Source organism: Variovorax boronicumulans (assembly GCF_040544675.1).
GTDB classification, from domain to species: domain Bacteria; phylum Pseudomonadota; class Gammaproteobacteria; order Burkholderiales; family Burkholderiaceae_C; genus Variovorax; species Variovorax boronicumulans_D.
On the sequence record NZ_JBEPKK010000003.1, the window covers coordinates 1 to 56,735 of the forward strand.

The window sequence follows — 56,735 nt, forward strand, 5'->3', positions numbered from 1 at the left end:
AGAACTGCAAGCCGTTCACATGGACAGCAACGGCCAATTCGATCCTCGAAAAACTCACCCGCCTATGCGGGCGAATTAACGGGACAGGACACTAGTGCGCGCCCGGCAGTGCGTTGTCGACGACCGTGGCGCGGCGCCCGCGCAGCGCCAGCAGTTCGTTGAAACCCAGCGCGCCGATCACCAGCGCCCCGCCCGTCAGCACGCTCGCGGCGGGCTCTTCACCCGCGCCAAGCCAGGCCAACGCAATGCCGAAGATCACTTCGAGCAACGCCAGCAAGGCCACCTCGGGCGCCTTCAGCACCTGCGCGCACAGCACCGACAGCACGCAGGGAATCGCGAGCTGGAACACGCCGAGAAACGCCAGCAGGCCGAGATCGGGCGCACTCGCCTGAAACGGCAAGGCGAAAGGCAAGGTCAGCAAGGCGCTGAGCACCGCGCCGATGAGCACGGCGGGAACCAGGTCGATGTCATGCCCCTTGGCGTGCGCATGCTGCACGACGGTCCAGTTGGTGGCCCCGGCCAGCGGCACGCAGAGCGCCACCAACGTTCCCAGCAGCGAGCCGCCCGCGCCGCCGCCGCCGCCCTGCATCAGCTGCGTGCCGTACATCCAGCCGATCCCCAGGCCCGCCACGACGATGGCCGCCCAGGTGCGCGCAGGCAGGCGGTGACCGATGAAAATGCGCGCGGCCAGCGCGGTGAGCAGCGGCCCGAGCGCCATCGTGACCAGCACGCTGGCCGTCGAAGCCAGGGTGAGCGCCACCATGAACGCCGTGAACATCACAGCCCAGCAGACGCCCGAAATCCAGAGTTCGCGCCCGCCGCTGCGAAGTTGCGCGAACACGGCACGTCCCCGCCAAAGCGGCAAGATCACCAGCAGCGCCAGCATCGTGAAGAGGCTGCGCCAGAAGGTGATCTCGAAACTGTGCGCCTGTGCAAGGTGCCGTGTGACGACGCCCGCCGTGGCCCACATCAGGGTCACGACGACCATCAGCCAGACGGCGCCGCCGTGCGTCAGGCGCATGAGGGTGCGAAAAGCCGCTGAGCGTGAGAAAGGCTATCAGCCCATCGACGTGTCGCGGCCGGCGCGCTTGCGCTCGTGTTCCTTCAGGAAACGCTTGCGCAGGCGCACGCTCTTGGGCGTGATTTCGACCAGCTCGTCGTCCTCGATGAATTCCACGCCGTATTCGAGCGTGAGTTCGATCGGGGGCGTGATCTTGATCGCGTCTTCCTTGCCCGAGACACGGAAGTTGGTCAGCTGCTTGGTGCGCGTGGCGTTCACCACCAGGTCGTTGTCGCGGCTGTGGATGCCGACGATCATGCCTTCGTACACCGGGTCGTTGGCGCGCACGAACATGCGGCCGCGGTCGTCCAGCTTGCCCAGGGCGTAGGTGAAGATTTCACCGTCGTCCATGGAGATCAGCACGCCGTTCTTGCGGCTGCCGATGTCGCCCTTGTGCGGCTCGTAGCTGTCGAAGATGTTGCTGATGAGGCCCGAGCCGCGCGTCAGGTTCAGGAATTCGTTCGTGAAGCCGATCAGGCCACGCGCCGGAATGCGGTATTCCAGGCGCACGCGGCCGCGGCCATCCGGTTCCATGTTGACCAGTTCGCCCTTGCGCTCGCCCAGGGCCTGCATCACGCCGCCCTGGTGCTGGTCTTCGATGTCGGCGGTCACCAGCTCGATGGGTTCGTGCTTCTCGCCGTTGACGGTGCGGAACACCACGCGCGGCTTCGACACGGCCATTTCATAGCCTTCGCGGCGCATGTTTTCCAGAAGGATGGTCAGGTGCAGTTCGCCGCGGCCCATCACTTCGAAGATGCCTTCTTCGTCGGTCTCGTTCACGCGCAGCGCGACGTTGTGCTGCAGTTCCTTTTGCAGGCGGTCCCAGATCTGGCGGCTGGTGACGAATTTTCCTTCGCGGCCGGCCAGCGGGCTGGTGTTCACGCAGAAGTTCATGGTCAGGGTCGGTTCGTCGACCTTGAGCATCGGCAGCGGCGCCGGGTTGGTGGGGTCGGTCACGGTCACGCCGATACCGATGTCGGTGATGCCGTTGATCAGCACGATTTCGCCCGGGCCGGCTTCGTTGGTCTGCACGCGGTCCAGGCCCTGAAAGGTCAGCACCTGATTGACGCGGCCCTTGACGGCCTTGCCGTCCGGACCTTCCATGACCACCACGTCCATCATCGGACGCAGCGTGCCCTGGCTGATACGGCCCACGCCGATGCGGCCGACGAAGGTCGAGAAGTCGAGCGCGGAGATCTGCAGCTGCAGCGGCGCTTCAGGGTCGCCCTTTTGCGCCGGAACGTGCTTCAGGATGGTGTTGAACAGGGCCGACATGTCGGGACCCCACTGCTCGCCGGGAGCGCCTTCTTCGAGCGAAGACCAGCCGTTGATGCCCGAGGCGTAAACCACCGGGAAGTCGAGCTGTTCGTCGGTCGCGCCGAGCTTGTCGAACAGGTCGAAGGCGGCGTTGACCACCTTGTCGGGGTTCGCGCCGGGCTTGTCGACCTTGTTCACGACCAGGATCGGCTTCAGGCCCAGGGCCAGCGCCTTCTTGGTCACGAAGCGCGTCTGCGGCATCGGGCCTTCCTGCGCGTCGATCAGCAGCACCACGCCGTCGACCATCGACAGCGCGCGTTCCACTTCACCGCCGAAGTCCGCGTGGCCCGGGGTGTCGACGATGTTGATGTGCGTGCCTTCCCAGGTCACGGCGCAGTTCTTGGCCAGGATCGTGATGCCACGTTCCTTTTCGATGGCGTTGTTGTCCATCACCGTGTCGACCACCTTCTCGTGGTCGGCGAAGGTGCCGGACTGGCGCAGCAGCTGGTCAACCATGGTGGTCTTGCCATGGTCCACGTGGGCAATGATGGCGATATTGCGGATTTGCTTGGTACTCATGGTGTCGCTTCGGTCTGTTGTGCGTTCAAAAGAATTTGCTGAATTTCGATGGGGTTCAGCAAGCGCCCCGGGATCAGTTCGTTGGCGGCGATGTGCGCCGTCCCCAAAAAGGCGGGCGGCGTGTCGCCGAACACCGCCACGTGGTCGGCATCGGGCCAGGCGCCACGGCGGCGCAGGCCGGACAGAAAGCGCCCCGCATCTTCGCTGCCGAGCGTGACGCCCGTATGGCCCTCGACCAGGGATTCGGCAGGCAACAACTGCGCCAGCCGCTCTTCCTCGCCCATGGCTTCGAGCGCCTCGAGCGTGATGCACTGCGCCACGCCGAAACCGCCGGTGGCCGTTCGGCGCAGCGATGTGAGGTGCGCGCCGCAGCCCAGCGCCTCGCCGATGTCTTCGCCCAGCGTGCGGATGTAGGTGCCCTTGCTCACGGAAGCCACGATGCGGATGGCGTTGCCCGCCGATTCGGAAGCGGCCTGCGTGATCTTCAATGCATGGATCACCACGTCGCGCGGCGCGCGTTCGATCTCGATGCCTTCGCGGGCGTATTCGTAGAGCGCCTTGCCGTCCTTCTTGAGGGCGCTGTGCATCGGCGGAACCTGGCGGATCGGGCCGGTGAACTGCGCCTCGGCGCGGGCAAGGTCGTCAGCGGTGACGTGCACCGGGCGCTCGGCAATCACCTCACCCTCGGCGTCGCCGGTCGAGGTCTTGATGCCCAGGCGTGCCGTGGCTTCGTAGGTCTTGTCGGCGTCGAGGTGCAACTGGCTGAACTTGGTGGCCGCGCCGAAGCACAGCGGCAAGACGCCGGTGGCCAGTGGATCGAGCGTGCCGGTATGGCCCGCTTTTTCGGCACGCAGCAACCACTTGGCCTTTTGCAGGGCCTGGTTGCTGGAAAGTCCCAGCGGTTTGTCGAGCAACAACACCCCATGCACAGGGCGCCGCTGCACCCTTGTGCGTGGCGCATTCATCGCTAGTCGTCTTTCGAACGCGAAGCGACGGCCTGCGCGATCAGCGCATTCATGTCGGCCGCACGCTCGGTGGTGCGGTCGAACAGGAAGTGCAGCGTCGGCACGGTGTGGATGTGGAGGCGCTTGAACAGGCCGTTGCGCAGGAACCCTGCAGCCTGGTTGAGCGCTGCGGTGGTCTCTTCAACGTCGCCCGTGAGCATGCTGAAGTAGATCTTCGCGTGCGCATAGTCGGGCGTGACCTCGACCGCCTGGACCGTGACCATGCCCACGCGCGGGTCCTTCAACTCGCGCGCGATCAGTTCCGTCAGATCACGCTGGATCTGATCGGCGACCTTGAACGCGCGGTTGGGAGTGGCAGCTTTTCTTTTGGGCATTTGATCAATCACTAGCGTCGCGAGATCGGGCTCAGTGCAAGGCGCGCCGTCGCAGACAGTACTTCAAGTACGGCAAGACGGCTGCAACGCGGCAATGAGCTCGATATCGCGGCGCGCGTTACAACGTACGCGCGATCTCCTTGATTTCGAAGAATTCGAGCTGATCGCCTTCTTTGATGTCGTTGTAGTTCTTGAGCTTGATACCGCACTCAAAACCTTCGCGGACTTCGCGGACATCGTCCTTCATGCGCTTGATCGAGTCGACTTCGCCGGTGTAGATCACCACGTTGTCGCGCAGCAGGCGGAAATGCGCGCTGCGGTTGACCGAGCCCGAAGTGACGTACGAACCTGCGACCGTACCGATCTTCGAAGCCACGAACACCGTGCGGATCTCGGCCGAGCCGATGATCTCTTCGCGGCGCTCCGGTGCCAGCATGCCCGACATCGCAATCTTGATCTCGTCCACGGCGTCGTAAATGATGCTGTAGTAGTTCAGTTGCACGCCGTTGTTCTCGGCCAGCTTGCGCGCACCGGAATCGGCACGCACGTTGAAACCGATCACGATGGCCTTGGAGGCGATGGCGAGGTTGATGTCGCTTTCGCTGATGCCGCCGACGCCGGCGTACACCATCTGGACCTTGACTTCCTCGGTCGCCAGCTTGAGCAGCGACTGGGCCAGTGCTTCCTGCGAGCCTTGCACGTCGGCCTTGATGATGATCCGCAGCGTCTGCACTTCGCCGGCCGAGAGGTCGGTGAACATGTTCTGCAGGTTCGCGGCCTGGGCCTTCGCCAGCTTCGTGTTGCGGAACTTGCCGGCACGGTAGGTGGCGATTTCGCGCGCACGGCGCTCGTCGGCCATCACCATGAACTCGTCGCCCGCTTGCGGCACTTCGGTCAGGCCCTGGATCTCGACCGGAATCGAAGGACCCGCGGTCTTGATGGTCTTGCCGTTCTCGTCCAGCATGGCGCGCACGCGGCCATAGGTCGAACCGGCAAGCACCACGTCGCCCGCCTTCAGCGTGCCCGACTGGATCAGCACCGTCGCGACCGGGCCGCGGCCCTTGTCGAGTTGCGCTTCGATGACCAGGCCCTTGGCAGCGGCATCCACCGGCGCCTTGAGTTCCAGCACTTCGGCCTGCAGCAGCACCTGCTCGAGCAGGTCGTCGATGCCCTCGCCCGTCTTGGCCGACACCCGCACGAACGGCACATCGCCGCCGTACTCTTCGGGCACGACCTCTTCGGCCACCAGTTCCTGCTTCACGCGGTCCAGGTTGGCGTCGGGCTTGTCCACCTTGTTGATCGCAACCACGATCGGCACACCCGCCGCCTTCGCGTGCTTGATGGCTTCCTTGGTCTGGGGCATGACGCCGTCGTCGGCCGCCACCACCAGAATCACGATGTCGGTAGCCTGCGCACCGCGGGCACGCATGGCGGTGAACGCCTCGTGACCCGGGGTGTCGAGGAACGACACCATGCCGCGTTCGGTTTCGACGTGGTAGGCACCGATGTGCTGCGTGATGCCGCCGGCTTCGCCCGCTGCAACCTTGGCGCGGCGGATGTAGTCCAGCAGCGAGGTCTTGCCGTGGTCGACGTGACCCATGACGGTCACGACCGGGGCGCGCGGCAGAAGCTCTGCGGTTTGCGCCGACACGTCCTCGTCGGTGAAGGCTTCCGGATCGTCCAGCGCGGCAACCACCGCGTTGTGACCCATTTCCTCCACCAGGATCATCGCGGTGTCCTGGTCCAGCGACTGGTTGATGGTCGCCATCTGGCCCAGCTTCATCAGATGCTTGATGACTTCGCCGGCCTTGACGGCCATCTTGTGCGCGAGCTCGGCCACCGTGATGGTTTCCGGCACGTGCACTTCCAGGATGCGTGCCTCGACCGGTGCGGCCGGTGCGTGGTCTTCATGACCCCCGCGGTCGTTGCCACGGCGGCCGCGCGGGCCTCCGCGCCAGTTGCCGCGACCGACACCGCCGCTGGCATCGCCGCGGGTCTTGATTTCCTTCTTCTTGGCAGGATCGCCAGCCCAGCTCGACGAGAGCTTGGCCGACTTGACTTCCTTGCCGGCACCGGCGGCGCCAGGGGCTGCAGCAGCACCCGGAGCGGCGGGCGCGCCTGGACGTGCCGCCGGCGTGGCCGGCTTGTGCAACGTGCCCTTGACCGCGGCCTTTTCGGGCTGCGGCTTCTCGGGCGCCTTGTGCGGCACCAGCACGCGGGCCGGTGCGTTCATCATGGCGCGGATGGCTTCGGCTTCGGCGAGGGCCTTGCGGCGACGCTCGTCCAGGTCCTTGGCGCGGGCGGCTTCCTCGTCGGCACGGGCCTTCGATTCGGCGGCGGCCTTGGCCTTCGCGTCTTCCTTGGCCTGGGCGGCGGCGGTCTGGGCGGCCAGCTTGGTGTCGGCGGCCAGCTGCTCGGCGGCGGCTGCGGCGACAACCGCGGCATTTGCCTCGACCGGCTTGGCGGCTTCCTTGGCAGGCGTTGCGGCGGCTGCGGCAGCGGCCTTCTTTTCGGCGGCGGCGCGTGCGGCTTCCTGCTCGGCCTGTTCCGCGCGCTCGGCCTTTTCGGCCTGCTCGCGTTCGCGGGCTTCGGTTTCTTCACGCAGGCGGCGCTTTTCGACCAGCTCTTCTTCCTGGCGGCGGATCAGCTCGGCCTGGCGACGTGCCTCTTCCTCGCGACGGGCCAGTTCGGCTTCGTCGATGTGAGGCACGGCTGGCGCGGCTGCCCGTGCTTCGGCGACCTGCGGGGCGTGTTCGGGCGTTGCCGGGTGGCCTTCATCGCGCTGGATGAAGGTGCGCTTCTTGCGCACCTCGACCTGGATGGTGCGGGCGCGGCCGGTGGCGTCGGCCTGCTTGATCTCGCTGGTCGACTTCTTGGTCAGCGTGATCTTCTTGCGCTCCGGCTCGACAGTGCCGTGGCTGGCCTTGAGGTGGCCGAGCAGGCGCTGCTTGTCAGCCTCGGTGAGCGCATCGGTGACGGCCGCTTTGGGCACGCCTGCGCTCTTGAGCTGGTCAAGCAAGGTTTCGGGAGTCTTCTTGAGCTCGTTCGCGAACTCGGCGACAGTGGTACTGGACATATTGGTTTCGTGCCTCCATGACCGTCACTCTTGGCCGGCGAACCAATGTTCGCGGGCTTTCAAGATCAGGGCTTTGGCGTCATCGGCGCTGTGGCCGGTGATCTCGGTGAGTTCATCGACCGCGAGGTCGGCGAGGTCGTCACGGGTGTTCACACCCGCTTCGGCCAGTTTGGGAATCAGCTCGGGGTCCAGGCCTTCGAGGTCGCGCAGGTTCTGCGATACCTCCGACTGGGTCTCTACGCCTTCTTCCTTGGCGATTTCCATGGTGAGCAGTGCATCCTTGGCACGCGTGCGCAGCTCGTTGATGGTGTCTTCGTCGAAGGCTTCGATTTCCAGCATTTCGGAAATCGGCACATAGGCGACTTCTTCGAGGCTGTTGAAACCTTCGGCGATCAGGATGTCGGCGATTTCCTCGTCCACATCGAGCTTTTCCATGAAAAGCTTGCGGCTGGCATCGGTTTCGACGGCCTGCTTCTGCGCGGACTCGTTGGCGTCCATGATGTTGATCTTCCAGCCGGTGAGGTCGGAAGCCAGGCGCACGTTCTGGCCGCCGCGGCCGATGGCGATAGCGAGGTTTTCCTCGTCGACCACCACGTCCATGGCGTGCTTTTCTTCGTCCACCACGATCGAGGACACGTTGGCCGGGGCCAGGGCGCCAATCACGAACTGGGCCGGGTCTTCGCTCCACAGCACGATGTCGACGCGCTCGCCGGCGAGTTCGTTCGTGACGGCATTGACACGGGTGCCACGCACGCCGACGCAGGTGCCGATCGGGTCGACGCGCTTGTCGTGCGAGAGCACGGCGATCTTGGCGCGCGAACCCGGGTCACGGGCGCAGCTCTTGATTTCGAGCAGGCCTTGTTCGATCTCGGGCACTTCCTGGCGGAACAGCTCGATCATGAATTCGGGCGCCGAGCGCGACAGGATGATCGGCGCGCCGCGCAGCGTCAGGTCGACCTCCATGATCATGGCCCGCACGCGGTCGCCGTTGCGCAGGTTTTCCTTGGCGATCATTTCGCTGCGGCGCAGGCGCCCTTCGACACGACCGGCCTCGACGATGATGTCGCCCTTGTCCAGCCGCTTGACGGTGCCCACGAAGATCTTGTCGCCGCGCGACATGAAGTCGTTGAGCAGCATCTCGCGCTCGGCGTCGCGGATCTTCTGCAGGATGACCTGCTTGGCGGCCATGGCGCCGATGCGGCCGATAGGCACCGAGTCCACCGCTTCTTCGATGTACTCGCCGACCTCGATGTCCGACATTTCTTCCTTGGCTTCGAACAGGAGGATTTCCTGGTCGGGCAATTGCAGGCCGGCCTCATCCGGAACGACGTGCCAGCGGCGGAAGGTTTCGTAGTCGCCGCTGTCGCGATCGACCGCGACACGGATGTCCACATCGCCCTGATGGAGCTTCTTGGTGGCTTGCGCCAGTGCGGATTCGACCGCGCCGAAGACAACGTCGCGCTCGACGTTCTTCTCGCGCGAGATCGCATCCACCAACATCAACATTTCGCGATTCATGCCACCACTCCTCTGGTCAGTCCGGAACGTTCGTTCCGTCGTCAATATCCGAAAAACCCGGTTGGGTTTTGGCCTTTCGGCCCTTGAAATCCACAATCGGCGCGAGCCGCGCATCGCGCAGCTCGTCCAGCACAAAGCCCAGCGCCCGCAACGGTGCAGGCGCGCGCTTCTTGCTCACTTTTTGACCCGGCTTGGGTTCGGGCGCATCGCTCCAGACGATTTGCCATCCCCGGGCACCGTCGGCGCCCTCGACACGCTCCAGCGTGCCGCGAAACTTCTTGCGCGTGGCCGACACCTGGCCCGCCGCCGCGGCACCCATGGGCGCCTTGAGCGTGAGGTCGATCACATGGCCTGCAAAACGCTCGAAATCCTGCTCGTTGCGCAGCGGCCTGTCGATACCGGGCGAGGACACCTCGAGCCGCTTGTATTCGACGTTTTCAACCTCCAGCGCGAACTGCAACTGGCGCGTGACCTTCTCGCAGTCCTCGACCGTCACGAAGGGCTCCGGCACGCCGGCAGCCACAGCTTCGGAGGTGGGGGCCGTCCAGGGCAAATCAATCGTCACGCGCAGCAATCCCCCGGCCGAACGCTCGGTTTCGACCAGGTCGTAACCGAGACCGGCCACGGTTTGTTCAACTACTTGCTGCAATGCCACGTGTTCGAAAGTGCCTTTATTAATTACCGAATTCGCTGAATTCGCCTCATCCCGACAGCCGGGGCCAAAGAATCCCCGGTGGCGAATTGAACGATCAAGAATGCATAGACCAAAAAAAACGGGCGGTTGGTACCCGCCCGTTTGGTCGTGAGCCTCGAATTATATGCTATTCGTGTGATAAATGAAGGGCCATTGGGGCTCAGGCGGCCTTCAAAGCGCGAGATTTCGACCAGACCACCGCAAACAGCAGCGCGCCGAGCGCCAACGCCACCGCCGCAACCAGCAGCGGAAGCTGAAACGAGCCGGTGCGCTGGGCCAGCGGCGCCGCAAACAGCGGCCCGATGATCTGCCCCACCCCGTACGACGCCGTGGCGTAGCCGATCAACCCGGCCGCCGAGTTGCCGCGCAGCCGACGCGCCTCCCGCATCGCGAAAAGCGTGATGGCGGTAAAGGGCATGCCCAGCAGCAGACTGCCGAATGCAAAGCCCACGACCGTGGGCCACGCTACCGACAGCAACACGCCGAGCGCCTGCAGCGCATAGGCGGCCGCCAGCAACAAGCGGTTGTCCCAATGGGCCGGGGCGCGGGCGCCGATCAGCGCGCCCGGAATGATCGCCGCACCGAACAGCGGCCAGAAGAAGTCGGGCCAGGACGACCCCGGCAGCGCATGGCGTGCAATCACCGGCAAGAAGGTCGCCGTGATGATGTAGCCGAAGCCCGCAAGCCCATAAAGCGCAACCAGCCAGATCGCGTCGCTGCGAGCGGCCCCCGAAGCTCCGCCAGCGGCACTGGCCGCGACAGGTGCGCCAGCGGCAGCGCCGGCCACTGTTGCCGCCTCGCCATCGTCGAAAACCCGCCAGATGACAGCGATGAGCACCACCGCCAACAGCCCCAGGCCGATCCACCCTGCTTCCGATCCCCAGCGCCCGAGCGCACCACCCAGCAGCCCGGTCATCGCGATGCCGATACCAGGGCCCGTGTAGATCACACCGGCCAGCATCGGAGCGTTCGTTTCAGCCAGCCGCCGCATCCCCCAACCCGATGCGAACACGAAGACCCAGGCACTCATCACCCCGGCAGCCGCGCGCAGGATGCCCCAGCCCGTGAAGCTGTGGAACAAGCCCATCCCGATCAGCAAGGCCGCCGTGGCGATCAGTCCGCCGCGCACCATGCTCGACGCCTTGATGCCGATGGCCGCGCAGCTCACGGCGCCGAAAAAGTAGCCCAGGTAGTTGAGCGACGCCAGCACCCCGCCTCCGGCGAGCTCCAGCTTCCCCTCGCCCAGCATGATGGGCAGCATGGGCGTGAAGGCGAAGCGCCCGAGGCCCATGGCCACCGCCAGCGTGACCATGCAGGCCAGCGCCGCGCGCCAGGCCCCGCGGCGGCCCTGTCCGTATCCCGACATCTCTTGTTCTTTCTTCGTTCTATTCCAGCAGCGCGGCGGCCACCAGTTTCTGTGTGTAGGGGTGCTCGGGCGCATCCAGCACGCGCTCGACCGGCCCGGCTTCCAGGATGGCGCCGTCCTTCATCACGATGACCTGGTGCGCCATGGCGCGGATCACCTCGACGTCGTGCGTGATCAGCAGGTAGCTCAGTCCGCGCTCCCGCTGCAGCCGCTGCAGCAGGCCCAGCACCTGCTTCTGAATAGTGACGTCCAGCGCGCTGGTGGGCTCGTCGAGCACCAGCAGTTGCGGATCGACGATCAGCGCCCTGGCAATCGCCAGCCGCTGGCGTTGCCCGCCCGAGAACTCGTGCGGATAGCGGTCGAGCAGCGCGGGAAACTGGGCCTCCGTCAAACCCACGTCGGCCAGCGCCGTGAGCGCACGGGCACGGCGGGCCTGGGCATCGAGTTGGGGCGCATGAACCCGCAGCCCCTCCCCCACGATCTGCTCGACCGTCATGCGCGGCGAGAGCGAGGAGAACGGGTCCTGAAACACGACCTGCATCGTGCGCCGAAGCGCCAGGTCCGATGCACGGTCGACCGCCCAGCCCTTGCCGCCCACCTTCAGCACCCCTTGGTGCTTCAGCAGCCCGAGCGCCGCCAGCGCCAGCGTCGACTTGCCCGACCCCGACTCGCCGACCACACCCAGCGTTTCTCCCGGCAGGATGCGGAAATCGGCGCCCTGCACAGCGACGAACTCGCCCCTGCGGAACCAGCCGGCGAATCCGGGTCTTACGACCGGATAGCCGACGCGCAAGGCATCGGCCTGGAGCACCGGCGCCGCATCCGGGCGAACGGCCACCGGGGCCACATCGCGCGTCGGATGGCTGTCGATGAGCTTGCGGGTGTAGGCATGCTGCGGCGCGTCGAACACGGCGGCCACGGCGCCCTGCTCGACGATGTGGCCGCTTTCCATCACTGCCACGCGGTCGGCGAAACGGCGAACCAGGTTCAGGTCGTGGGTGATCAGCAGCACCGCCATGCCGTACTTGCGTTGCAGTTCGGCCAGCAGTTCGAGGATCTGCGCGCGCACGGTCACGTCGAGCGCCGTGGTCGGTTCGTCGGCCAGCAGCAGGCGCGGCTTGCAGGCCAGCGCCATCGCGATCATGGCGCGCTGGCGTTGGCCGCCGGACAGTTGGTGCGGGAACGACCTGGCCCGCCGCGCCGGCTCGGGAATGCCGGTGTCGGCGAGCAACTGGACGGCCGCCGCCTGCGCTTCTTTGGCAGACAGGCCCTCGTGCAGCTCGAGCACCTCGGCGATCTGGTCGCCCACGGTGTAGAGCGCGTTGAGCGCCGTCATCGGCTCCTGGAAGATCATCGCGATCTCCTTGCCGCGGATCCCGCGCAACTCGCGCTCCGGGATGGCCAGCAGGTCGCGCGCGTTCTGCGACGCCCCGTCAGCGCCGAGGAATTTCGCGGCGCCGGTCAACTCGGCGTTCTGCACCAGCCGAAGCAGCGAGAGCGCCGTGACGGTCTTGCCCGAGCCCGACTCGCCCACCAGCGCCAGTTTTTCGCCGGCAGCAATCTGGAAGTCGATGCCGTGCACCACCTCCTTGCCGCTGAAAGAGACGCGCAGGCCTTTCACGTCGACCAAGGGAGTGTTCGTTGCCGCGGCGTTCACTTGTCGGCCTTCCGCGGATCGAGCGCATCGCGCAGCGCGTCGCCCATGAAGGTCAGGAGCATCAGCGTGACGACCAGCACGGCGAAGGTTGAGAGCGAAATCCACCAGGCATCGATGTTGGCCTTGCCCTGGCTCAGCAGTTCGCCCAGCGACGGCGTGCCGGGCGGCACGCCCAGCCCCAGGAAATCGAGCGAGGTGAGCGCAAGGATCGCGGCGCTCATGCGGAACGGCAGAAAGGTGACGACCGGCACCATGCTGTTGGGCAGGATGTGGCGCCACATGATCTGCATGTTGCTCACGCCGAGGGCGCGCGCGGCGCGCACGTAGTCCATCTGGCGGTTGCGCAGGAATTCGGCGCGCACGTAGTCCGAGAGCGACATCCAGCCGAACATGCTCAACAGAATGAGCAGCAACGAGACACTGGGCGTGAAGATCGCGCTGAAGATGATCAGCAGGTAGAGCTCCGGCATGGAACTCCAGATTTCGATGAAACGCTGGAACGTCAGGTCGGTCTTGCCGCCGAAGAACCCCTGCACCGCACCGGTGACGATGCCGAGCAGCACCCCGATGGCGGTGAGCGCCAGCGCGAACAGCACGCTGACGCGGAACCCGTAGATCAACTGCGCCAGCAGGTCGCGCCCCCTGTCGTCGGAGCCCAGGAAGTTCTCGCTCGACGGCGCGGCCGGATTGGGTTGCGTTGCAAAGTAGTTGAGGGTGCGCGGACCGTAGCGATTGGGCGCATAGACCGCCCAGTTGGCGCCTGCGGTGATGCGATCACGGATGAAGGGGTCCAGGTAATCGGCCGGCGTTTCGAAATCGCCGCCGAAGGTCTTCTCGGAGTAGTCGCGCAGCACCGGGAAATAGGTCTGTCCTTCGTAGCGCACGACCAGCGGCTTGTCGGTGGAAATCACCTCCGCAAAGAGACTCAGCACCACGAGCGTCGAAAAGACGACAAGGCTCCAGAAGCCCAGCGGATTGCGGCGAAAGCGCCGCCAGGCGCGAAGGCGCGGGCTGACCGAGGTGACGACGGGCGCGCTAGTCAAACTTCACCCTCGGATCGACCCAGACATAGCAAAGGTCGGAGATCAGCTTGGTCACCAGCCCGATCAGCGTGAAAAGGTACAGCGTGCCCAGCACCACCGGATAGTCGCGGCGGATCACGCTTTCATAGCTCAGCAAGCCCAGGCCGTCGAGCGTGAACAGCGTTTCGATCAGCAGCGCCCCGGTGAAGAAAGCGCCGATGAACGCGGCCGGAAAGCCCGTGATGATCGGAATCAGCGCGTTGCGAAAGACATGCTTCCAGAGCACTTGCCGTTCGGTGAGCCCCTTGGCCCGGGCCGTCAGCACGTACTGCTTGCGGATTTCCTCGAGAAAGGAGTTCTTGGTCAGCATGGCCGTGACAGCAAAGCTGCCGAGCACCATCGCCGAAACCGGCAAGGCGATGTGCCACAGGTAGTCGACGATGCGGGCGCCCCAACTCAGGGTCTCCCAGTTGGGCGAGGTCAGCCCCCGAAGCGGAAACCATTGCAGCGTTCCCCCGAAGACCACCAGCAGCGCCACGCCGAGCACGAAGCCCGGAATGGCATAGCCGATGAGCACGATGAGCGTGGTGACGAAGTCGAAGCGCGAACCCGCCCGCACAGCCTTGGCCACACCCAGGGGAACCGCGATGAGGTAGCTGATGAAGAAGGTCCAGAGGCCCAGGCTGATGGAGACAGGCAGTTTCTCCTTGACCAGGTCCCATACGGCCTTGCGCTGATAGAAGCTGGTGCCCAGATCGAAGCGCGCAAACGACTTCAGCATGGTCCAGAAGCGCTCATGCGCAGGTTTGTCGAAACCATAGAGCACCTTGATTTCTTCGATGCGCTGCGGATCCAGCCCCTGGCGGCCGCGGTACCCGGCGCCGCTGGCAGCCGCGCCCTCCCCGCCCGAGTCCCTGCCTTGGAGCTGGGAAACCAGCTGCTCCACCGGTCCGCCCGGCACGAACTGAATCACGGCAAAGGTGACGATCAGCACGCCGAGCAGCGTGGGGATCATCAGCAGCAGGCGCTTGAGGATGTAGCTCGCCATGGGTATTCGTGCCTGACTCTACTTGTTGGAAGGCGAAGCCCACCAGGTCGACAACGCCCAATCGTCGGCCTGGTAGTACGGCGGAATCGTCGCAGGCAGCACAAAGCCGCGCGGACGGTATCCGATCAGGAATGAATTGCTGTAGTACTGCGGGATCGAGTAGTAGCCGTTCGATAGCACGCGGTCGAGCGTGCGCATCGCGGTGGCGAGTTCCTCACGCGTGGTGGCCGTTGCCACCTTGCCCAAGATGGCGTCGACGGCCGGGTCGGCCACGCCCCATGAGTTGGCCGAGCCCGGGGTTTCCGCCGCCTTGGAACCGAAGAACTCGAAGAGCTCGCCCCCCGGAGCGTTGCTGCCGGGCAGGCGTCGCGAAGTCATCTCGAAGTCGAAGTTGTCCATGCGCTGCTGCGCCAGCGAGAAGTCGACCGTCCGGAAGGTCATCTCGATTCCCAGCTTGCGCAGCGCAGCCTGGAACGGCGTTGCCACCCGGATCAGCGACGGCTGGTCGTTGAGGAACTCGATGGTGAACGCTTCGCCTTTCGCATTGCGCAGGGCGCCGTCCTTGTAGTTCCAGCCGGCCTCGGACAGAAGCGCGCGCGCCTGGCGCAGGTTTTCGCGCAGGCTGTGGGGCGGCACGGTGCTCGACGGCACGGGCGCCGGGCCGAAAACTTCCGGCCGGAGCTTGCCCCGAAGCGGCGCCATGAGTGCCAGCTCGTCTGGCTTAGGCAAGCCTTCGGCGTGAAACTCGCTGTTGGGAAAGTAACCTTGCACCCGCGTGTAGATGCCGTAGAAAAGCTGGCGATTGAGCCACTCGAAATCGACCGCGAGGCCGATCGCCTGGCGCACGCGAACGTCCTTGAACTTCTCCTTGCGCGCATTGAAGACGTAGCCCTGGAAGTCCCCGGGGTTGTTGTTCTTGAACTCGCGCTTGAGGATCTCGCCGCTGTCGAACTGCTTGCCCTTGTACTGCCGCGCCCAGTTGCGCGACGTGAATTCGCGCATGAAGTCGAACTCACCGGCCTTGAGTCCCTCGAACCTCGAGGTTTCGTCAAGGTACACCTTGTAGGTGACGCGGTCGAAGTTGAACTGGCCCTTGCGCACCGCGAGGTCTACACCCCAGTAGTCCGGGTTGCGCACGTAGGTGATGTCGCGGCCCAGCCGGTCGCTGACCGGCCGGTAAGGCCCGGAGGCGATCGGCACCTCGGTCGTGATCTGGTCGAAAGGCTTGCCCGCCCCCCACTTGCGGCTGAACACGGCCATGCCGCCGACCACCAGCGGCAACTCCCGGTTCGGGTTGGCGAAGTCGAAGCGAACGGTCCTCTCGTTCAAGGCGCTTGCACCTTTGACTTCGGCGTAGATGGTGCGATACACCGGCGAAGCAAGCTTGCTCGTCAGGGTCTTGAACGAATGCACGACGTCGGCGGCAAGCACCGGCGATCCGTCGTTGAAGCGCGCCTTGGGGTTGATGCGGAAGGTGGCGGAAAGCCGGTCAGGCGCGACTTCCACATCGTCGGCCAGCAGGCCGTACACGGTGGTCGGCTCTTCCATGTTGCCGATGAGCAGGCTCTCGAACATCAGCGGGCCCAGCCCCGAGGGCGCCGTGCCCTTGAGCGTGAAAGGGTTGAACTTGTCGAAGTTGGTCGGGCGGGTCGGCGGCACCATGCGGATCTCGCCGCCCTTCGGTGCCTGCGGGTTCACATAGTCGAAGTGCGTGAACCCGGCCGGATACTTGATATCCCCAAACTGCGCGTAGGCATGGGCAGCCCACGAAGGAGCCGCCGAGAGCGCCAACACCATCCAAAGCAGCCAACCTCGCATGCGAGAATTCTGCCCAAGATTTTCACGAGGCAACGTCATGGGCTTTCTTTCCGGCAAAAAACTGTTGATCACCGGCGTGTTGAGCAATCGCTCGATCGCTTACGGCATTGCCAAGGCGTGCCACGAACAAGGCGCGGAGCTCGCCTTCGGGTATGTCGGCGAGCGATTCAAGGACCGTATCACCGAATTCGCCGCGGATTTCGGCTCCAAGCTGATTTTTGATTGCGACGTGGGCGACGACGCGCAGATCGAGAAGCTCTTCACCGACCTCGCGCAGACCTGGCCCAAGTTCGACGGCTTCGTGCACAGCATCGGCTTCGCCACGCGCGAATCCATCGCAGGCGACTTCCTCGAAGGCCTGTCGCGCGAAGGCTTCCGGATCGCGCACGACATCAGCGCCTACAGCTTCCCGGCCATGGCCAAGGCGGCCCTGCCCTACCTCAACGACAAGTCGGCGCTGCTGACCCTGACCTACCTGGGCGCCGAGCGCGCGCTGCCCAACTACAACACCATGGGCCTGGCCAAGGCCTCGCTCGAAGCCTCGGTGCGCTACACCGCCGCCTCGCTCGGCCCCAAGGGCATGCGGGTCAACGGCATCAGCGCCGGCCCGATCAAGACGCTGGCCGCGAGCGGTATCAAGGGCTTCGGCAAGATGCTGGCCGCCGTGGCCGACGCCTCGCCGCTTGGCCGCAATGTGACGATCGAGGAAGTGGGCAACGTGGCCGCCTTCCTGCTGAGCGACCTGGCCAGCGGCGTCACGGCCGAGATCACCTACGTGGACGGCGGCTTCAGCAACGTCGTCGGGGGCATGGCAGAGTAATTTCTCAACCGGGGCGCGCGTGCATGCGCTCCCCGGGTTTGCGCATATCGCGACCTGTTTCACGGCATCGTGCTGAATCGACGCTCCCTTCTGCTCGCGGGCCTGGGCCTGACCCTGGGGCGCGCCACGTTCGCGCGCAACGCGGCGCCCTCGCTGATGCTGGCCGAGGTCTACCGCCCCGGCATGTCGCTGGACGACTACTGGGTCAGTGAAAAATACGACGGCCTGCGCGGCTACTGGGACGGCAAGCAACTCTGGACGCGCGGCGGCGAGCCCGTGGCGGCGCCGGCCTGGTTCACGGCCTCGCTGCCCAGGCAGCCGCTCGACGGCGAGTTGTGGGCCGGCCGTGGCCGGTTTGCGCATGCCATGTCCACCGTGCGCAGCCAGACGCCCAACGATGCGGCCTGGCGCGAAATGCGCTTCATGGTGTTCGACCTGCCGGCTCAGCCCGGCGACTTCACGACGCGCCTTGCGGCCCTGCGAAAGCTGCTGCCGATCACCGATGCACCGTGGGTCGTCGCCGTGCCGCAGGAGCGCGCCACCACGCACGCCGAACTGCAGGCCCTGCTCGACAAGACGATGAAGATGGGCGGCGAAGGCCTGATGCTGCACCGCGGCAGCTCGCCTTATCGCAGCGAGCGCAACAACGACTTGCTCAAGGTCAAGCCCTACGACGACGCCGAAGCTCGCGTGGTCGGCCATGTGACCGGCAAGGGCCGCAACAGTGCGCGGCTCGGCGCGCTGATTGTCGAAACGCCCGAAGGCAAGCGGTTCAGGCTCGGCAGCGGATTGACCGATGCCGACCGCGAGAACCCGCCGGCCATCGGCACTTGGGTCACGTACCGCTTCAACGGCACCCACCCGAGCGGGCTGCCCCGGTTCGCGCGCTTCATGCGGGTGCGCGGCGACGCCCCGCACTCCTGAACGACCGATCCGGTCAGGCCGGCTTGCGAACGCAGTCTGCGTAGTAGCGCTTCTTGCCGGTCGTCTCGTCGATGCGCGCCACCAGCCCGTGGATGTCGGTCTCGAAACCCGGGCACTGCGAATTGAACTCGCGCGAGAACCGGAGGTAATCGACGATCTTCTTGTTGAACACTTCGCCCGGAATCAGGAGCGGGATGCCCGGCGGGTACGGCGTGATCAGGCTGGTGGTGATGCGGCCTTCGAGCTCGTCGATCTCCACGCGCTCGGTCTTCCGGTGCGCGATGTGGGCAAAGGCGTCGCTGGGCTTCATGGCCGGCGTGAGGTCGCTCAGGTACATCTCGGTCGTGAGGCGCGCCACGTCGTAACGCGCATACAGCTGGTGGATGTGCTGGCACAGGTCGCGCAGGCCCAGGCGCTCGTAGCCGGGGTGCTGCTGGCAGAACTCCGGCAGGATGCGCCACATCGGCTGGTTGCGCGCGTAGTCGTCCTTGAACTGCTGCAGCGCCGTCAGCAGCGTGTTCCAGCGGCCCTTGGTGATGCCGATGGTGAACATGATGAAGAAGCTGTAGAGACCCGTCTTCTCCACGATCACGCCGTGCTCGGCGAGGAACTTGGTCACCACGCTGGCCGGGATGCCAGTTTCGGCGAAGTTGCCTTCGAGGTCGAGGCCGGGCGTCACGATGGTCGACTTGATCGGGTCGAGCATGTTGAAGCCGTCGGCCAGGTCGCCGAACCCGTGCCAGTTGCGCGGCGACTTCTTGCTCTTGGCGCGCTTGGAAGGCTGGGCGTCCTTCTCGCCCGTCATGATCCAGTCGTCGGCGCGGCCGATGCCCTCTTCGACGAGCTTCTCGGGACCCCAGACCTTGAACCACCACTCGTCCTTGCCGAACTCTTCCTCGACCTTGCGCATGGCGCGGCGGAAGTCGAGCGCCTCGAGGATGCTTTCTTCCACCAGCGCGGTGCCGCCGGGCGGCTCCATCATGGCGGCGGCCACGTCGCAGCTCGCGATGATCGCGTACTGCGGGCTCGTGGACGAGTGCATCAGGTAGGCCTCATTGAAGAGGTCGCGGTCGAGCGCGCGATTCTGCGAATCCTGCACCAGCACGTGGCTGGCCTGGCTGATGCCGGCCAACAGCTTGTGGGTGGACTGAGTGGCGAACACCAGCGATTCCTTCGGGCGCACGCGGCGCTTGCCCATGGCGTGGTAGGCGCCATAGAACGGATGGAAGGCCGCATGCGGCAGCCACGCTTCGTCGAAGTGGAGCGTGTCGACGTAGCCGTCGAGCATGTTCTTGATGGTCTCGGTGTTGTAGATCACGCCGTCGTAGGTCGACTGCGTGAGCGTCATCACGCGCGGCTTGACCTTGTCGGGGTCCACGTCGGCCAGCAGCGGGTTGGCCTTGATCTTGGCCTTGATGGCGCTCTGCTCGAACTCACTCTTGGGAATGGGGCCGATGATGCCGAAGTGGTTGCGCGTGGGCTTCATGAACACCGGAATGGCACCGGTCATGATGATCGCGTGCAGGATCGACTTGTGGCAGTTGCGGTCGACCACCACCACGTCGTCGGGCGCGACCGTGTGGTGCCACACCATCTTGTTGCTGGTGCTGGTGCCGTTGGTGACGAAGAAGCAATGGTCGGCGTTGAAGATGCGCGCGGCGTTGCGCTCGCTGGCCGCCACCGGGCCGGTGTGGTCGAGCAATTGGCCCAGTTCTTCCACCGCATTGCAGACGTCGGCGCGCAGCATGTTCTCGCCGAAGAACTGGTGGAACATCCGGCCCACCGGGCTCTTGAGGAACGCCACGCCGCCCGAGTGGCCCGGGCAGTGCCAGGAGTAAGAGCCGTCTTCCGCATAGTCGATCAGCGCCCTGAAGAACGGCGGCTGCACGCCTTCCAGATAGCTCTTGGCCTCGCGGATGATGTGGCGCGCCACGAACTCCGGCGTGTCCTCGAACATGTGGATGAAACCGTGCAGCTCGCGCAGGATGTCGTTGGGAATGTGGCGCGCGGTCTTGGTCTCGCCGTAGATGTAGATCGGCACGTCCGCGTTCTTGCGCCGCACTTCGCCGATGAAGGTGCGCAGGTTCAGCACGGCCGGGTCGAGGTCGGGGCCGACCGTGAATTCCTCGTCGTCGATCGACAGGATGAAGGCGCTGGCGCGGCTTTGCTGCTGCGCGAACTGGCTCAGGTCGCCGTAGCTCGTGACGCCCAGCACCTCGAAGCCCTCGCTTTCAAAGGCCTGCGCGAGCGCGCGAATGCCGAGGCCCGAGGTGTTTTCGGAGCGGAAGTCCTCGTCGATGATGACGATGGGGAAACGAAATTTCATGAGCGGGGCTCCGGACAGGCAATGAGGCGCGAAGTGTACGGAATTCAGATGAAGAATTCGGTCAGCCCGGCGCAAGACTTCCGGGCGATGCGGACAAGCAGCGCCCGGATGAAGACAGTACCCCTACATGAGGCAAGCGCTTGGGGCCGTATGCATCAGAATGGCGCACATCCAACAAGCAAAAAAGAGGAGTTGTCATGGCGAATTCCACCATCTGGTGGCTGATAGCGGGCGCCGTCATCGTGGCCGAGCTGGTCTCGGGCACGGTCTACCTGCTGCTGCTGGCTGCCGGCTTCGCGGCGGCAGCGATCGCGGCGCACCTGGGCTTCGGCATGGTGACCCAGCTGCTCGTGGCGGCCGTCATCGGCGTGGGCGCGGTGCTGGTCTGGCATTCGATCCAGCGCAAGCGCCCCGCCGAACCTCCTACCGAAGCCAATCGCGACGTGAACCTCGACATCGGCGAAAGCGTGTATGTCGACAACTGGAACCCGGACGGCACCGCCACCGTGCGCTATCGCGGCGCCCAGTGGACCGTGGTGCAGCGCGCGGGCCATGCGCCCTCGACCGGCGAGCACCGCGTGGTCGAACTGATCGGCAGCCGCCTGGTCGTCGACAAGATCTAGTCAGTCAGAACTCAAGAGCTTAGAAAAGGAAGAGCACCATGGAATTCTCGGTCCCCCTCATCATCCTGGTCATTGCGATCATCTTCATCAGCCAGTCGGTCAAATTCGTGCCGCAGCAGAACGCCTGGGTGCGCGAGCGCCTGGGCAAGTACCACGGCACCATGACGCCCGGCCCCAACTTCCTGATCCCGTTCATCGACCGGGTGGCCTACAAGCACAGCCTGAAGGAAATCCCGCTCGACGTGCCCAGCCAGATCTGCATCACGCGCGACAACACGCAGCTGCAGGTCGACGGCATCCTGTACTTCCAGGTGACCGATCCGATGCGTGCGAGCTACGGCTCGTCCAACTACATCGTGGCCGTGACGCAGCTCGCGCAAACATCGCTGCGCAGCGTGATCGGCAAGCTCGAGCTCGACAAGACCTTCGAGGAACGTGACGTCATCAACGCCCAGGTGGTGGCCGCCATCGACGAGGCTGCGCTCAACTGGGGCGTGAAGGTGCTGCGCTACGAAATCAAGGACCTGACGCCGCCGAAGGAAATTCTGCTGGCCATGCAGGCGCAGATCACCGCCGAGCGCGGCAAGCGCGCGCTGATCGCGGCTTCGGAAGGCCGTCGCCAGGAACAGATCAACATCGCCACCGGCGAGCGCGAGGCCTTCATTGCCCGCTCCGAAGGTGAAAAGCAGGCCCAGATCAACAACGCCCAGGGCGAGGCCGCCGCCATCACCGCGGTGGCCACCGCGACCGCAGACGCCATCGAACGCGTGGCGGCCGCCATCCAGCAGCCCGGCGGTGAACAGGCCGTGCAGCTCAAGGTGGCCGAGCGCGCCGTCGACGCCTACGGCAAGGTCGCGGCAGACTCCAAGACCACGCTGATCGTGCCAAGCAACATGAGCGAGACCGCGGCGCTCATCGCCTCGGCGATGCGCATGGTCCAGGCCGGCAAGCCGTCGAATCCGAGCTGAGCGACTGCTATAATCGAGAGCTTCGGAGCGGTGGATGAGCGGTTTAAGTCGCACGCCTGGAAAGCGTGTGAGGGTTAATAGCCCTCCGCGGGTTCGAATCCCGCCTGCTCCGCCAGAGATGGATTGTTCGTAATCGTTCGCGAACATGCAGTGAATCAAGAAGCCCAGGTCGCCACAAGCACTTGGGCTTTTTTGTCGTCTGTTATGTCGTATGACACGTTGCTTAGCAACAACCGGGGTCATGAACGCAAGTATCTTGTCTGGCGTTACGATCCAAAGGTTTTACTTTTCACGCCCGCATAAGGAGCCTTGATGGCTGCACAACCCCACACCTCGCCGCGCGGCAAGACCTCCCTCGACAAGACACTTCAAAAGAGCGAAGAAGTCGCCGCCGACGTGCAACGGGCGTCGGACAACCTGGCGGTCGTGAGCACCGTGCTCGAACAAGAACTGCCCGAAGAGGTCCAGGTCGGCGAAGTGGCGCAAGCCATCGAGCACACGAGCCAGCTCGAGGAGAAGCTGGCCAAGTCGGCCGAGAAGCTGGCCGAGGTGAATGCGGCGCTGAGCGAAGAAATCGAGAAGCGTCGCGAGGCGACGGCCGAGCGCAACGAAAGCCAGGCGCTTGCCGAGAAGCTCAAGACCAGGCTCCGTTCGGAGAGCACCGACTGAGCGTTCCAAGCGACGCCTCGCGACAACGGCCTCCGGTCCGTATCCTTTCTCCTACGCTCAGGCGACGTTCGGCACGCTACGCTATTGGTTCTCACATCGAAACCACGGCATGGCCCTCATCACGTTCCTCGTCGAGGACAACAAGACCATCAGGGATAACCTGGTCCCCGCACTCGAGGACCTGGTCAACGGCCACGTGGTCGGCTTCGCCGAAACCGAGTCGGAAGCGCTCGCGTGGCTCGAGGCCCACCCCGACGACTGGCAGCTCCTCATCGTCGACCTGTTCCTCAAGGAAGGCTCCGGCCTCGGCGTGCTGTCCGGATGCGGGGCGCGCAAGGCAGGCCAGCGCGTCGTGGTGCTGAGCAACTACGTGACCGCAGACATCCGCGCCCGCTGCAAGACGCTGGGTGCCGACGCCGTGTTCGACAAGTCGCGCGATCTCGATGCCTTCATCGATTACTGCAACACCGACCGCCCCTCGGGCCTGGTCCCGCTCTGAATCTCGCGCAACGACAGGCATGAAAAAAGGGCCCGAAGGCCCTTTTGCTTTGAAAGGCAGCCGTCGTGCGGCTGCCAACCAACAACGCAACGATCAGCGCACCACGGCGATCTGCGTGCGGACGCCGCCCTTGTACGTGTACAAGGTCAGCGCGCCGTTCTTGATGTCGCCCTTTTCGTCGAAGGCGATCGGGCCGGTCACGCCCTTGTATTCCAGCTTGCCGATTTCAGGCAGGTACTTTTCCGGCTCCGAAGAACCGGCCTTGACCATGGCTTCGGCCAGCACGTTGACCGCGTCGTAGACGTACGGTGCATAGATCTGCACGTCGACGCCGTTCTTGGCCTTGAACTTGGCCTTGAAGTCTTCCAGCGGCTGCTTGAAGTCGCCGTCGACACCGCCGGCTTCGGCGCAAACCACCATGTCTTCGCCGATGGCATCGCCAGCCAGCTTCGGCAGTTCGCCGGTGCACAGGCCATCGCCGCCCATGAACTTGACGTTCAGGCCGAGCTGCTTGACCTGCTTGAGCATCGGGCCGCCAACAGCGTCCATGCCGCCGAAGAACAGAACGTCGGGCTTCGCGGCCTTCAGCTTGGTCAGGATGGCGTTGAAGTCGGTCGACTTGTCGGTGGTGAATTCGTGGCCCACGATGGTGCCGCCGGCGGCCTTGGCGGCCTTCTCGAATTCTTCGGCAACGCCTTGGCCGTAAGCCGTGCGGTCGTCGATCACGGCAATGTTCTTGCCCTTGAGCGTGTCGACGGCGTACTTGCCCAGCGTGCCACCCAGTTGCGTGTCGTCGGCCACCACGCGGAATGTGGTCTTGAAGCCTTGGCGCGTGTACTTGGGGTTGGTTGCCGACGGCGAGACCTGCGGAATGCCGGCGTCGCTGTAGAGCTTGGAAGCGGGAATGGTGGTGCCCGAGTTCAGGTGGCCGACCACGCCGTTGACCTTTTCGTCGACCAGCTTCTGGGCAACGGCCGTGCCTTGCTTCGGATCGCCTGCGTCGTCTTCAGCCACCAGCTCGAACTTGGCAACCTTGTCGCCGATCTTCAGGCCCTTGGCATTCAGGTCTTCGATGGCCATCTTGGCGCCGAACTCGTTGTCCTTGCCCAGGTGGGCGATGGGACCGCTGGTCGGGCCGACGTGACCGATCTTGACGACCAGCGCGTCGGCGGGAGGTGCTGCGGGTGCGGGGGCGGCTGCCGTGGGCGCCGGCGTTGCCGCGGGTGCGGCAGCTTCTTCTTTCTTGCCGCAAGCCACCAGCGTGAGTGCAGCCAGTGCGACCGCAGTCCATTTCAATTGCATGGGAAACCTCCAGAACTTGGATGAAAACAATAAAAAACCGGTCGTGTGATCCGGGCGCGCAAACCTCGCAAGTTTCGCGCCGCGGACCAGCGGCACCCTCACGCCATTCCGACCTGCGGCGCAGTTTAGCCGAGGATTTACACGCCGGAAGCTGGCGTAGACCCTGTGTTTTCGGAGAGTTCGGCGGCCATCGATTCGATGACCAACGCGCGCAGCACGGCCTCGATTTCGCCCCGCAGTCGCGGCACCATGTCGTCGAGTTGCTGCTGCACCGCGGCCGACACGGCATCGCTCAAACGCTCCTCCAGAGAGAAGTCGACGCGCTGCAGCACACGATGCAAAAGCTGCTCTTCGAGGCTGACGATTTCCGCCTGCGACAGCTGCGCCGCCACGGGCAATGCGACGGCACCGGCCGGGTCGGGCCGGGGTGGCGGTGTATCGGCCGCCCCGTGCGTTTCGGCTCCCGCGGGTTCGGCCGGAATTTCGAGCACCGTGGTCAGTGTGGGAACAAACCGGGGCGGCGTGCGCAGTGTGCTGGCCATCAGGAGGCGCTCCTTGCGAAATCATGCGGCTGGATGGTGTAGCCGCGATCGGCATAGTGGCGCCAGCGCGACCGGCCGACCTGGCGGTCGTTGGTTTCGTCGCTCACGATGTCGATGAGGCGCTCGAACCGCTCGAAGCCCGCCGGCACGTCGAGGCCCAGATTCACGAGCATCTCGCGATGCGGCAACGAGGCCGCATCGGCGCCGCCCGCGGAAAGAATGACGGGCGACCGCGCGACCACATGGGCCTGCGCGTCGCTGCGGCAATGCGCCACGAAATCGACGGGCGACAGTTGCCAGAGCGCCACATCGACCGCATCGAGCATCTGCGGATCGCCGACCACCACCACACGCAGGCCGCGCGCATTCACAGCCTTGCGAACGAGCCGGCAAGCGTAGTTGAGCTTGTCCGGCGCGTTGAAGTGAAAACCAATTTCCGTCACTTCGCGGACCGGGCCTTTCGAGCCGGTGCCTTGGCGGGTGCGGCGCTGTCGGTGGCCGCCTTCTCGGACGCGCCATCGGCATTGCCGTTTCGCGCGCGGGTCGTCAGGTAGGACACCAGCAAGCCGACGGGCCGCCCGGTCGAGCCCTTGGCCGCCCCGCTCTTCCACGCGGTGCCAGCGATGTCCAGGTGCGCCCAGGCGAAGTCGCCGACAAAGCGCTGCAGGAACTTGGCCGCGACGACCGCACCGCCGGCACGCCCGCCGATGTTGGCCACATCGGCGAAGTTGCTCTTGAGGCCTTCGGCGTAGTCGTCGTCCAGCGGCAGGCGCCAGCAGCGGTCTTGCGACTCCTCCCCGGCGGCCTGGAGTGCCGCGGCCAGCGTCTCGTCGCTTGCAAACAGCCCGCTGCGCACGCCGCCGAGCGCCACCACGCAGGCACCGGTGAGCGTGGCGATGTCGATCACGGCGGCCGGATCGAAGCGCTTGGCATAAGTGAGCGCATCGCACAGGATGAGCCGGCCTTCGGCGTCGGTGTTGAGCACCTCGATGGTCTGCCCGCTCATGCTGGTGACCACGTCGCCGGGCTTGACGGCCCTGCCGTCGTTCATGTTCTCGCACGAAGGAATGAGGCCCACGACGTTGATCGCGGGCTGGATCTCGGCCAGCGCGCGGAATGTGCCCAGCACGCTCGCGGCGCCGCACATGTCGAACTTCATCTCGTCCATCTCGGCCGCGGGCTTGAGCGAAACGCCGCCGGTGTCGAAGGTGATGCCCTTGCCGACCAGCACCACGGGCGCCTCGTCCTTCGCCGCCCCCTGATAGCGCAGCACGATGAAGCGCAGCGGCTCGGCCGAGCCCCGGGCCACCGCGGCGAACGAGCCCATGCCGAGCTTCTCGACCTCCTTGGGGCCCAGCACTTCGCACTTGATTTTGGGCAGCTTGGCCAGTTCCTTGGCCACGTCGGCCAGCAGCGTGGGCGTGGCGTGATTGGCCGGGCGGTTGCCCCACTCCTTGGCCAGCTCGATGCCCAGCACCGTGCCGCAGGCCTCGTCGAAGGCCTTGCGCACGCCGGCTGCGTCGGGCACGCCGAGGGTCAGCGCGCGGATGCTGCGCGGCTCGGCCTTCGACTTGGTGGCGGTGTAGACATAGCTGGCATCGGCCGCGGCCGTGACCGCGCAGGCCACCGCCGCCGCCTCGGCCGGCTGCGCGAAGACGACGACGACCCGCTTGGGCCGATGGGCCTTGGCCGCATTGACGGCCGCGATCACGCCGCTGCGCACCGATGCGGGCGTGCCGTCGCCGACGGCCGCGAGCACCACGCGCGAGGCGACCACCTCGTCGGGGCGGTAGAGCGCGAGCAGCTTGCCGGCCTTGTCGGGAAAGTCGCCGGCCTTGCGGGCACTTGCGGCGAGGACGGAGAGTGCGTCCTTGGCGGTGATCGGCGCGCTGCCGACGAGCACGATGAGGACATCGGATTTTTCGGCTGCGGCCTGAGCGACAGAGAGGGTCTTGAGTTGAAAGTCCATAATCCTTTTTTTCCTCGAACGATGTTATTCCATTCTTCCCTACGCAAGGAGCTGTCCCGCAGCTTCGGAGCGACCCTCGTGGTCCTGGTCACCATCGTGATGACCATGATGCTCATCCGTACCCTCGGGCTCGCGTCCAAGGGCAGCGTGAACCCGGCCGACGTCTTCATCGTGATGGCCTACACGGTGCTGGGCTACATGCCCACCATCCTGAGCCTGAGCCTGTTCATCGCCATCGTCGGCACGCTCTCGCGCATGTACCGTGACAGCGAAATGGTGATCTGGTTCTCCAGCGGCCGCGGGCTGGTCGACTTTGTGGAGCCGCTGTTCCGCTTCTCGTGGCCGGTGCTGGTCCTGATCGCCGCCATGGCGCTGGTGGGCTGGCCCTGGGCCAATTCGCAGACGATGGGCATGCGCCAGCAGTACGAGCAGCGCAGCGACATCGAGCGTGTCACGCCCGGCGAATTCCGCGAGTCGTCGGGCCGGATGCGCGTCTTCTTCATCGACAAGGACACCCCGGACGGCGCCACCGCCACCAACGTCTTCATCTGGGCCATCGAGCGCGGCCTGCAGATCACCACCTCGGCGCGCAGCGGCCGCATCGAAGACATCGGCCCCAACCGTTTCCTGATGCTGAGCAACGGCCAACGGCTGGAGCGCCCGCTGCTGCCGACCTCGGGCCTCAAGATCAGCGAGTTCAAGACCTACGGCACCCGGGCCGGCGGAAGCTCGGATGCCGGGACCAACGCCACGCCGGCGCGTGCCCGCACCACGCTGTCGCTCTTGCGCGACCGCAGCGACGCCAGCCTGGGCGAGCTGGGCTGGCGCGTGGGCATGCTGCTGGCCGCCATCAACTTCGTGCTGCTGGCGCTGACCGTCTCCAGCGCCAACCCGCGCGTGGGGCGCAGCGGCAACCTGCTGCTCGCGCTGTTCGCCTTCGTCATCTACTACAACCTGCTGAACCTCGGCCAGAGCTGGGTCAGCTCCGGGCGCTACGGCATGGGCAGCTTCATGCTGCTGCTGCACGGCGGGGTTTTCCTCATCGGTACGGCGTGGCTGGTGCTGCGCAACAACAACTGGGGACAGCGCAGGAAGAAACCCGTGCGCACGATCGCCGGCGGCCTGCCGACGCCCAAGCCCTCCAAGATCGATCCCACTTCGTGAAAACCATCAGACGACTGATCTACGTCGAGGCACTGAAGGCAGTGGCTTTCGTGACGCTCGGCTTCCTGAGCCTGTTCTTCTTCTTCGACTTCGTCGACGAACTGCAGTCCGTCGGCAAGCCCGAGAGCATGGCCTACGGCCCGATGCAGGCGCTGGTGTATGTGGCGCTGCTGATCCCCAGCCACCTCTACGAGCTGCTGCCGATCACCGTGCTGATCGGCTGCATCTTCGTGATGGCGCGCCTGGCGCAAAGCTCCGAATACACCATCCTTCGCACCAGCGGCCTGGGCCCCTGGCGTGCGCTGCGCACGCTGCTGCTGCTGGGCCTGGGCTTCGTCTTCCTCACGTTCGCCGTGGGCGACTACATCGCGCCGCTGTCGGGACGCACCGGCCAGTTGCTCAAGTCGCGCTACCAGGCCCCCTACACGCTGGTGGGCAACACCGGCGCGTGGCTCAAGGAAAAGCGCGACAACGTCTCCTATGCGGTGAACGTGCTGTCAATCTCGCGCGACGGCACGCTGCAGAACACGCGTATCTTCGAATTCGACGCCAACGGCTATGTGAGCAAGCAGCTGGTCGCCAAGTCCGCGCGCATCTTCGACGGGCACTGGACGCTGGCCGACGTCGAAAAGCAGGACTACGAGACGCGCAGCGCCGACAAGGCCCGCATCGTCACCACCGAAATCCCGCAGATGGACTGGAACACCTCGCTGACCGCCGAAATGGTGTCGGTGGCGCTGCTTCGGCCAGACCGCATGAGCACCATCGACCTGTTCGACTACATCCGCCACCTGGACGCCAACGGCCAGACCGCACAGCGGTACGAGATCGAGTTCTGGCGCAAGGTTTTCTATCCGCTGTCATGCCTGGTGATGGTGGTGCTCGCCCTGCCCTTCGCTTACCTGCACTTCCGCCAGGCCGGCATCACCACCTACGTATTCGGCGGCGTGATGATCGGCATCAGCTTCTTCCTGCTGAACAACGTGTTCGGCTACCTGGGCAACCTGAGCAACTGGTCGCCCTGGCTCACGGCGGCGGCGCCGGGAATGATCTATTCGGTGATGTCGTTGACAGCCTTCAGCTGGCTGGTTCTTCGAAGATGACCGCGGCCGTGGCATTGCGGGGCATCGTGCTCCTGGCACACGGCTCGCGCGACCCGCGCTGGCGCGAGCCCATCGAGGCCGTGGCTGCGCGCGTTCTGCAGGACGACCCGGCGGCGCGCATCGTCTGTGCCTACATGGAGCTGGCCGCACCCGACCTTCACGCTGCCGCAGCCAGCCTCATTGCGGACGGCGCCACCGCCATCCGGCTGGTTCCCCTGTTCCTCGGAATGGGCAAGCACGCCCGCGAAGACCTGCCGCTGCAGCTCGAAACCCTTCGAAAAACCTGGCCCGACACCGACTTCTCGCTCGCCCGCATCGTCGGGGAAGAGCCCGAACTGGTCGCGCTGCTGGCCAGAATCGCAGTCAAAAACTGACGATCGGGCAATTTCGATAGACTCCGAAGGCATAATGAATTCCGCAATAAGACGGAATTTGATATGAATCTGCACCAATTCAAGTTTGTTCAGGAAGCCGTACGGCGCAACCTGAACCTGACCGAGGCAGCCAAGGCGCTGCACACGTCGCAGCCCGGTGTCTCCAAGGCCATCATCGAACTCGAAGAAGAGCTGGGCGTCGAGATCTTCGCGCGCCACGGCAAGCGCCTCAAACGCGTGACCGAGCCGGGCCAGCATGTCATTGCCAGCATCGAACTCATCATGCGCGAGGTCGGCAACCTCAAGCGCATCGGCGAACAGTTCAGCGCGCAGGACAGCGGCACCCTCTCCATCGCCACCACACACACCCAGGCGCGCTACGTGCTGCCGGTGCCCGTGGCCAACCTGCGCGAGGCCTACCCCAAGGTCAACGTGAGCCTGCACCAGGGCTCGCCCGACCAGGTGGCGCGCATGGTGATCGACGAAATCGCGGAGATCGGCATCGCCACCGAATCGCTGGACGGCTACGCCGAGCTCGTGACCCTGCCCTGCTACGAATGGCAGCACGTCCTGGTGCTGCCCAAGGACCATCCGCTGGCCGCCAAGGAGCGCATTTCGCTCGAAGACCTGGCGCTGGAACCCATCATCACCTACCACCCGTCGTTCACTGGCCGCACGCGCATCGACCACGCCTTTGCGCAGAAGAAGCTCTCGCCGCGCATCGCGCTCGAAGCCATCGACTCCGACGTGATCAAGACCTACGTGCGCCTGGGACTGGGCGTGGGCATCGTGGCCGAGATGGCCGTGCGCGACGAGTCGAACGCCGACCTCGTGGTGCGCCCCATGGGCCATGTCTTCGGCCAGAACATCGCGCGCGTCGCCTTCAAGCGCAGCGCGTATCTGCGCAACTTCGTCTTCAAGTTTGCCGAGTTGCTGTCCGACCGGCTGGACCGCAACCTGATCGCCAAGGCCCTGAGCGGCCACCCACAAGACTACGAGCTATGAGCACAGTTCAAACCCCACGCACGCCCGAGATCACCACCAAGCTGCCCGCCGTCGGCACCACCATCTTCACGGTGATGTCGGCGCTGGCCGCCGAGAAGAACGCGGTCAACCTCGGCCAGGGCTTTCCGGATTTCCATTGCGACCCGAAGCTGCTCGAAGACGTGACGGCCGCCATGGCCGCCGGCCACAACCAGTACCCGCCGATGCCGGGCATTGCGGCACTGCGCGATGCCATCGCCGCCAAGATTTCGGCGCTTTACGGCCACAGCTACAGCGCGGCCACGGAGATCACCGTGACCGCGGGCGCGACGCAGGCCATCATCACCGCCATCCTGGCCATCGTGCGGCCGGGCGACGAGGTGATCGTGCTGGAGCCCTGCTACGACAGCTACGTGCCCAATATCGATCTGGCCGGCGGCAGCGTGGTGCGCGTGCCGCTCACCCCGGGCACCTTCCGCCCCGACTTCGACAAGATCGCCGCCGCGCTCACGCCGCGCACGCGCGCCATCATCGTCAACACACCGCACAACCCGAGCGCCACCGTGTGGACCGAGGCCGAGATGCGCAAGCTCGAAGAGCTGCTTGCCCCGACCGATGTGTTTGTGATTGCCGACGAGGTCTACGAGCACATGGTGTTCGACGCGGCACGCCATGAAAGCGTGGCCCGTTTTCCGGGCTTGGCCGCGCGCAGCTTCATCGTCAGCAGCTTCGGCAAGACCTATCACGTGACCGGCTGGAAGGTCGGCTATGTCGCCGCGCCCGCGCCGCTGATGGCCGAGTTCCGCAAGGTGCACCAGTTCAACGTGTTCACCGTCAACACGCCGATGCAGCACGCGCTCGCGCAATACATGGTGCAGCCCCAGCCCTACCTCGAGCTGCCGGCCTTCTACCAGCGCAAGCGCGACCTGTTCGCCGCCGGCCTGGCCGAGAAGACGCGCTTCAAGCTGCTGCGCAGCGAGGGCAGCTACTTCCAGTGCGTCGACATCTCGCCCGTGAGCGACCTCTCCGAGGCCGAGTTTTGCCTCTGGCTCACGCGCGAGATCGGCGTGGCGGCGATTCCGCTGTCGGCTTTCTACGGCAACGGCTTCGACCAGCGGGTGGTGCGCTTCTGCTTCGCCAAGAAGGACGAAACGCTCCACGCGGCGCTGGACCGGCTCTCCAGAATCTGACGGCGGGCCACCCGCCGACGCCCGCGGTAGGACAGCCCTGACCGCCGAAGTGGCGGCTCTCCCGCGCCTGGCGCGCACCGGGACGCCGAGCATCAATGCTCGTCACAACAAACGTCCCAGGAGAAAACCATGTCCCTCTCGCTCATTTTGCTGATCGTGCTGATCCTGATCCTCATCGGCGCGCTGCCGAGTTGGGGCTACAGCCGCTCCTGGGGTTACGGGCCCAGCGGCGGTGTCGGCCTTGTGGTCGTGATCGTCATCATCCTGGTGCTCATGGGCCGCATATAGTCCGCGTCCGCACCAGAACGGAGCCCGCCTCAATGGCGGGCTTTTTCATGCCTGCTTTTCAGGCCTGCTCTCAGGCCTGCAACTGGGACCAGGCCTTGTCCAAACGCTTGACGCTCACCGGCTGCGGCGTGCGCAGCTCCTGCGCGAAGAAGCTCACGCGAAGCTCTTCGAGCAACCAGCGGAATTCGAGCATGCGGTCGTCCACCACGCCCTTGCGCTCGGCCACCAGCCGCCAGTAGCGCTGTTCCTGCGGACGCAACTCGGCCAGCTTGGCGGTGTCGCGCGCGGGGTCGGCGCGCAGTTTGTCCAGGCGCAACACGATGGCCTTGAGGTAGCGCGCAAAGTGCTGCAGCTGCGTCCAAGGTGAGTCGGCGATGAAACGCTTGCCGACCAGCTTCTGCAATTGCTGCGCGGCGTCCTGCACGGCGTCGGGCTGGATCTTCGTGTCCTTGATCTTGCGCGCGGCGGCCGCGTACTCCACGAGGATGACCGACGCCAGCCGCGCCACTTCGTTGGCGATCAGCGTGAGCCGTCCCCGGCCCTCTTCCAGCCGGCGCTTGAATGCAAATTCATCCGTAGGCAGCGGCTCCTGCAGGAATGCGCGGTCGATGGCCACGTCGATGATCTGCGCGCGCAACTCTTCGGAAGTGCCCAGCGGCATGTAGGCCACGGCCATCTTCTGCAGGTCGGGGATGTTTTTCTCCAGGTACTTGAGCGCATCTTTCAGCTGCAGCGCGAACAGCCGGCGCAGGCCCGCGCGGTGCCTGGCGGCGGCCACCGCGGGCTCGTCGAACACCTCGATGGTCACCGCGTCGCCCTCGTCACGCAGCGCCGGAAAGCCGATCAGCGATTGCGCGCCGCGCCGCACTTCCATGAGCTCGGGCAGTTCGCCGAAGGTCCAGGCCGTGTAGCGCTGCCCGGCGGGCAAGGCCGGCGTCGCCTTTTCGGGCGCGGCGCTTTTGGCCGGGGCCTGCCCTTCGCCGTCCGCCGCAGCCTTGGGCGCCGGCGACGCCTTGACGTTGAGCCCCGCCAGCGCCTGGAACGCGCCGCGCGCCTGCGCGCCCAGCTCGGCCTTCAGCGCGCCCAGGTTGCGGCCCATGCCCAGCTGGCGGCCATGCTCGTCGACCACGCGCAGGTTCATGAACAGGTGCGGCGGGAGCATGTCGAGCTTGAAGTCGGCACGCTTGACGTCGATGCTCGTCATGTCGCGCACGCGCTTGAGCAGCACATCGGTGAGCGAGCCCGTTCCGAAGATCTCGGGCACCGAGAGCGCCTCGGCCAGCTTGGTCGCCGACTCGGGCAGCGGCACCAGCCGCGAGCGCGGGCGCTGCGGCAGGCTCTTGAGCAGCGCCTGGATCTTGTCCTTGAGCATGCCGGTCACCAGCCATTCGCAACGCTCTTCGTTGACCTGGTTGAGCACGAAAAGCGGCACGCTCACCGTGAGCCCGTCCTTCGCATCGCCGGGCTCGTGCAGGTAGGCCGCGGCGCAATCGACACCGCCCAGCCGCAGCGTGGCCGGGAACGACTGCGTCGTGATGCCCGCGGCCTGGTGGCGCATCAGCTCTTCGCGCGTCAGGTACAAGAGGCGCGGCTGGTCCTTCGAGGCATGGCGGTACCAGTTCTCGAAAGTGATGCCGCTGGCCACATCGGCGGGCAGTTGCGCATCGTAGAAGGCGAAGATCAGCTCTTCGTCGACCAGCACGTCCTGCCGGCGCGCCTTGTGTTCCAGCCCCTCGACTTCCCGCACCAGCTTGCGGTTGGCCGCAAGGAACGGGAACTTGCTTTCCCATTGCCCGCCGACCAGCGCCTCGCGGATGAATATCTCTCGCGCGGCAATCGGATCGACCTTGGTGAAATCGACGCGGCGCCCGCTGTAGACCACAAGGCCATACAGCGTCGCGCGTTCCAGCGCCGAAACCTGCGCGCCCTTTTTCTCCCAGTGCGGATCGAGCAACTGCTTCTTCAGCAGATGGCCCGCCACCTGCTCCAGCCATTGCGGCTCGATGTTGGCAATGCCGCGCCCGAAGAGGCGCGTGGTCTCGACCAGTTCGGCCGCGACGATCCAGCGCCCGGGCTTCTTCTTCAGATGCGCGCCCGGGTGCTTGTAGAACTTGATGCCGCGCGCGCCGAGGTAGGCCTCGTCGTCTTCGAGCTTCCAGCCGACGTTGCCCAACAGGCCCGCGAGCATCGACAGGTGCAGCGGTTCGTAGCCGGCCGGCTCCGCGTTGATGCGCCACTTGTGCTCGGTGACCACCGTCAGCAGCTGCGAATGGATGTCGCGCCATTCGCGCACGCGGCGGATGTTGATGAAGTTCTGGCGCAGCAGTTGCTCGTACTGGCGGTTGCTGAGCTTGTGGGTGTCGCCATGGCCGCCGCGCGCGTCGGCGATCCATTTCCACAAACGCAGGTAGCCGCTGAACTCGCTCTTCTCGTCGTCGAACTTCGAATGCGCCTGGTCGGCCTGCTGCTGCGCTTCCATCGGGCGGTCGCGCACGTCCTGCACGCTGAGGGCGGAGGCGATGACCAGCACCTCTTCGAGTGCGCCGCGCGTGCGGGCTTCCAGAATCATTCGGCCCACGCGCGGGTCCAGTGGCAGCCTGGCGAGTTCGGCGCCGGTGGCGGTGAGCTCGTTCGCATCGTCGACCGCACCGAGTTCGTTGAGCAACTGGTAGCCGTCGGCAATTGCGCGCGGCGACGGTGCCTCCAGGAACGGAAAGCGCGCCACGTCGCCCAGGCGCAGCGACTTCATCCGCAGGATCACGCCCGCCAGCGAGGAGCGCAGGATTTCCGGGTCGGTGAAGCGCGGGCGGCCCGCGAAATCCTTCTCGTCGTAGAGCCGGATGCAGATGCCGTTCGCCACGCGGCCGCAGCGGCCCGCGCGCTGGTTGGCCGCGGCCTGGCTGATCGGCTCGACCAGCAACTGTTCGACCTTGCTGCGAAAGCTGTAGCGCTTGACGCGCGCCGTGCCGGTGTCGATGACGTAGCGGGTGCCCGGCACCGTGAGCGAGGTTTCGGCCACGTTGGTGGCCAGCACGATGCGTCGGCCCGAGTGGCTCTCGAAGATGCGGTCCTGCTCCGGCCCCGACAGCCGCGCAAACAGCGGCATGACTTCCGCGTTGCGAAACAGCGGCTGATGGCTCAGGTGGCGGCGCAGGTGATCGGCGGCTTCGCGAATCTCGCGCTCGCCGGGCAGGAACACGAGGATGTCGCCCGCGTTGTGCGGATCGCGCCAGAGCTCGTCGACGCCGTCGGCAATCGCGTCGTTGATGTCGTGCTCGCGCGATTCCTCGAAGGGACGGTAGCGCTGCTCGACGGGGAAAGTGCGGCCCGACACATAGATGATCGGCGCAGGCCCCTTGGTGGACGCAAAGTGCTGCGCAAAGCGGTCGGCATCGATGGTCGCCGACGTCACGATCACCTTCAGGTCGGGACGGCGCGGAAGGATCTCGCGCAGGTAGCCGAGCAGGAAGTCGATGTTCAGCGAGCGCTCGTGGGCCTCGTCGATGATGAGCGTGTCGTAGGCCTTGAGCAGCGGATCGGTCTGCGTTTCGGCCAGGAGGATGCCGTCGGTCATCAGCTTGACCGAAGCGTCGCGGCTCAGGCGGTCCTGAAAACGCACCTTGAAGCCGACCACGTCGCCCAGCGGCGTCTTCAGTTCTTCGGCGATGCGCTTGGCCACGGAGCTCGCGGCGATGCGGCGCGGCTGCGTGTGGCCGATGAGCCGGCCCTTGCCGGGTTCGGCGTTCATCTTGCCGCGGCCCAGAGCGAGCGCAATCTTCGGCAGCTGCGTGGTCTTGCCCGAGCCGGTTTCGCCGCAGACGATCACGACCTGGTTCGCCTGAATGGCGGCCATGATCTCGTCGCGCCTGCCCGAGACAGGGAGCGATTCGGGGAACTCGATGCGCAAGGGGGCGGAGGGTGTCGTGGTCGTCAAGGCAGAGCAGTCGGCAGCAGCAGGCGGCGGGCAAACCGTCGATTATCGGCGCGCGCCGCGGCTGTTGCACGGCGTCGCCCGGCCCTGCCCACCGGCGGGCGCGCCTGTACGTTGCGCGCATTGGCCTGCCTCGTACGAAATGCTTTTCGAGAATGCACAATCACGCCCCATGTCCACCGTCTTCAATTTCACCTTCGTGCCCTGGTTCCGCTCGGTCGCGCCCTACATCCACACGCACCGCGGCAAGACTTTCGTGGTCGGGCTCGCGGGCGAAGCGATCGCCGCGGGCAAGCTGCAGAACATTGCGCAAGACCTGGCGTTGATCCAGAGCATGGGCGTGAAGATCGTGCTGGTGCACGGCTTCCGCCCGCAGGTCAACGAGCAGCTGGCGGCCAAGGGCCACGAGGCGCGCTACTCGCACGGCATCCGCATCACCGACGAAGTGGCGCTGGACTCCGCGCAAGAGGCCGCGGGCCAGTTGCGCTACGAGATCGAAGCGGCCTTCAGCCAGGGCCTGCCGAACACGCCGATGGCCGGCTCCACCGTGCGGGTGATCTCGGGCAACTTCATCACCGCGCGTCCCGTGGGCGTGGTCGACGGGGTGGACTTCAAGCATTCGGGCCTGGTGCGCAAAGTCGATGCCTCGGGCATCCGCCGTACGCTGGACTTCGGCGCGATGGTGCTCATGTCGCCCTTCGGCTTCTCGCCCACCGGCGAGGCCTTCAACCTCACGATGGAAGAAGTCGCCACCAGCGTGGCCATTTCGATCCAGGCCGACAAGCTGATCTTCCTGACCGAGATTCCCGGCATCCGCATGGACAGCGAGCTGCCCGAGAGCGAAGACAACCCCATCGACACCGAACTGCCGCTGGACGCCGCCGAGAAGCTGCTCGCCTCCCTGCCCCCCGCGCAGAAACCCACCGACACCGCCTTCTATCTGCAGCATTGCGTGAAGGCCTGCAAGGCCGGCGTGGAGCGCAACCACATCCTGCCCTTTGCGCTGGACGGCTCGCTGCTGCTGGAGGTGTACGTGCACGACGGCGTCGGCACCATGGTGATCGACGAAAAGCTCGAAAGCCTGCGCGAAGCCACCGTGGACGACATCGGCGGCATCCTGCAGCTGATCGAACCCTTCGAGCGCGACGGCACGCTGGTCAAGCGCGACCGCACCGAGATCGAACGCGACGTGGGCCACTACACGGTGATCGAGCACGACGGCGTGATCTTCGGCTGCGCGGCGCTGTACCCGTACCCCGAGGGGAAGACCGCCGAAATGGCCGCGCTGACCGTCTCGCCGCTGTCTCAGTCGCAGGGCGACGGCGAGCGCATCCTCAAGCGCATCGAGCACCGCGCCAAATCGATGGGCCTGGAAAGCATCTTCGTGCTCACCACGCGCACGATGCACTGGTTCCTGAAACGCGGCTTCCAGCAGGTCAACCCCGACTGGCTGCCTGAAGCCCGAAAGCGCAAGTACAACTGGGACCGCAAGAGCATGGTCCTGGTCAAGAAGATCTGAACGACGCGCCGAGGGAAACACCGCGATGACATTCGCCACCGCCCTGCTGTTTGCCGTCGTGGCCTTCGCGGCCATCGCAACACCCGGTCCCACCGTGCTGCTGGCGCTGAGCAACGGTTCGCGCCATGGCGTGCGCCGGGCGCTGCCGGGCATGCTGGGCGCGGTGCTGTCGGACTTCGTGCTGGTCGGCGCCGTGGCGCTCGGCCTCGGCGCGCTGCTGGCGGCGTCGGAGTTCTGGTTTTCGATGCTCAAGTGGGTCGGCGCGGTCTACTTGGCCTGGCTCGGCCTGCGCATGCTGCGCTCCAAGGGCGGCTTCCAACTGCCGGACGCCGACGCCGCAGCCACGGTCACGGCGGGCGAAAACCGGCGCATCTTCTTCAAGTCCTTCCTCGTGGCAGTGACCAACCCCAAGGGCTACATCTTCTGTTCGGCGCTCCTGCCGCAGTTCATCGACCCGACGGCCGCGCAGGCGCCGCAGTACCTGATCATTGCGCTGATCTTCGCGGGCCTCGACATGCTGGTGATGCTGGGCTATGCCTTCGTCGGCGCCCGCGCGATCCGCCTCCTGACGATTTCGGCCACGCGCTGGATCGACCGCGCCTGCGGCGGCATGCTGCTGGCGCTGGCGGGCTCGCTCGCCTTCTACCGGCGCAGCGCCGCCTGACCCCTCGACCGCTGTCCTCAGGCAGCGGCGCCCCTCCCCACGATGTCTCGCGCGAGCCGTGCCACGGCTTGCCTTTGCTGTTTTCTTAACGGAGGAAAAGAAAGAATGAAGTACCACACCCTTTTGGGAGCCACCCTCGTCGCCATTTCGGCGCTCGTCGCAGGTTGCGGCGACAAGGCGGACAAGACCTCGCAGGCACAGGCACAGGCCCAGGTCAGCGCCAAGCAGTCCAGCAACGAGCAGCAGCTCATCGAAAAGTACAACATCTACGTTGACGTTTCCAACAACCTGCGCACCTCGTTCCAGGAAGCGCGCGAGAGCTACGTCGATAGCCAGGTGCCGCTGCTCCAGGCCAAGGCGCCGCTGACCAGCCTGCGCATCCAGAACGACATCCTCGTGGACCGCTCGGCCAAGAAGCTGGACAGCGCCGCCGCCATCGCCGCGCCGCTGCCCGAGATCGATGAATCTGCCAAGGCGTTCTCGGCCGCGCTCAAGGTGCTGTCGCCCCTGAGCCGCGAGCTGAACGACTACGCCAACTCCAAGGGCTACCTCGCCGACAACGGCGACAAGGCGCGCCAGATGAACAAGGACTACCTGGCCGCGCTCACCACCGTTGCCGAGGCCGAAGCGGCCTTCGACAGGGGCCTGAGCGCCCGCGACCAGGCGCTCACCAAGGAAGCCTTCGAGAAGGCGCCCAAGGACACGGCCGCCTACTACCGCGCCGGGCTCATCTATCACGGCAAGTTGAACCACGCCGATGCCATGACGCTGTTCGCGGCGCCCAACGATCCGAAGGCGCTTGCCGCCTTCGAAGCCTCGCTGGCGCTGGTGGCCGACTCGGCCGCGGGCTGGAGCAAGAAGATGGCCGAGCAGTCGACCCAGAGCGGCAAGAGCTGCAGCGGCGGCATGCTGCAGATCAACGAGTTCATCGGCCAGTCGCGCTCGATCGTCAAGGACATCAAGAACGGCGTGTTCGCTCGCAAGGAGACCGGCGCGATGGCCAAGATGCCGGCGTACATGCGCAGCTCCAGCATCGTCAGCTCGGCCAACCGCTACAACCAGAACTTCGCCAACATGATCGGGCAGTTCAACCATCCGCTTTGCTGAGGCGATTCAGGCCGCAGTTCAGGCCGCGGTATCGACCACGATGCGGCCGCGGGCCTTGCCCGATTCGACGGCCTCGTGGGCGGAGGTAGCCTCGTCCAGCGTGAAGCGGCGCGCGTCCATCAGCGGCACGAGCTGCCCGGCTTCGGCCAGCCGCGCCGCCGCTTCCAGGATCTCGCCGTGGTGTGCGCGGCCCCGTCCCGTGATCATCGGCAGCAGCGTGAACACGCCCGAATAGGTCGCCGCGCGGAACGACAGCGGCGCCAGCTTGTGCGTGCCCCAGCCGAGGCAGCTGACGACATGGCCACCGTAGCGGCGGGCAGCGGCGAACGACGCATCGAGCACCGCGCCGCCAACCGTGTCGTAGACCACGTCGAAGCCTTCGCCGGCGGTGTGCTGCGCGACATAGTCTTCCACCGATGTCGTCGTGAAATCGATGGGCGTCGCGCCGAAGCGGCGGATGGTTTCGGCCTGCTCCGGCCTGCCGGTCGCGAACACCCTGGCGCCCAGAGAGCGCGCCAGCTGCACCGCCATGTGGCCGACGCCGCCAGCCCCGCCGTGCACCAGCACCGTCTGCCCGGCCTGCGTCTTCGCACGGTCCACAAGCCCTTCGTAGGCGGTGATGAACACCAGCGGCATGCCCGCCGCTTCGCGCATGCCGAGGTTGTGCGGCTTGAGCGCGATCAGGTCGGCATCGACCGCCGCGTACTCGGCGAGCGTGCCTTGCAGGCCACCGATGCCGCCGGCCATGCCGTAGACCTCGTCGCCGCGCTTGAATCGGGTCACGCCCGGGCCGACCGCTTCCACCACACCGGCCAGGTCCATGCCCAGCACCGCGGGCAACGGCTGTTGCGCGTGCGCGGCCTGGCCTGCGCGGATCTTGGTGTCGAGCGGATTCACGCCGCTCGCGTGGACGCGCACCAGCACCTCGTTGCGGCCCGCCGCGGGACGCGTGAGCTCGGCGCTGCGAAAGGGCTGGCCGGCGGCGTCGAGCACGGCGGCGCGCATGGTTGAAGAGGAAGTCGTCATCGGGAAATCCTTGAAGTTGTGAAGCGATGGGGCGATTGTTCGATCAACACAAATGCAAGTAAATCGACAGAACTGCAGGTTTATCATTCACAAATGAATGACGCCCCCATGGAGTGGAGCGACATCAAGGTCTTCCTGGCCATCGCCCGCACCGGCACGCTGATGGCCGCGGCCCGGCAGATCGGCCTGTCGCAGCCGACCATGGGCCGGCGGCTGAAGGCGCTGGAGGCCAGCCTGTCGCTCACCCTTTTCCAGCGCACGAGCGACGGGTTCGTGCTCACGGCCGAAGGCGAATCGGTGCTCGGCCATGCCGAGCGCATGGAGGAACAGGCGCTCGCGTTCCAGCGCGAACTCGAAGGCCGCGAGCAGCGGCTGGAAGGCTCGCTGCGCGTGTCGTCCTCGGACTGGTTCGGCGTGTACGTGCTCTCGCCGATGCTGGCTGGGTTCATCCGCAAGCATCCGGGCGTGAGCGTCGAACTGCTGACCGACACGCGGCTGCTGAACCTCGCGCGGCGCGAAGCCGACCTCGTCTTTCGCATCCAGCCCTTCGACGAGCCCTACATCCTGCAGCGCAAGCTGATGCGCACGGAGTACGCGCTCTTCGGGGCCGATGGGCGAGAGGCGCCGAAGCCCGGCGATGGCACCGGCACCGCGCTCGTCACGCTCGACACGGCCTACCGCGACTTCCCCGACGTCGTCTGGCTGCGCCGGCTGCTGCCCAACGCGCGCGTTGCCTTCGCGAGCAACAGCCGCGAGGTGCAGGCCCGGCTCTGTGCCGCCGGCACCGGCCTGGCCGTGTTGCCCGTCGCGCTGGGCGACCAGACCCCGGGCCTGCGGCGCCTCGACCTCGGCGAAGCGCCGCCCGGGCGCGACGTCTGGCTGGGCTACCACCGCGACCTGCGGCGCCTCGCGCGGCTGCGGGCGCTCATCGACTGCACGATCGAGGCCCTGGCGTCGTGAAGCAGACACCCCGTCGCCGATAATCCCGCCCATGAATCCCTTGCTTTCCAGGTTGCAGCCGTACCCCTTCGAGCGGCTGAAGCAACTGTTTTCGGGCGTCACGCCCAACCCCGAATTCGCACCCATCAGCCTCGGCATCGGCGAACCCAAGCACGCCACGCCGGCCTTCATCAAGGAAGCACTGAGCGCCAGCCTTGGCGCGCTGGCCGCCTACCCGGCCACCGCCGGCGACCTGAAGCTGCGCAGCGCCTTCACCGGCTGGCTCCAGACCCGCTACGGCCTCGGGCTCGATCCGGCCACGCAGGCGCTGCCCGTCAACGGCTCGCGCGAAGCGCTGTTCTCGCTGGCCCAGACGGTGATCGATGCCACCGTCTCGCCGCAGCCGGTGGTGCTGTCGCCCAATCCGTTCTATCAAATCTACGAGGGCGCCGCGCTGCTCTCGGGCGCCGAGCCGTACTACGTGCCGAGCGTGCCGTCGCGCAATTTCGCGGTCGACTGGGACAGCGTGCCTGACGACATCTGGGCCCGCACGCAGCTGGTGTTCGTCTGCTCGCCGGGCAATCCGACCGGCGCGGTGATGGCGCTGGACGAATGGCAGAAGCTCTTCGCGCTGTCGGACCGCCACGGTTTCGTGATCGCGGCCGACGAGTGCTACAGCGAAATCTACTTCCGCGACGAGCCCCCGCTGAGCGGCCTGGAAGCCTCCGTGAAGCTGGGACGGCCCGATTTCAGGAACCTGATCGCGCTCACCTCCCTTTCGAAGCGCAGCAACGTGCCGGGCCTGCGCAGCGGCTTCGTGGCGGGCGACGCGGCCATCATCAAGAAATTCTTGCTCTACCGCACCTACCACGGCAGCGCCATGAGCGGCATCGTGGCCGCCGCCAGCATCGCGGCCTGGGGAGACGAGGCGCACGTGGTGGAGAACCGCGCCAAGTACCGCGCCAAGTTCGCCGCCGTCACGCCGCTGCTGGAACCGGTGCTCGACGTGCGCCTGCCCGACGCCAGTTTCTACCTCTGGGCCGGCGTGCCCGAAGTGTGGGCTGGCGACGACGAAGCCTTCGCCCGCGCGCTCTACGCTCAATACAATGTCACGGTTCTGCCGGGGAGCTATCTGGCGCGAGACACGACACACGGCACCGAGCGCGCAAACCCCGGCAAGGGCCGCATCCGCATGGCCCTGGTGGCCGAAACGGCCGAGTGCGTGGAAGCGGCCGGACGCATCGTCCGCTTCGTCAACGACGGCCGCCGCTGACGACCGACCCGCCGCCGCCAGCCAGCCATCCGTCACTCATTGCCCCTGGCCCCGATTCTTCACCCGAGACTTTCCTCATGACCCAGCAACTGCAACAAATCATCGACGCCGCGTGGGAAGACCGCGCCAACATCTCGCCCGCCGCCGCCCCCGCCGAAGTGCGCGACGCCGTGGAGCAAGTGATCACCGAGCTCAACAACGGCAAGCTGCGCGTGGCCACCCGTGAAAGCGTCGGCCAGTGGACCGTGCACCAGTGGATCAAGAAGGCCGTGCTGCTGTCGTTCCGCCTGAAGGACAACGAACAGATGCAGGCCGGTTCGCTCGGCTTCTTCGACAAGGTGCCGACCAAGTTCTCGCACCTGTCGGCCGCGGAGCTGAAGGAATCGGGCGTGCGCATCGTGCCGCCGGCCGTGGCCCGCCGCGGCAGCTACATCGCCAAGGGCGCGATCCTGATGCCCTCGTACGTGAACATCGGCGCCTACGTGGGCGAAGGCACCATGGTCGACACCTGGGCCACCGTGGGTTCGTGCGCACAGATCGGCGCCAACGTGCATCTGTCGGGTGGCGTGGGCATCGGCGGCGTGCTCGAGCCGCTGCAGGCCGGCCCGACCATCATCGAACACAACTGCTTCATCGGCGCGCGCTCCGAAGTGGTCGAAGGCGTGGTGATCGAAGAGAACTCGGTGCTCGGCATGGGCGTGTACATCGGCCAGAGCACCCCGATCTTCAACCGCGACACCGGAGAGACCTTCTTCGGCCGCGTGCCGTCCGGCAGCGTCGTCATCAGCGGCAACCTGCCCAAGAAGACCAAGTCGGGCCAGGACTACAGCACCTACGCCGCCATCATCGTCAAGACGGTCGATGCGCAAACGCGCTCCAAGACCAGCCTGAACGACCTGCTGCGCGACTGACCCGCCCACGCTTTCGTCCCCTGAGATAACAACAGCACCCGAGGAGAGAGACCGATGAACATGATGGAGCGAATTCTTCGTTTGATGGCCGAGCGCAAGGCCTCCGACATCTACCTCTCGGCCCACTCCCCGGTGCTGATCCGCATCAACGGCATCTGCGTGCCGATCAATGCGCAGGTGCTGCCCGCGACGGCGCCGCTCGCGCTGCTGTCCGAGGTGGTGCCCGAAGCCCGCATCCAGGAGCTGGAGAGCACGGGCGAACTGAACATGGCCGTCGCCCTCGAAGGCGCCGGCAATTACCGCATCAGCGCCATGCGCCAGCGCGGCACCTATGCGGTGGTGGTGCGGCACATCGCCTCGGTCATCCCGAGCTTTGCCGACCTGAACCTGCCCGACATCCTGAAGACGCTGATCATGGACAAGCGCGGGCTGATCCTGATGGTCGGCGCCACCGGCGCGGGCAAGACCACCACGCTCGCCTCGATGCTCGACTACCGCAACGAGAACGCCAGCGGCCACATCCTCACGGTGGAGGAGCCGATCGAGTTCACCTACACCAACAAAAAGTCGATGGTGAACCAGCGCGACGTGGGCAGCGACACCACGTCGCTGCAGACGGCGCTGAAGAACGCGCTGCGCCAGGCGCCCGACGTGATCCAGATCGGCGAAATCCGCGACCGCGAAACCATGACGGCCGCCATTGCCTACGCGCAATCGGGGCACCTGTGCGTGGCCACGCTGCACGCCAACAACAGCTACCGCGCGCTCAACCGCATCCTGAGCTTCTTCCCGGTGGAAGTGCGCGCCACGCTGCTGGGCGACCTGGGCGGCGCGCTGCGCGCCATCGTGTCGCAGCGCCTCTTGCGCACACCCCAAGGCGCCCGCGTGCCGGCGCTCGAAGTCATGCTGAACACGGTGCTGGTGGCCGACCTGATCGAAAAGGGCGACTTCTCCGCCGTGAAGGAGGCCATGGAGCAATCGATGGCCGAAGGCTCGCAGACCTTCGAGGAAGACATCGCCCGCCTCATCACCGAGGAACGCGTGACGCGCGAAGAAGGCCTGCTGCACGCCGATTCGCCGACCAACCTGCTGTGGCGCCTGCAGAACCGCGCCGCGCCCAAGCAACAGCCACTCGAAGACCGCAGCCTGACGGACCAGGTCGACGAACCCACCTTTACCGACATCACGCTCGACGTGAAGTTCTGAACCACGCCCTTCCGGCTTTTTTTCCGATGTCCCGCACGCTACAGCTCGCCGAACAACTCATCTCGCGCCCCTCGGTCACCCCTGACGACGCGGGCTGCCAACAAATCCTCGGCGAACGGCTGGCGCAACTGGGCTTCACGCTCGAAACCATCGAGAGCGGGCCGGCCGACTTTCGCGTGACCAACCTCTGGGCGGTGCGCCGCCCGATTGATGCGGCAGGCAGCAAGACGCTGGTGTTCGCCGGCCACACCGACGTGGTGCCCACCGGCCCCATCGAGCAGTGGACCAGCCACCCGTTCACGCCCACGCACCGCGACGGCAAGCTCTACGGCCGCGGCGCCTGCGACATGAAGACATCGGTGGCGGCTTTCGTCGTGTCCATCGAAGAATTCCTTCAGGCCACGCCCGACCCCAAGCTCACGCTGGCCCTGCTGCTCACCAGCGATGAAGAAGGCCCGGGCGTCGACGGCACCGTCATCGTCTGCAACGGGCTGGCCGCGCGCGGCGAGGTCATCGACTACTGCATCGTCGGCGAGCCTACGGCGGTGGAGCGCTGCGGCGACATGATCAAGAACGGCCGTCGCGGCACCATGAGCGGCAAGCTCACGGTCAAGGGCGTGCAGGGGCACATTGCTTACCCGCACCTGGCGAAGAACCCGGTGCATGCGGTGGCGCCGGCGCTGGCCGAACTCGTGGCCATCAACACGGCTGGCGGCTGGGATGCAGGCAACGACTATTTCCAGCCGACCAGTTGGCAGATCAGCAATTTCCACTCGGGCACGGGCGCGAGCAACGTAATTCCGGGCCATGCGGTGATCGATTTCAACTTCCGCTTCTCGACCGAATCGACGCCTGAATCGCTGCAGCAGCGCGTGCACGCGGTGCTCGATGCGCATGGCGTCGACTACACGCTCGCATGGACGGTCGGCGGCCTGCCCTTCCTCACTACGCCGGGGGAACTGGTCAGTTCGGTGCAGGCGGCCATTGCCGACGAAACCGGCATCGCGACCGAGCTTTCGACCAGCGGCGGCACGAGCGATGCGCGCTTCATCGCCAAGATCTGCAAGCAGGTGGTCGAGCTCGGCCCGGTCAACGCCAGCATCCACAAGATCGACGAGCACATCGACGTGGCCGAAATCGAGACCCTGAAGAACATCTACAGGCGCACGCTGGAACGGCTCGAAGCCTCGCTCGCCCGATGAGCACTGTCATTGAGCTCATCGAGGCCGGCGCGAAAAGCCTGACCGAAGCCGGCGTGGCTTTCGGACACGGCACCGCCAACGCCTTCGACGAAGCCGCCTGGCTGGTGCTGTGGCGCCTGAAGCTGCCGCTGGACGACATCGATGCGGCGGCTGACACGCCCGTGGCCCCGGCCGATGCCGCCAAGGTGGCCGCGCTGATCGACGAACGCATCGCCACCCGCAAACCCGCCGCCTACCTCACGAAGGAAGCCTGGCTGCAAGGCGTGCCCTTCTACGTGGACGAGCGCGCCATCGTGCCGCGCAGCTTCGTCGCCGAGCTGATTGCCGACGGCAGCATCGACTACTGGCTCGGCGAACATACCCGGCGCGTGCTCGACCTGTGCACCGGCAACGGCAGCCTGGCCGTGCTCGCGGCGCTGACCTACCCCGATGTGACGGTGGACGCTGCCGACCTGTCGGTCGCGGCGCTCGAAGTCGCGGCCATCAATGTCACCCGGCACGCACTCGACGCGCGCGTGAAGCTGGTCGAATCCGACGGCCTGGCCAACCTGCCCGGCCCCTACGACCTGGTGCTCTGCAACCCGCCCTATGTGAACAGCGCCAGCATGGCCGCCCTCCCCGCCGAATACCGCGCCGAGCCCGAGCTGGCGCTGGCGGGCGGCGCCGACGGCATGGACTTCATCCGGCAGCTGTTCGCCGATGCGCCTTCACGCATGAGCGAGCAGGCGGTGCTGGTGCTGGAGATCGGCAACGAGCGCGATCACTTCGAGACGGCTTTTCCGCAGCTCGAGGTGGTGTGGCTCGAAACCTCCGCGGGCGAGGACCAGGTCTTGCTTGTGACCCGCACCGCCTTGCTGGCCGGGGCCGGCGCGCGTTAGCTGCGCCCGCCCGAGCCCCTTTCCGCTTCATTTCCGCCTTATTTCCGCAGCGTGGGCTGCGGTCTCCCTTGACCAGGCGATCCCTTCCTTTCCCCGATTTGCCCCCTGGCGCAAGCCGCCACGGGCCGGGCGGGATAATCGCCCCTACGGTTCCTATTTCATGATTACTCTCAAAAACGTCATTCTTCGCCGCAGCGCCAAGAAACTGCTCGACGGCGCCACCGTCACCCTCAACCCCGGTGAAAAGGTCGGCCTCGTGGGGCGCAATGGCGCGGGCAAGTCCTCGCTGTTCGCGCTCTTCAACGGCTCGCTGCACGAAGACGGCGGCGACTTCTACGTGCCCAAGCAGTGGCGCATGGCCCAGGTGGCGCAGGACATGCCCGAAACCGAAGAATCGGCCACCGAATTCGTCGTCGGCGGCGACACCCGCCTCACCGAACTGCGCACCACGCTCGCGGCCATCGAGGCCGCCTACGCCGAGAACCCCGACGACGCCGACATCGGCATGGAACTGGCCCACGCCTACACCGACCTGGCCGATGCCGGCGAGCATGACGCCGTGCCGCGCGCGCAGGCGCTGATCCTGGGGCTGGGTTTCAAGTCGCACGAGCTCGACGGCGCCGTCAACAGCTTCTCGGGCGGCTGGCGCATGCGCCTGCAACTGGCCCGCGCGCTGATGTGCCCGAGCGACCTGCTGCTGCTGGACGAACCCACCAACCACCTGGACCTGGACGCACTCGTCTGGCTCGAAGCCTGGCTGCAGAAATACGCCGGCACCATGATCGTGATCAGCCATGACCGCGAGTTTCTGGACGCGGTGACAGATGTCACGCTGCACATCGCCAATGCCCAGCTCACGCGCTACGGCGGCAACTACAGCAAGTTCGAAGACATGCGCGCGCTGCAGATGGAACAGCAGCAGGTCGCGTTCTCCAAGCAGCAGGACAAGATCGCCCACCTGCAGAAGTTCATCGACCGCTTCAAGGCCAAGGCCAGCAAGGCCAAGCAGGCGCAAAGCCGCGTGAAGGCGCTGGAGCGCATGGAACGGGTGGCGCCGCTGCTCGCCGAAGCCGACTTCACCTTCGAATTCAAGGAGCCGGGCAACATTCCTAACCCGATGCTCTCGATCGCCAATGCGAGCTTCGGCTACGAGGTGGAAGGCGCCGAGCCCAAGACCATCCTGCGCGGCGTGAGCCGCTCGGTGCTGGCGGGCCAGCGCATCGGCATCCTGGGCGCCAACGGCCAGGGCAAGTCGACGCTGGTGAAAACCATCGCGCGCGAAATGGGCGCCATCGCCGGCGAAGTCACCGAGGGCAAGGGCCTGAACATCGGCTACTTCGCGCAGCAGGAACTGGACGTGCTGCGCCCGCAGGACAACCCGCTGGAGCACATGGTGCGCATGGCCCGCGAACTGGGCAGCGCCGTAAAGGAGGCCACCGGCGAGCAGGCGTTGCGCGGCTACCTGGGCAGCTTCAATTTCAGCGGCGACATGGTCAAGCAGCCCGTGGGCACCATGAGCGGCGGCGAAAAGGCCCGCCTGGTGCTCGCGATGATGGTCTGGCAACGCCCCAACCTGCTGCTGCTGGACGAACCCACCAACCACCTGGACCTCGCCACCCGCGAGGCCCTGGCCGTGGCGCTCAACGAGTTCGAAGGCACCCTGATGCTGGTGAGCCACGACCGCGCGCTGCTGCGCTCGGTATGCGACGAGTTCTGGCTCGTGGGCCGCGGTGTCGTCACCGACTTCGACGGCGACCTGGACGACTACCAGCGCTACCTGCTGGACGAAGCCAAGCGCATGCGCGAAGAGGCCAAGGTCGCCACGCGCGAGGCCATCAGCGCCGCTGCGGCACCGGCAGTGGCCGCAGCGCCGGCTGCCCCCCAACGCAAGCAGGACGCTCAAGACCGCCAGCAGCGCAGCGACCAGGCCAAGCCGATCAAGCGCGAGATCGCACAGATCGACGAACGCCTGGCCGCGGCCGGCAGCGAGCGGACGACGCTGGAAGCACGCCTTGCCCAACCCCTTCCGTCGTCCGAAATCGCCGATGCGGGCAAGCGCCTGAAGGCCTTGAACGACGAAATCGCAAAACTCGAAGAGCGCTGGCTGGCCCTGTCGGACCAGTTGGAGGCGCTGGCCGCCTGAACCCGGCAAACCCATCGAGCCCAACCAGGAGACACGCCGCATGCCGTCCGCTATCGAACTGGCCCAGGGTGACGAAAAGCTCATCGCGGCCATCCATCGCAGCCGCAAGCTGATCGGCCGCAAGGCCCTGATGTCGGCGGCCGCCAGCGCCATCCCCTTGCCCGGCGTCGACTGGGCGGCCGATGCGGCCCTGCTCTCGCGGCTGGTGCCGCAGATCAGCGCCGAGTTCGGGCTTTCGGTCACCCAGGTCGAAAAGCTCGCGCCGCAACAGCGCGAACGCATCCAGAAGGCCGCCACCACCGTGGGGGCGCTGCTGGTCGGCCGGCTGGTCACACGCGACCTGCTGATCCGGCTGGCCAAGCACGCCGGCGTGCGGCTCACTGCCAAGCAGGCCACCAAGTACGTGCCGATTGCCGGGCAGATCGTTTCCGCCGCGCTCGGCTACGCCGCCTTGCGCGCCCTGGGCGAGCAGCACATCAAGGACTGCGTGCGCGTCAGCGCCACGCTCGCTCTAGCGCCGCCCGCACCGCAAGCGACCGTCGGCGCTTAGCGTCGTCGAAGAGCACACAGGCAATCCACACCGCCCCGGCCAGGCCGAACAACGCCAGCCCGGCGACGGCGTGGTCGCCGTTCAGCAGTCCCAGGCACAGCGCTGCCGCGGACAGCAGCGCCAGCAGCGCGCACAGCACGCGGTCGAGCCACAGGCCCGACGACACAGCGCGACGCACCGCTCAGCCATCGATACGGGGCCATTTGAAGGGCGCCGGCGCAGCCGTCGGCGCGGGCGCGGCGACTGGCGATGCGGGCTGCACCGTCATCTGGTGCTCATAGGCGGCCAGCAGTGCCACGTAGTGGCGCGACATGATGTCGCGCACCTTTCCGAGGCCGATCTTGCTGACCGTGGGTTGCGGGATCCCGGTGCGCTCCTGGATCTGCATCTGCGTGAGGCCCATGGCCCTCAGCGCCAGTACCAACTCGCGTGGCTTCATTGACGACTCCCATTTTTATATTTTTGAGTCTAACTGCACTATTCTTCTGAGCTTAAATCGCGCACCATGGAGACTATTGCCAAACGAGCGAAAGCCGCGCGACTGCATGCAGGCCTGACCCAGAAACAGGCCGAGGCCCTCTCGGGCGTCAAGCAAGGGAGCATCTCGAAAATCGAACGCGGGGACACCACCCGCACCATGAGTCTGCTGGCGTTGTCGCGGATCTACCGCGCCGATCCCAACTGGATGGACACAGGCGACGGCCCAGCGCCCTGGGATCCGGTTCAGATCCGCAAGGCCCAGCACAACGCCAACGAGCCGGCGGCCATCTACCGCGTGGTTCGCGTGCCGCCGGAACTCCCCTGCTTTGCGCCGGGCACACCCGACACCGTGCCGCTCATTTCATGGGCGCAGGCGGCCAACTGGACCTCGGCGGGCAAGCAAAGCGCCGACCGCTGGATTCCCTGCGTCGCCCACCACAGCGACCAGACCTACGCGGTGCGCGTGGAGGGCGACAGCATGACTTCGGCGGATGGCGCGCTCAAGAGCTATCCCGAAGGCTCGATCGTCTTCGTCGACACCGAACTCCAAACGCCCGCCGACGGGGAGCGCGTTATTGCGCGGCTGACCGAGAGCAACAAGATCACGCTCAAGGAATTCAAGGACGACGACGACCGCCGCTGGCTGCTGCCGCTGAACCCGAAGCACGAGCCGATCCGCACCGCCTTCGTGGTGCTTGGCACCGTCATCGGAAAGTGGGAAGACGAGGACTGAGCCCGTCGCGGCAGCAACGCCTGCCGCCTGCGGCGCCAGCCGATCGTCGGGTGCGAATCAGGTCGCCGCGCCTGCGACCCGGGGGGAGCGCCAAACGATGCCGCGGCCATTCGCAACCGTTTCGCGCGAGGTCAGGTTGCGTACAGCTTGGCCCGGCATAGTCAAGTCTCTCCCTGTGACCTGCAATCCTCTCTGATCCTCCCTCCTCCAGCAGGTCACCTTCCAGCCCGCCTCGCGCGGGCTGTTTTTTTTCTGATTACTTGGGCAGCAGCACCTTGTCGACCACATGAATCACGCCGTTCGACTGGTACACGTTCGGGATGGTCACGGTCGCGGTACCGCCCTTTTCGTCGGTGAGGGTGATCTTGCTGCCCTTGCTCTTGGCGATGAGCGTGCCGCCGGCCACCGTCTTGAGTTCCGCGGAACCCTTGCCAGCCTTGATTTCCCTCATGAGTTCGGCCGCGTCGAGCTTGCCGGAAACCACGTGGTAGGTCAGCACGCCGGTCAGCACGTCTTTGCTCTCGGGCTTGAGCAGCGTGTCGACGGTGCCGGCCGGCAGCTTGGCGAAGGCCGCGTTGGTCGGCGCGAACACGGTGAATGGACCCGGGCCCTTGAGCGTGTCGACCAGGCCCGCCGCCTTGACCGCAGCCACCAGCGTGGTGTGGTCCTTGGAATTGACCGCGTTGTCGATGATGTCCTTGGTGGGCAGCATCGGTGCCCCGCCCACCATGACGGACGCTGCCATGGCCGAGTAAGCCCCGGCGGAAAGCGCGACGGCAAGGGTGACAGCGGCGAGGCGATGAAGTTTGCTCTGCATGGAGATGCTCCTGTTGACTGAGTACGCAGTCACGAAAATGCGTGACGGCTGCCTTCAATACGGCGCGCGCCCTGCAGCAGATTCGACTTCTGGCGAAAAGACCACTACCTCGGTGGGCTCGTAATCTACAGTTACTATAAGTAACTTGCACCCGATTACAGGACCGCACCAGCATGCCAAAGGGGATCCCCAACTCGCAGCAGATGTACGGCATCTACCGTCGGCCATGGGGTTTCGAGGTGTCCATCGTCCGAAACGGCGAGCGGCACCGCGCGCTGTTCGGCGAGGCCAGCCACGGAGGGCTGGACCAGGCGCTGCAGCACGCCCAGGCCTGGCGCGACGCGCTCGTTCAGCGCCTGCCGCCGCCCCTGCGCCGCGCACGGGCCCAGAAGCTGCGCGTGGACAACAAGAGCGGCATGCCCGGCGTGTTCCGACTGCTGGCGCCCAACGGCAGGCTCCTCGGATGGCTTGCAAAGACCTACATCGCCCACGACCAGATCCTGCGCGCCCTGTTTCCGGTCAGCGGCGCCGGCAGCGCCGCGCGATCCATGGCGGAGCATGAACGCGCCCAGCAGCTCAACCAGATGAAGGGGCGGGCCACGGTCCATCCGGCCGAAGAGGCGATCCGCAAGGCCCCGCCGCCCTCGACGGACGGGCTTGCGCCCAAGCGCTCCCGCTCCGAAGTCGTGCGGCGCACCAACACCAGCGGCGTCTCGGGCGTTGCGTTCAAGTCGCCCCGGCCCGAGCATCCCGGCTATTGGCTGGCCATGACTTACACCACCGGCAAAGGCACGACGAGCAAGGCGTTCTCGGTCGCCAAACACGGCTACGACAAGGCCAAGGAACTGGCGATCGCGGAACGCAGGCGTCAACTGGAAGACAAGCACGAGCAGTGTTGAGGCCCGATTTCGAGCCTGCGGTGCACACGTCTGTGTCTTTTCGTACAGCCGACGGCTCCGTCCGTCTACAGCGAGCAGCACGCTGAGATGAAGAATCGGTCGCCATGATGGCTCTCGATGATCCCGAACCGCACGGCCTTGCCGCCCAGATCGCTCTTGCGGCCGAGTGGCGCCGGCGCGCACTTCGCGGCGACCGGGACGCGCGCGGCATCGCGCACGCGCTCGAAGTGGAAGTGCGGCGGCTGCGCGGCCATGCCCCCGCCGCGAACCATGATCTGGACACGCGCCACCTCGAACTGCGGCAGCCCGCCCGACCGTGGTGGCGGCCGTGGTGAGCTGAGGCCCAGGCTCTCTCGGCAATTCAAGCCAGTGCTACCGGCACTCGCCCTTCATGGGTGAAGTGCGCGGTTGCGGCGCATCGGTCTCCCCGTTTGGTGCAGCACCGGCGAAGCGGTCTGCGGGTGCAGTTCTATCGCCCAGTGCCGATCAAGCCGGCTCAGTTCCGGCGGCGGAATCGGGCAAGCGAGCGCCAGTCGGGCCGCGATTCACGGTTGGCATAGGCCAACGCGACCAGCCCGAGGCCGGCAGCCGCTGCGGCGCCCCAGGCGAATGCGGGATTGCACAGCAGGCGGGTGATCGCCGACCGTGGCTTGGCATTGCCGGCGGCGTCCACGCCGGTGGCAGCGCGTTCCAGCGGCGAGACGGCGCGCAGGGTGTTGGGGTTCTCTTCGTCTTCGAGGACGGCCCTGGAAATTTCGAGGGGCGTGAGTTCGTCGGGGGTGGGGCTTGTAGGGGTGGTGTCGTTGGCGCGCATGAAAAGCTTTTCCTCGCAGGTTGATCTTGAGGACCAGCTTCTCCTACCCGTGAGCCCAACTCGTACAGCCGCCAGCGGGGATCGGCGTAGGTCGATGGCGCATCGATGGCGGTTGCCCGGGCGCCGCATTGCATCGGCAAGACCTCAGAACACCCAAAAGAAAAAAGCCGGCTCTCGAAATGAGAGTCGGCTTTCTTGCGGATGCGGGGTTCTGGTAGGACGTACTGGATTCGAACCAGTGACCAACGGATTAAAAGTCCGCTGCTCTACCAACTGAGCTAACGTCCCGGAACCATTTTTTTCTTCTTCGATGTTTTGCCGGTGTTGAACCCGGCAAAGCCTAAGATTATAGCGCGGCGTTGCTCGCGATTTTGTCGAGCACCCAACCTGCCGCACATTGTCCGAAGGTCGCGGTCACGCTTACCACCGAGCCGTAGCCGTGGCAGTTGAGCGAACCGTCGCCTTCGATCGCGCAGGACGCATCGGGCGGTGCAACGCTTTCGCGGCTGAAAACGCAGGTGACGCCGATCTTGCGACCTTCACGCGGCGCGCCGTGGTCCTTGCGCAGCCGCTGTCGCAGTTGTGCCAGCAGCGGGTCGTGCGTGACGAGCGAGAGATCGTCGATGTCGACCTTGTGCGCCAGCCGCTTGCCGCCCGCCGCACCGACCGTGACGAAGGCCGCGCTAGAAGTGCTGCGAGCATCTCGTGCCCATGCAGCCATCGCGAGCTTGGCCTTCACCTGGTCGCAGGCATCGATGACCGCGGTGGCCGGACCGTTCGCAGCCTCGGCCGCATCGAGCAATGCCGTCCAGTTGCCGGGCTCGACGAATTCGTCGATTGCAAGCGCCTTGGCGTCGGGGTTGATCTGCGCAATGCGATCGCGCATGGCCTCCACCTTGGCCTGGCCGACGGTCGAGTCGAGTGCGTGGATCTGGCGGTTGATGTTCGATTCCGACACGTGGTCCAGATCGACCAGCGTGAGCCGCCCCACCCCACTGCGCGCCAATGCCTCGACCGCCCAGGAGCCCACGCCCCCGATGCCGACGACAAGTACATGGGCGTTGCGGATGCGCACGGCGCCGGCCACGCCGTAGAGGCGCTCGAGCCCGCCGAAGCGGCGCGCAAAGTCAGGCGCCGCGGTGTCGGTGACGACATCCGCGGCGGCTGGTGTGAACGCTTCAGTGAAAGAACCGGAAGTTGCGCTCAAGCGGATGACTCCGCCCGCATCAACGCAGGCGCGAGAGACGCTCGCGGCCGGCCTGTGCCGCTTCGGACTGCGGGTAGGCCTTGGCCAGGTCTTCCAGCGTGCGGCGTGCCGCGCGCGTGTCCTTCAGTTCGATCTGGCAATTGGCAATCGACAGCACGGCCTCGGGCGCCTTGGCGTGGTCGGGTGCCAGCGAAAGCATCGAACGGAAATTCGCAATGGCTTCGTTGTAATTGCGCGTGGCGTACTGCGCATTGCCGAGCCAGAACAACGCCGAGGCGTTGTAGCCGCTTTGCGGGTAGCGTTTGACGAACTCTGCAAAGGCGGTTTGCGACTGCGCGAACTGGCCCGAGCGGAACACGCCGAGCGCAGCCTCGAAGTCTGCTTTTTCCTTGGGGTCGGCCGTGAACTCGCGGCCGTCGACGCTCACCTTGGACGGCTCGTTCTGCCTGAGCTTGTCGTCGATGGTGGTCTGGCGCGATTGCATTTCGCTCAGCGTGCGCGTGAGCTGCTCGTTCTGGCCGGTCATGCGGGCCAAGTCACCGCGCATCTGTTCGATCTGGTTCTGCAGATCGAGCAGGCTGCGGCGCAGCTGGCCGTTTTCGTCGTTGAGCCGCTGGTCGGTTTGCTGGCGCATGGCCTCGACACGCTGGCGCAGATCGAGGATGGCGCGGCGCGCCTCGTCATCCTCGAACAGCGCGGCTTGCGACCCCGCCGAGGCGCAAAGCAAGGCGGCAGCGAGTGCCGCGCCCCGCATCAATGCGCGTGGCATCACCGGGTGTAGCGGATTTCAGCGCGGCGGTTTTGCGCCCACGCCTCTTCACCCGCGCCCTGGACTGCCGGCTTTTCCTTGCCGAAGCTCACGGCTTCGATCTGGCTGTCGCTCACGCCCAGAAGGGTGAGTGCGCGACGGACGGCTTCGGAGCGCTTCTGGCCGAGTGCCAGGTTGTACTCACGGCCACCGCGCTCATCGGTATGACCTTCGATCGAAATGCGACGCTGCGGCGAAGCCTTCAGGAAACGGGCATGACCGTCGATCAGCGCCTGGAACTCGGGCTTGACCGTGTAGCTGTCGTAGTCGAAGAACACGATGCGATCGACGCCCACCGGGCCTTGCGCCGTGCCTGCGTTCGGGTCGATGGTGACCGGTGCCACGGCGCTTGCGCCGCCTTGCTGGCCCGCAGAACCGCGACCGTCGGTCACAGGCGTGTCGGTCAGCTTGGTGCCCGACGAGCAACCGGCAATAAGGGCCACGATGGCCAGGGAATAAATAGTGCGCTTCAACATTTATCGAACTCCTCAATTAACTCAAATAGATCTGATCATTGCTTCTGAAACGGACCCCAGTCCGGTTCTCTGATGTCTCCCGCCTGTCCCGCCAGGCGTGCCTTTATTTTTCCGTCGAGCGTGGTCGTCATCAGCGCCTCGCGGCCTTGGAGGCGCGTTGCATAGACGATCAGCTTGCTGTTGGGGGCAAAACTCGGACTCTCGTCGGCGGTGGTGTCGGTAATGGCCGTCACGTTGCCGCTTGCCAACTCCATCACGTGGAGTTTGAAGGCACCGCCCACACGCGAGATGTAGGCCAACCACCGGCCATCGCCGCTGATGGACGGAGAAATGTTGTAGGTGCCGCTGAAGGTCACGCGTGTCGGATTGCCTCCGCTGGCACCCATCTTGTAGATCTGGGGCGCGCCGCCGCGGTCGCTCACGAAATAGATCGTGCTGCCGTCGGCAGAGTACACAGGCTCGGTGTCGATGCTCGCGCTCTGGGTCAGGCGCCGTGGCTCGCCACCGGCGGCCGGGATGGTGAACAGCTGCGAGCCGCCGTCGCGGCTGAGCGTGACGGCGAGCGAGGCGCCATCGGGCGCCCAGGCCGGCGCGCTGTTGGAGCCCTTGAAGTTCGCCAGCAGGCGGCGCTGTCCACTTGCCACGTTGTGCACGTAGACCACGGGCTTGCGCGATTCGAAGGACACGTACGCCAGTTGCTGTCCGTTGGACGACCAGCACGGCGAGATGATGGGCTCGGGGCTGGCCAGCGCGGCCTGCGCGTTCTCGCCGTCGGCATCGGCCACCCACAGCGAGTAGCGGCTGCCGCCCTTGGTGACGTAGGCGATGCGGGTCGAGAAGATGCCTTTTTCGCCAGTCAGCTTTTCATAGACGTAGTCGGCGATGCGGTGCGAAGCGAGGCGAAGGTCGCCCTGCGGAACGGTGTAGCTCTGGCCGCCGAGGTCTTGCCCCTTGACCACGTCCCACAGGCGGA

General features: G+C 65.7%; 52 protein-coding genes and 2 tRNA genes (1 of these 54 running past the window's edge). 27 read left to right on the forward strand and 27 right to left on the reverse strand.

The features are described from left to right. Positions 1-91: 91 nt before the first annotated feature. From ABIC90_RS05885 to ABIC90_RS05940, 12 genes are all read right to left on the reverse strand, one after another. Positions 92-1,021 (reverse strand): DMT family transporter, encoded by a 930-nt coding sequence (locus ABIC90_RS05885; RefSeq protein WP_354353138.1) that lies wholly within the window; start codon positions 1,019-1,021, stop codon positions 92-94. A gap of 36 nt (positions 1,022-1,057) precedes the next feature. Continuing rightward, positions 1,058-2,896: a translational GTPase TypA gene (gene typA, locus ABIC90_RS05890; RefSeq protein WP_354353139.1), complete on the reverse strand. Its 1,839-nt coding sequence runs from the start codon at positions 2,894-2,896 to the stop codon at positions 1,058-1,060. Then, entirely contained in the window at positions 2,893-3,861 is a 969-nt protein-coding gene (gene truB, locus ABIC90_RS05895) for a tRNA pseudouridine(55) synthase TruB (protein ID WP_354353140.1), read from the reverse strand. The genes typA and truB overlap by 4 nt, the downstream gene beginning before the upstream one ends. A 2-nt stretch (positions 3,862-3,863) precedes the next feature. Further along, on the reverse strand, positions 3,864-4,235 hold the full coding sequence (gene rbfA, locus ABIC90_RS05900; protein WP_354353141.1) for a 30S ribosome-binding factor RbfA: 372 nt from the start codon (positions 4,233-4,235) through the stop codon (positions 3,864-3,866). A gap of 118 nt (positions 4,236-4,353) precedes the next feature. Next, entirely contained in the window at positions 4,354-7,311 is a 2,958-nt protein-coding gene (infB, locus tag ABIC90_RS05905) for a translation initiation factor IF-2 (RefSeq protein WP_354353142.1), read from the reverse strand. A gap of 24 nt (positions 7,312-7,335) precedes the next feature. Further along, positions 7,336-8,829, reverse strand: a complete 1,494-nt coding sequence (gene nusA, locus ABIC90_RS05910; RefSeq protein WP_354353143.1) for a transcription termination factor NusA — start codon at positions 8,827-8,829, stop codon at positions 7,336-7,338. Between the two features lie 16 nt (positions 8,830-8,845). Further along, positions 8,846-9,484, reverse strand: a complete 639-nt coding sequence (gene rimP, locus ABIC90_RS05915) for a ribosome maturation factor RimP (RefSeq protein ID WP_354353144.1) — start codon at positions 9,482-9,484, stop codon at positions 8,846-8,848. Positions 9,485-9,683: 199 nt separating this feature from the next. Next, complete coding sequence (locus ABIC90_RS05920) at positions 9,684-10,889, reverse strand: YbfB/YjiJ family MFS transporter (RefSeq protein ID WP_354353145.1); 1,206 nt, start codon at positions 10,887-10,889, stop codon at positions 9,684-9,686. Positions 10,890-10,908: 19 nt separating this feature from the next. Beyond that, positions 10,909-12,546 carry an ABC transporter ATP-binding protein gene (locus ABIC90_RS05925; RefSeq protein ID WP_354353146.1) on the reverse strand — a complete coding sequence of 546 codons (1,638 nt, stop codon included), beginning with the start codon at positions 12,544-12,546 and terminating at the stop codon, positions 10,909-10,911. Further along, entirely contained in the window at positions 12,543-13,589 is a 1,047-nt protein-coding gene (locus tag ABIC90_RS05930; RefSeq protein WP_354353147.1) for an ABC transporter permease, read from the reverse strand. The genes ABIC90_RS05925 and ABIC90_RS05930 overlap by 4 nt, the downstream gene beginning before the upstream one ends. Beyond that, complete coding sequence (locus ABIC90_RS05935) at positions 13,582-14,616, reverse strand: microcin C ABC transporter permease YejB (protein WP_354353148.1); 1,035 nt, start codon at positions 14,614-14,616, stop codon at positions 13,582-13,584. Before ABIC90_RS05935 ends, ABIC90_RS05930 begins: the two co-directional genes overlap by 8 nt. A gap of 18 nt (positions 14,617-14,634) precedes the next feature. Continuing rightward, a complete protein-coding gene (locus ABIC90_RS05940) occupies positions 14,635-16,434 on the reverse strand; it encodes an extracellular solute-binding protein (RefSeq protein ID WP_354353149.1) in 1,800 nt (599 codons plus the stop codon). A gap of 37 nt (positions 16,435-16,471) precedes the next feature. On the opposite strand from ABIC90_RS05940, the gene fabI reads away from it, so the two are divergent. Beyond that, positions 16,472-17,254, forward strand: coding sequence for an enoyl-ACP reductase FabI (fabI, locus tag ABIC90_RS05945; protein WP_354353150.1), 783 nt, complete (start codon positions 16,472-16,474; stop codon positions 17,252-17,254). Positions 17,255-17,323: 69 nt separating this feature from the next. Further along, entirely contained in the window at positions 17,324-18,178 is an 855-nt protein-coding gene (locus ABIC90_RS05950) for a DNA ligase (protein WP_354353151.1), read from the forward strand. A 13-nt stretch (positions 18,179-18,191) separates the two neighbouring features. On the opposite strand, the gene ABIC90_RS05955 is transcribed toward ABIC90_RS05950, so the two are convergent. After that, positions 18,192-20,504, reverse strand: a complete 2,313-nt coding sequence (locus ABIC90_RS05955) for an arginine/lysine/ornithine decarboxylase (protein WP_354353152.1) — start codon at positions 20,502-20,504, stop codon at positions 18,192-18,194. A gap of 197 nt (positions 20,505-20,701) precedes the next feature. Between ABIC90_RS05955 and ABIC90_RS05960 the strand changes: the two genes are divergently transcribed. From ABIC90_RS05960 to ABIC90_RS05980, 5 genes are all read left to right on the forward strand, one after another. Then, positions 20,702-21,127 carry an NfeD family protein gene (locus ABIC90_RS05960; RefSeq protein ID WP_354353153.1) on the forward strand — a complete coding sequence of 142 codons (426 nt, stop codon included), beginning with the start codon at positions 20,702-20,704 and terminating at the stop codon, positions 21,125-21,127. Positions 21,128-21,165: 38 nt separating this feature from the next. Continuing rightward, on the forward strand, positions 21,166-22,095 hold the full coding sequence (locus ABIC90_RS05965; protein WP_042579791.1) for an SPFH domain-containing protein: 930 nt from the start codon (positions 21,166-21,168) through the stop codon (positions 22,093-22,095). Positions 22,096-22,119: 24 nt separating this feature from the next. After that, a tRNA-Ser gene (locus tag ABIC90_RS05970) sits at positions 22,120-22,210 on the forward strand. A 197-nt stretch (positions 22,211-22,407) separates the two neighbouring features. Further along, positions 22,408-22,764, forward strand: coding sequence for a hypothetical protein (locus tag ABIC90_RS05975; protein ID WP_354353154.1), 357 nt, complete (start codon positions 22,408-22,410; stop codon positions 22,762-22,764). A gap of 109 nt (positions 22,765-22,873) precedes the next feature. Beyond that, positions 22,874-23,263: a response regulator gene (locus ABIC90_RS05980; protein WP_354353155.1), complete on the forward strand. Its 390-nt coding sequence runs from the start codon at positions 22,874-22,876 to the stop codon at positions 23,261-23,263. 93 nt (positions 23,264-23,356) lie between these two features. Here ABIC90_RS05980 and ABIC90_RS05985 read toward each other — a convergent pair whose 3' ends face one another. From ABIC90_RS05985 to ABIC90_RS06000, 4 genes are all read right to left on the reverse strand, one after another. Continuing rightward, positions 23,357-24,565 (reverse strand): branched-chain amino acid ABC transporter substrate-binding protein, encoded by a 1,209-nt coding sequence (locus ABIC90_RS05985; RefSeq protein ID WP_354353156.1) that lies wholly within the window; start codon positions 24,563-24,565, stop codon positions 23,357-23,359. Positions 24,566-24,702: 137 nt separating this feature from the next. After that, the gene (locus tag ABIC90_RS05990) at positions 24,703-25,107 is read right to left on the reverse strand and encodes a hypothetical protein (RefSeq protein WP_354353157.1); all 405 of its coding nucleotides are present in this window, start codon (positions 25,105-25,107) and stop codon (positions 24,703-24,705) included. Next, the gene (locus ABIC90_RS05995) at positions 25,107-25,550 is read right to left on the reverse strand and encodes a DNA polymerase III subunit chi (protein WP_354353158.1); all 444 of its coding nucleotides are present in this window, start codon (positions 25,548-25,550) and stop codon (positions 25,107-25,109) included. Before ABIC90_RS05995 ends, ABIC90_RS05990 begins: the two co-directional genes overlap by 1 nt. Further along, positions 25,547-27,076: a leucyl aminopeptidase gene (locus ABIC90_RS06000; RefSeq protein ID WP_354353159.1), complete on the reverse strand. Its 1,530-nt coding sequence runs from the start codon at positions 27,074-27,076 to the stop codon at positions 25,547-25,549. The genes ABIC90_RS05995 and ABIC90_RS06000 overlap by 4 nt, the downstream gene beginning before the upstream one ends. 21 nt (positions 27,077-27,097) lie before the next feature. On the opposite strand from ABIC90_RS06000, the gene lptF reads away from it, so the two are divergent. From lptF to ABIC90_RS06030, 6 genes are all read left to right on the forward strand, one after another. Then, the gene (lptF, locus tag ABIC90_RS06005; protein ID WP_354353160.1) at positions 27,098-28,240 is read left to right on the forward strand and encodes an LPS export ABC transporter permease LptF; all 1,143 of its coding nucleotides are present in this window, start codon (positions 27,098-27,100) and stop codon (positions 28,238-28,240) included. Further along, the gene (gene lptG, locus ABIC90_RS06010; RefSeq protein WP_354353161.1) at positions 28,237-29,343 is read left to right on the forward strand and encodes an LPS export ABC transporter permease LptG; all 1,107 of its coding nucleotides are present in this window, start codon (positions 28,237-28,239) and stop codon (positions 29,341-29,343) included. Before lptF ends, lptG begins: the two co-directional genes overlap by 4 nt. Continuing rightward, entirely contained in the window at positions 29,340-29,717 is a 378-nt protein-coding gene (locus ABIC90_RS06015) for a sirohydrochlorin chelatase (protein ID WP_354353162.1), read from the forward strand. The genes lptG and ABIC90_RS06015 overlap by 4 nt, the downstream gene beginning before the upstream one ends. Before the next feature lie 63 nt (positions 29,718-29,780). Beyond that, complete coding sequence (locus tag ABIC90_RS06020) at positions 29,781-30,722, forward strand: CysB family HTH-type transcriptional regulator (RefSeq protein ID WP_354353163.1); 942 nt, start codon at positions 29,781-29,783, stop codon at positions 30,720-30,722. Continuing rightward, complete coding sequence (locus ABIC90_RS06025; protein WP_354353164.1) at positions 30,719-31,891, forward strand: pyridoxal phosphate-dependent aminotransferase; 1,173 nt, start codon at positions 30,719-30,721, stop codon at positions 31,889-31,891. Before ABIC90_RS06020 ends, ABIC90_RS06025 begins: the two co-directional genes overlap by 4 nt. 129 nt (positions 31,892-32,020) lie before the next feature. Continuing rightward, positions 32,021-32,179, forward strand: a complete 159-nt coding sequence (locus ABIC90_RS06030; protein WP_354353165.1) for a DUF3309 family protein — start codon at positions 32,021-32,023, stop codon at positions 32,177-32,179. Between the two features lie 70 nt (positions 32,180-32,249). On the opposite strand, the gene hrpA is transcribed toward ABIC90_RS06030, so the two are convergent. Next, positions 32,250-36,032, reverse strand: a complete 3,783-nt coding sequence (gene hrpA / locus ABIC90_RS06035; RefSeq protein ID WP_436318178.1) for an ATP-dependent RNA helicase HrpA — start codon at positions 36,030-36,032, stop codon at positions 32,250-32,252. A gap of 250 nt (positions 36,033-36,282) precedes the next feature. Between hrpA and argA the strand changes: the two genes are divergently transcribed. The 3 genes from argA to ABIC90_RS06050 all read left to right on the forward strand — a co-directional run bounded on the left by argA (position 36,283) and on the right by ABIC90_RS06050 (position 39,400). Then, positions 36,283-37,629 carry an amino-acid N-acetyltransferase gene (gene argA / locus ABIC90_RS06040; protein WP_354353167.1) on the forward strand — a complete coding sequence of 449 codons (1,347 nt, stop codon included), beginning with the start codon at positions 36,283-36,285 and terminating at the stop codon, positions 37,627-37,629. 25 nt (positions 37,630-37,654) lie between these two features. Then, on the forward strand, positions 37,655-38,293 hold the full coding sequence (locus tag ABIC90_RS06045; protein WP_354353168.1) for a LysE family translocator: 639 nt from the start codon (positions 37,655-37,657) through the stop codon (positions 38,291-38,293). Between the two features lie 105 nt (positions 38,294-38,398). After that, positions 38,399-39,400 (forward strand): DUF3829 domain-containing protein, encoded by a 1,002-nt coding sequence (locus tag ABIC90_RS06050; RefSeq protein ID WP_354353169.1) that lies wholly within the window; start codon positions 38,399-38,401, stop codon positions 39,398-39,400. 18 nt (positions 39,401-39,418) lie between these two features. Here the strand turns inward: ABIC90_RS06050 and ABIC90_RS06055 are convergent, their stop codons facing one another. Continuing rightward, positions 39,419-40,426, reverse strand: a complete 1,008-nt coding sequence (locus ABIC90_RS06055; protein WP_354353171.1) for a zinc-dependent alcohol dehydrogenase family protein — start codon at positions 40,424-40,426, stop codon at positions 39,419-39,421. Between the two features lie 93 nt (positions 40,427-40,519). Here ABIC90_RS06055 and ABIC90_RS06060 point away from each other — a divergent pair, with 93 nt between their 5' ends. The 8 genes from ABIC90_RS06060 to ABIC90_RS06095 all read left to right on the forward strand — a co-directional run bounded on the left by ABIC90_RS06060 (position 40,520) and on the right by ABIC90_RS06095 (position 49,528). Continuing rightward, entirely contained in the window at positions 40,520-41,386 is an 867-nt protein-coding gene (locus ABIC90_RS06060) for a LysR family transcriptional regulator (RefSeq protein ID WP_354353172.1), read from the forward strand. A gap of 31 nt (positions 41,387-41,417) precedes the next feature. Further along, positions 41,418-42,638, forward strand: coding sequence for a succinyldiaminopimelate transaminase (gene dapC / locus ABIC90_RS06065; RefSeq protein WP_354353173.1), 1,221 nt, complete (start codon positions 41,418-41,420; stop codon positions 42,636-42,638). A gap of 77 nt (positions 42,639-42,715) precedes the next feature. Further along, the gene (gene dapD / locus ABIC90_RS06070; protein ID WP_354353174.1) at positions 42,716-43,549 is read left to right on the forward strand and encodes a 2,3,4,5-tetrahydropyridine-2,6-dicarboxylate N-succinyltransferase; all 834 of its coding nucleotides are present in this window, start codon (positions 42,716-42,718) and stop codon (positions 43,547-43,549) included. Positions 43,550-43,603: 54 nt separating this feature from the next. Then, entirely contained in the window at positions 43,604-44,755 is a 1,152-nt protein-coding gene (locus tag ABIC90_RS06075; RefSeq protein WP_354353175.1) for a PilT/PilU family type 4a pilus ATPase, read from the forward strand. A gap of 26 nt (positions 44,756-44,781) precedes the next feature. Further along, positions 44,782-45,957: a succinyl-diaminopimelate desuccinylase gene (gene dapE / locus ABIC90_RS06080; protein WP_354353176.1), complete on the forward strand. Its 1,176-nt coding sequence runs from the start codon at positions 44,782-44,784 to the stop codon at positions 45,955-45,957. Continuing rightward, positions 45,954-46,835 carry a 50S ribosomal protein L3 N(5)-glutamine methyltransferase gene (prmB, locus tag ABIC90_RS06085; RefSeq protein ID WP_354353177.1) on the forward strand — a complete coding sequence of 294 codons (882 nt, stop codon included), beginning with the start codon at positions 45,954-45,956 and terminating at the stop codon, positions 46,833-46,835. The genes dapE and prmB overlap by 4 nt, the downstream gene beginning before the upstream one ends. A 160-nt stretch (positions 46,836-46,995) precedes the next feature. After that, positions 46,996-48,978, forward strand: a complete 1,983-nt coding sequence (locus ABIC90_RS06090; RefSeq protein ID WP_354353178.1) for an ABC-F family ATP-binding cassette domain-containing protein — start codon at positions 46,996-46,998, stop codon at positions 48,976-48,978. 40 nt (positions 48,979-49,018) lie between these two features. Next, positions 49,019-49,528 carry a hypothetical protein gene (locus ABIC90_RS06095; protein ID WP_354353179.1) on the forward strand — a complete coding sequence of 170 codons (510 nt, stop codon included), beginning with the start codon at positions 49,019-49,021 and terminating at the stop codon, positions 49,526-49,528. Between the two features lie 181 nt (positions 49,529-49,709). Here the strand turns inward: ABIC90_RS06095 and ABIC90_RS06100 are convergent, their stop codons facing one another. After that, positions 49,710-49,967, reverse strand: coding sequence for a transcriptional regulator (locus tag ABIC90_RS06100; protein ID WP_354353180.1), 258 nt, complete (start codon positions 49,965-49,967; stop codon positions 49,710-49,712). A gap of 66 nt (positions 49,968-50,033) precedes the next feature. Here ABIC90_RS06100 and ABIC90_RS06105 point away from each other — a divergent pair, with 66 nt between their 5' ends. Then, positions 50,034-50,741 (forward strand): helix-turn-helix domain-containing protein, encoded by a 708-nt coding sequence (locus ABIC90_RS06105; RefSeq protein ID WP_354353181.1) that lies wholly within the window; start codon positions 50,034-50,036, stop codon positions 50,739-50,741. Positions 50,742-50,997: 256 nt separating this feature from the next. On the opposite strand, the gene ABIC90_RS06110 is transcribed toward ABIC90_RS06105, so the two are convergent. Continuing rightward, entirely contained in the window at positions 50,998-51,558 is a 561-nt protein-coding gene (locus tag ABIC90_RS06110; RefSeq protein WP_354353182.1) for a fasciclin domain-containing protein, read from the reverse strand. A gap of 173 nt (positions 51,559-51,731) precedes the next feature. Between ABIC90_RS06110 and ABIC90_RS06115 the strand changes: the two genes are divergently transcribed. Together ABIC90_RS06115 and ABIC90_RS06120 are read left to right on the forward strand one after the other, a co-directional pair. Continuing rightward, a complete protein-coding gene (locus ABIC90_RS06115; RefSeq protein WP_354353183.1) occupies positions 51,732-52,457 on the forward strand; it encodes an AP2/ERF family transcription factor in 726 nt (241 codons plus the stop codon). Positions 52,458-52,561: 104 nt separating this feature from the next. Beyond that, complete coding sequence (locus ABIC90_RS06120) at positions 52,562-52,792, forward strand: hypothetical protein (protein WP_354353184.1); 231 nt, start codon at positions 52,562-52,564, stop codon at positions 52,790-52,792. Positions 52,793-52,953: 161 nt separating this feature from the next. Here the strand turns inward: ABIC90_RS06120 and ABIC90_RS06125 are convergent, their stop codons facing one another. From ABIC90_RS06125 to tolB, 6 genes are all read right to left on the reverse strand, one after another. After that, positions 52,954-53,271: a hypothetical protein gene (locus ABIC90_RS06125; RefSeq protein WP_354353185.1), complete on the reverse strand. Its 318-nt coding sequence runs from the start codon at positions 53,269-53,271 to the stop codon at positions 52,954-52,956. Between the two features lie 212 nt (positions 53,272-53,483). After that, positions 53,484-53,559, reverse strand: a tRNA-Lys gene (locus tag ABIC90_RS06130). Between the two features lie 58 nt (positions 53,560-53,617). Beyond that, the gene (locus ABIC90_RS06135) at positions 53,618-54,478 is read right to left on the reverse strand and encodes a tRNA threonylcarbamoyladenosine dehydratase (RefSeq protein ID WP_354353186.1); all 861 of its coding nucleotides are present in this window, start codon (positions 54,476-54,478) and stop codon (positions 53,618-53,620) included. 19 nt (positions 54,479-54,497) lie between these two features. Then, positions 54,498-55,247, reverse strand: a complete 750-nt coding sequence (gene ybgF / locus ABIC90_RS06140; RefSeq protein ID WP_354353187.1) for a tol-pal system protein YbgF — start codon at positions 55,245-55,247, stop codon at positions 54,498-54,500. Continuing rightward, the gene (gene pal, locus ABIC90_RS06145; RefSeq protein WP_354353188.1) at positions 55,247-55,762 is read right to left on the reverse strand and encodes a peptidoglycan-associated lipoprotein Pal; all 516 of its coding nucleotides are present in this window, start codon (positions 55,760-55,762) and stop codon (positions 55,247-55,249) included. The genes ybgF and pal overlap by 1 nt, the downstream gene beginning before the upstream one ends. A gap of 35 nt (positions 55,763-55,797) precedes the next feature. Then, positions 55,798-56,735, reverse strand: the 3' portion of a protein-coding gene (gene tolB / locus ABIC90_RS06150; protein WP_436318171.1) for a Tol-Pal system beta propeller repeat protein TolB. The gene runs 382 nt beyond the window's last position; only the last 938 of its 1,320 coding nucleotides appear in the window; the start codon falls outside the window, past its right edge; its stop codon occupies positions 55,798-55,800.

Coding starts and splice junctions, on each gene's coding strand:
- ABIC90_RS05885 (WP_354353138.1), bottom strand. CDS start 1,021: ATGCGCCTGACGCACGGCGGCGCCGTCTGGCTGATGGTCGTCGTGACC.
- typA (WP_354353139.1), bottom strand. CDS start 2,896: ATGAGTACCAAGCAAATCCGCAATATCGCCATCATTGCCCACGTGGAC.
- truB (WP_354353140.1), bottom strand. CDS start 3,861: ATGAATGCGCCACGCACAAGGGTGCAGCGGCGCCCTGTGCATGGGGTG.
- rbfA (WP_354353141.1), bottom strand. CDS start 4,235: ATGCCCAAAAGAAAAGCTGCCACTCCCAACCGCGCGTTCAAGGTCGCC.
- infB (WP_354353142.1), bottom strand. CDS start 7,311: ATGTCCAGTACCACTGTCGCCGAGTTCGCGAACGAGCTCAAGAAGACT.
- nusA (WP_354353143.1), bottom strand. CDS start 8,829: ATGAATCGCGAAATGTTGATGTTGGTGGATGCGATCTCGCGCGAGAAG.
- ABIC90_RS05920 (WP_354353145.1), bottom strand. CDS start 10,889: ATGTCGGGATACGGACAGGGCCGCCGCGGGGCCTGGCGCGCGGCGCTG.
- ABIC90_RS05935 (WP_354353148.1), bottom strand. CDS start 14,616: ATGGCGAGCTACATCCTCAAGCGCCTGCTGCTGATGATCCCCACGCTG.
- ABIC90_RS05940 (WP_354353149.1), bottom strand. CDS start 16,434: ATGCGAGGTTGGCTGCTTTGGATGGTGTTGGCGCTCTCGGCGGCTCCT.
- fabI (WP_354353150.1), top strand. CDS start 16,472: ATGGGCTTTCTTTCCGGCAAAAAACTGTTGATCACCGGCGTGTTGAGC.
- ABIC90_RS05955 (WP_354353152.1), bottom strand. CDS start 20,504: ATGAAATTTCGTTTCCCCATCGTCATCATCGACGAGGACTTCCGCTCC.
- ABIC90_RS05960 (WP_354353153.1), top strand. CDS start 20,702: ATGGCGAATTCCACCATCTGGTGGCTGATAGCGGGCGCCGTCATCGTG.
- ABIC90_RS05965 (WP_042579791.1), top strand. CDS start 21,166: ATGGAATTCTCGGTCCCCCTCATCATCCTGGTCATTGCGATCATCTTC.
- ABIC90_RS05975 (WP_354353154.1), top strand. CDS start 22,408: ATGGCTGCACAACCCCACACCTCGCCGCGCGGCAAGACCTCCCTCGAC.
- ABIC90_RS05980 (WP_354353155.1), top strand. CDS start 22,874: ATGGCCCTCATCACGTTCCTCGTCGAGGACAACAAGACCATCAGGGAT.
- ABIC90_RS05985 (WP_354353156.1), bottom strand. CDS start 24,565: ATGCAATTGAAATGGACTGCGGTCGCACTGGCTGCACTCACGCTGGTG.
- ABIC90_RS05990 (WP_354353157.1), bottom strand. CDS start 25,107: ATGGCCAGCACACTGCGCACGCCGCCCCGGTTTGTTCCCACACTGACC.
- ABIC90_RS06000 (WP_354353159.1), bottom strand. CDS start 27,076: ATGGACTTTCAACTCAAGACCCTCTCTGTCGCTCAGGCCGCAGCCGAA.
- lptF (WP_354353160.1), top strand. CDS start 27,098: ATGTTATTCCATTCTTCCCTACGCAAGGAGCTGTCCCGCAGCTTCGGA.
- ABIC90_RS06015 (WP_354353162.1), top strand. CDS start 29,340: ATGACCGCGGCCGTGGCATTGCGGGGCATCGTGCTCCTGGCACACGGC.
- ABIC90_RS06020 (WP_354353163.1), top strand. CDS start 29,781: ATGAATCTGCACCAATTCAAGTTTGTTCAGGAAGCCGTACGGCGCAAC.
- ABIC90_RS06025 (WP_354353164.1), top strand. CDS start 30,719: ATGAGCACAGTTCAAACCCCACGCACGCCCGAGATCACCACCAAGCTG.
- ABIC90_RS06030 (WP_354353165.1), top strand. CDS start 32,021: ATGTCCCTCTCGCTCATTTTGCTGATCGTGCTGATCCTGATCCTCATC.
- hrpA (WP_436318178.1), bottom strand. CDS start 36,032: ATGGCCGCCATTCAGGCGAACCAGGTCGTGATCGTCTGCGGCGAAACC.
- argA (WP_354353167.1), top strand. CDS start 36,283: ATGTCCACCGTCTTCAATTTCACCTTCGTGCCCTGGTTCCGCTCGGTC.
- ABIC90_RS06045 (WP_354353168.1), top strand. CDS start 37,655: ATGACATTCGCCACCGCCCTGCTGTTTGCCGTCGTGGCCTTCGCGGCC.
- ABIC90_RS06050 (WP_354353169.1), top strand. CDS start 38,399: ATGAAGTACCACACCCTTTTGGGAGCCACCCTCGTCGCCATTTCGGCG.
- ABIC90_RS06055 (WP_354353171.1), bottom strand. CDS start 40,426: ATGACGACTTCCTCTTCAACCATGCGCGCCGCCGTGCTCGACGCCGCC.
- ABIC90_RS06060 (WP_354353172.1), top strand. CDS start 40,520: ATGAATGACGCCCCCATGGAGTGGAGCGACATCAAGGTCTTCCTGGCC.
- dapC (WP_354353173.1), top strand. CDS start 41,418: ATGAATCCCTTGCTTTCCAGGTTGCAGCCGTACCCCTTCGAGCGGCTG.
- dapD (WP_354353174.1), top strand. CDS start 42,716: ATGACCCAGCAACTGCAACAAATCATCGACGCCGCGTGGGAAGACCGC.
- ABIC90_RS06075 (WP_354353175.1), top strand. CDS start 43,604: ATGAACATGATGGAGCGAATTCTTCGTTTGATGGCCGAGCGCAAGGCC.
- dapE (WP_354353176.1), top strand. CDS start 44,782: ATGTCCCGCACGCTACAGCTCGCCGAACAACTCATCTCGCGCCCCTCG.
- prmB (WP_354353177.1), top strand. CDS start 45,954: ATGAGCACTGTCATTGAGCTCATCGAGGCCGGCGCGAAAAGCCTGACC.
- ABIC90_RS06090 (WP_354353178.1), top strand. CDS start 46,996: ATGATTACTCTCAAAAACGTCATTCTTCGCCGCAGCGCCAAGAAACTG.
- ABIC90_RS06095 (WP_354353179.1), top strand. CDS start 49,019: ATGCCGTCCGCTATCGAACTGGCCCAGGGTGACGAAAAGCTCATCGCG.
- ABIC90_RS06100 (WP_354353180.1), bottom strand. CDS start 49,967: ATGAAGCCACGCGAGTTGGTACTGGCGCTGAGGGCCATGGGCCTCACG.
- ABIC90_RS06105 (WP_354353181.1), top strand. CDS start 50,034: ATGGAGACTATTGCCAAACGAGCGAAAGCCGCGCGACTGCATGCAGGC.
- ABIC90_RS06110 (WP_354353182.1), bottom strand. CDS start 51,558: ATGCAGAGCAAACTTCATCGCCTCGCCGCTGTCACCCTTGCCGTCGCG.
- ABIC90_RS06115 (WP_354353183.1), top strand. CDS start 51,732: ATGCCAAAGGGGATCCCCAACTCGCAGCAGATGTACGGCATCTACCGT.
- ABIC90_RS06120 (WP_354353184.1), top strand. CDS start 52,562: ATGATGGCTCTCGATGATCCCGAACCGCACGGCCTTGCCGCCCAGATC.
- ABIC90_RS06125 (WP_354353185.1), bottom strand. CDS start 53,271: ATGCGCGCCAACGACACCACCCCTACAAGCCCCACCCCCGACGAACTC.
- ybgF (WP_354353187.1), bottom strand. CDS start 55,247: ATGCCACGCGCATTGATGCGGGGCGCGGCACTCGCTGCCGCCTTGCTT.
- pal (WP_354353188.1), bottom strand. CDS start 55,762: ATGTTGAAGCGCACTATTTATTCCCTGGCCATCGTGGCCCTTATTGCC.